Source organism: Chthoniobacter sp. (assembly GCF_040003245.1).
Taxonomy (GTDB): Bacteria; Verrucomicrobiota; Verrucomicrobiia; order Chthoniobacterales; family Chthoniobacteraceae; genus Chthoniobacter.
In genome coordinates this window covers 1-41,640 of sequence record NZ_JBDUCX010000019.1, presented here as the reverse complement: position 1 = coordinate 41,640, position 41,640 = coordinate 1, and the positions used below count along the sequence as shown (strand labels likewise).

Annotated in this window: 29 protein-coding genes and 1 riboswitch; of the genes, 14 read left to right on the top strand and 15 right to left on the bottom strand. The window is 62.7% G+C overall.

Features of this window, described 5'->3' with window-relative positions; genetic code table 11:
• The 6 genes from ABJF10_RS04180 to ABJF10_RS04155 form a co-directional block, all read right to left on the bottom strand.
• A partial coding sequence (locus ABJF10_RS04180) for a hypothetical protein (protein ID WP_348543264.1) occupies nt 1-1,393 on the bottom strand: 1,393 nt, incomplete at its 3' end.
• Between the two features lie 426 nt (nt 1,394-1,819).
• Entirely contained in the window at nt 1,820-4,345 is a 2,526-nt protein-coding gene (gene hrpB, locus ABJF10_RS04175) for an ATP-dependent helicase HrpB (RefSeq protein WP_348543263.1), read from the bottom strand.
• A gap of 122 nt (nt 4,346-4,467) precedes the next feature.
• The gene (locus ABJF10_RS04170) at nt 4,468-6,552 is read right to left on the bottom strand and encodes an SPFH domain-containing protein (protein WP_348543262.1); all 2,085 of its coding nucleotides are present in this window, start codon (nt 6,550-6,552) and stop codon (nt 4,468-4,470) included.
• 116 nt (nt 6,553-6,668) lie between these two features.
• Nucleotides 6,669-6,844: riboswitch (cyclic di-AMP (ydaO/yuaA leader) on the bottom strand.
• A gap of 222 nt (nt 6,845-7,066) precedes the next feature.
• Complete coding sequence (locus tag ABJF10_RS04165; protein ID WP_348543261.1) at nt 7,067-7,945, bottom strand: transglutaminase family protein; 879 nt, start codon at nt 7,943-7,945, stop codon at nt 7,067-7,069.
• Between the two features lie 4 nt (nt 7,946-7,949).
• The gene (locus tag ABJF10_RS04160) at nt 7,950-10,451 is read right to left on the bottom strand and encodes a circularly permuted type 2 ATP-grasp protein (RefSeq protein WP_348543260.1); all 2,502 of its coding nucleotides are present in this window, start codon (nt 10,449-10,451) and stop codon (nt 7,950-7,952) included.
• 54 nt (nt 10,452-10,505) lie between these two features.
• On the bottom strand, nt 10,506-13,964 hold the full coding sequence (locus ABJF10_RS04155) for a transglutaminase family protein (RefSeq protein ID WP_348543259.1): 3,459 nt from the start codon (nt 13,962-13,964) through the stop codon (nt 10,506-10,508).
• Nucleotides 13,965-14,240: 276 nt separating this feature from the next.
• Here ABJF10_RS04155 and ABJF10_RS04150 point away from each other — a divergent pair, with 276 nt between their 5' ends.
• The 3 genes from ABJF10_RS04150 (at nt 14,241) to ABJF10_RS04140 (ending at nt 16,624) form a co-directional block, all read left to right on the top strand.
• A complete protein-coding gene (locus ABJF10_RS04150; protein ID WP_348543258.1) occupies nt 14,241-14,786 on the top strand; it encodes a hypothetical protein in 546 nt (181 codons plus the stop codon).
• Between the two features lie 110 nt (nt 14,787-14,896).
• Nucleotides 14,897-15,244, top strand: coding sequence for a hypothetical protein (locus tag ABJF10_RS04145; RefSeq protein WP_348543257.1), 348 nt, complete (start codon nt 14,897-14,899; stop codon nt 15,242-15,244).
• A 33-nt stretch (nt 15,245-15,277) separates the two neighbouring features.
• Nucleotides 15,278-16,624 (top strand): hypothetical protein, encoded by a 1,347-nt coding sequence (locus tag ABJF10_RS04140; protein WP_348543256.1) that lies wholly within the window; start codon nt 15,278-15,280, stop codon nt 16,622-16,624.
• Between the two features lie 107 nt (nt 16,625-16,731).
• Here ABJF10_RS04140 and ABJF10_RS04135 read toward each other — a convergent pair whose 3' ends face one another.
• Nucleotides 16,732-17,211 (bottom strand): hypothetical protein, encoded by a 480-nt coding sequence (locus ABJF10_RS04135; protein WP_348543255.1) that lies wholly within the window; start codon nt 17,209-17,211, stop codon nt 16,732-16,734.
• Between the two features lie 172 nt (nt 17,212-17,383).
• On the opposite strand from ABJF10_RS04135, the gene ABJF10_RS04130 reads away from it, so the two are divergent.
• The 4 genes from ABJF10_RS04130 to ABJF10_RS04115 all read left to right on the top strand — a co-directional run bounded on the left by ABJF10_RS04130 (nt 17,384) and on the right by ABJF10_RS04115 (nt 22,347).
• Entirely contained in the window at nt 17,384-18,886 is a 1,503-nt protein-coding gene (locus ABJF10_RS04130; RefSeq protein WP_348543254.1) for a pentapeptide repeat-containing protein, read from the top strand.
• A 72-nt stretch (nt 18,887-18,958) separates the two neighbouring features.
• The gene (locus ABJF10_RS04125) at nt 18,959-19,708 is read left to right on the top strand and encodes a DUF1080 domain-containing protein (protein ID WP_348543253.1); all 750 of its coding nucleotides are present in this window, start codon (nt 18,959-18,961) and stop codon (nt 19,706-19,708) included.
• Nucleotides 19,709-20,194: 486 nt separating this feature from the next.
• Nucleotides 20,195-21,688, top strand: a complete 1,494-nt coding sequence (locus ABJF10_RS04120) for a sulfatase (protein ID WP_348543252.1) — start codon at nt 20,195-20,197, stop codon at nt 21,686-21,688.
• Nucleotides 21,689-21,822: 134 nt separating this feature from the next.
• Nucleotides 21,823-22,347, top strand: a complete 525-nt coding sequence (locus ABJF10_RS04115) for a hypothetical protein (RefSeq protein WP_348543251.1) — start codon at nt 21,823-21,825, stop codon at nt 22,345-22,347.
• Nucleotides 22,348-22,464: 117 nt separating this feature from the next.
• Here the strand turns inward: ABJF10_RS04115 and ABJF10_RS04110 are convergent, their stop codons facing one another.
• A complete protein-coding gene (locus tag ABJF10_RS04110) occupies nt 22,465-23,088 on the bottom strand; it encodes a GDSL-type esterase/lipase family protein (protein ID WP_348543250.1) in 624 nt (207 codons plus the stop codon).
• 208 nt (nt 23,089-23,296) lie between these two features.
• Here ABJF10_RS04110 and ABJF10_RS04105 point away from each other — a divergent pair, with 208 nt between their 5' ends.
• The 4 genes from ABJF10_RS04105 (at nt 23,297) to hrpA (ending at nt 30,070) form a co-directional block, all read left to right on the top strand.
• Nucleotides 23,297-23,671, top strand: a complete 375-nt coding sequence (locus ABJF10_RS04105) for a hypothetical protein (protein WP_348543249.1) — start codon at nt 23,297-23,299, stop codon at nt 23,669-23,671.
• A 131-nt stretch (nt 23,672-23,802) separates the two neighbouring features.
• Nucleotides 23,803-24,153 carry a response regulator gene (locus ABJF10_RS04100; RefSeq protein ID WP_348543248.1) on the top strand — a complete coding sequence of 117 codons (351 nt, stop codon included), beginning with the start codon at nt 23,803-23,805 and terminating at the stop codon, nt 24,151-24,153.
• Between the two features lie 91 nt (nt 24,154-24,244).
• A complete protein-coding gene (locus tag ABJF10_RS04095) occupies nt 24,245-26,149 on the top strand; it encodes an FAD-dependent oxidoreductase (protein WP_348543247.1) in 1,905 nt (634 codons plus the stop codon).
• 153 nt (nt 26,150-26,302) lie between these two features.
• Nucleotides 26,303-30,070 (top strand): ATP-dependent RNA helicase HrpA, encoded by a 3,768-nt coding sequence (hrpA, locus tag ABJF10_RS04090; protein WP_348543246.1) that lies wholly within the window; start codon nt 26,303-26,305, stop codon nt 30,068-30,070.
• A gap of 206 nt (nt 30,071-30,276) precedes the next feature.
• Here hrpA and ABJF10_RS04085 read toward each other — a convergent pair whose 3' ends face one another.
• From ABJF10_RS04085 to ABJF10_RS04060, 6 genes are all read right to left on the bottom strand, one after another.
• Nucleotides 30,277-31,335 carry a serine/threonine-protein kinase gene (locus tag ABJF10_RS04085; protein WP_348543245.1) on the bottom strand — a complete coding sequence of 353 codons (1,059 nt, stop codon included), beginning with the start codon at nt 31,333-31,335 and terminating at the stop codon, nt 30,277-30,279.
• A 44-nt stretch (nt 31,336-31,379) separates the two neighbouring features.
• Nucleotides 31,380-33,014, bottom strand: a complete 1,635-nt coding sequence (locus ABJF10_RS04080) for a trypsin-like peptidase domain-containing protein (RefSeq protein WP_348543244.1) — start codon at nt 33,012-33,014, stop codon at nt 31,380-31,382.
• A 64-nt stretch (nt 33,015-33,078) separates the two neighbouring features.
• Entirely contained in the window at nt 33,079-33,846 is a 768-nt protein-coding gene (locus ABJF10_RS04075; protein WP_348543243.1) for a protein phosphatase 2C domain-containing protein, read from the bottom strand.
• The gene (locus ABJF10_RS04070) at nt 33,843-34,463 is read right to left on the bottom strand and encodes an FHA domain-containing protein (protein WP_348543242.1); all 621 of its coding nucleotides are present in this window, start codon (nt 34,461-34,463) and stop codon (nt 33,843-33,845) included. The genes ABJF10_RS04075 and ABJF10_RS04070 overlap by 4 nt, the downstream gene beginning before the upstream one ends.
• Nucleotides 34,464-34,518: 55 nt before the next feature.
• A complete protein-coding gene (locus ABJF10_RS04065) occupies nt 34,519-34,782 on the bottom strand; it encodes an FHA domain-containing protein (protein WP_348543241.1) in 264 nt (87 codons plus the stop codon).
• A 3-nt stretch (nt 34,783-34,785) separates the two neighbouring features.
• Nucleotides 34,786-36,273, bottom strand: coding sequence for an FHA domain-containing protein (locus tag ABJF10_RS04060; RefSeq protein WP_348543240.1), 1,488 nt, complete (start codon nt 36,271-36,273; stop codon nt 34,786-34,788).
• A gap of 391 nt (nt 36,274-36,664) precedes the next feature.
• Between ABJF10_RS04060 and ABJF10_RS04055 the strand changes: the two genes are divergently transcribed.
• On the top strand, nt 36,665-37,777 hold the full coding sequence (locus tag ABJF10_RS04055; protein ID WP_348543239.1) for a hypothetical protein: 1,113 nt from the start codon (nt 36,665-36,667) through the stop codon (nt 37,775-37,777).
• 14 nt (nt 37,778-37,791) lie between these two features.
• Here ABJF10_RS04055 and ABJF10_RS04050 read toward each other — a convergent pair whose 3' ends face one another.
• Entirely contained in the window at nt 37,792-39,699 is a 1,908-nt protein-coding gene (locus ABJF10_RS04050) for a bifunctional serine/threonine-protein kinase/formylglycine-generating enzyme family protein (RefSeq protein WP_348543238.1), read from the bottom strand.
• Between the two features lie 86 nt (nt 39,700-39,785).
• On the opposite strand from ABJF10_RS04050, the gene ABJF10_RS04045 reads away from it, so the two are divergent.
• Together ABJF10_RS04045 and ABJF10_RS04040 are read left to right on the top strand one after the other, a co-directional pair.
• The gene (locus ABJF10_RS04045) at nt 39,786-40,580 is read left to right on the top strand and encodes a hypothetical protein (RefSeq protein ID WP_348543237.1); all 795 of its coding nucleotides are present in this window, start codon (nt 39,786-39,788) and stop codon (nt 40,578-40,580) included.
• 231 nt (nt 40,581-40,811) lie between these two features.
• On the top strand, nt 40,812-41,640 hold an 829-nt coding region (locus tag ABJF10_RS04040; RefSeq protein WP_348543236.1), incomplete at its 3' end, for a 2-isopropylmalate synthase.

The following is a 41,640-nucleotide window of genomic DNA, read 5'->3' as shown; positions in this document are numbered from 1 at the left end:
AATAAGTCACCAGGGAGCCATCCCCGAGGGCGACGGTAAACGGCCCAATTTTCGGACCAGGATTACTCCACGCACCGATCTCCGGGGAGGTGTAGGGCGCGCCGGCGGGGGCGAGTTTGAATTCGTGAGCTTGCAGCGCAGCCGGGACGTCCGCGGGTGCAATGGCAATTTGTTCTCCCCCGGCATGTTTGAAATACTGTGGGAACACTCCGGAGGGACTGGTCTCGCTCTTCGACCACTGCAGTCCCCACACGTTTCCCTCGAAGACTTTGGTGTCGAAGACCTGCTCGACGCCACTGATCTTCCGGCCTTCCTGGTCGTAGTGGGTGGTCTTGGTGGTCAACGTGGATTTCCACGCGCCGTGCGGGTCGAAGCTTCCGTTGCAAGGCGGACCGCCATCACGCCATGCCTTGAAGGTATCGTAAAGCGCCGCCTTGGAGTAATAGGTCACGTCCTGCACAAGGTACGATCGGCCTTCCGCGTCGACCGGGAAATTGAGCTTTGGAATCTTCGAGTAAGTCACGCCCTGCGCATCCGTCGCGTCCAGCCGGGGCACGGTATTGATCTCCATGGCACCGCCGCCCATCTTGCCGGGGCGCGCATCGAGCCCGCGTCCGTAATCGAAGGGATAGTTGAATATCTTGCCGATCTTGCTCCAGGTCTCGGGGATGTAATAGGCGATGGGCCCCTTGAAGTTTTGTGCGCTCACAAAGCAGGTCCAGCTTTGGTCGCCGGTTGGCGGATCTTCCGTAGTCGGATCGGTGAAGGGCAAGGCCATCCAGGTGTAGCCGAGGAACTCGCCGCTGGGCTTCCCGCGAAAGGGCAGCGCATCGGGTGGGATCAACAACCGGTTGCTCAGTTGAGCAACGCCCAGTCGATTGTCCGGCAGCGCGGTGTTACTATAAAAGAACGACCAACCCGGTGAGCCGACTTCGTAGTCGTAGCACTGCGGCGTGGCGTTCATGCTGAACTTCGGCGGGCCGTAGCGGAAGTGGTTGCCGGCCCAGTAGCCGAGTCCGCCTTCCACCGTTTGGAAGACGCTATCCCAGGTGGGGCCGCGCTCCTTCCATTTGCGGGCGAGCGTCCCTTCCGGCGCGAGCGGGCGGTCTTTGTTATCGGAGTTATCCGGCGTGATCCATGCGCCGGCCAGGCCGATTTGGAAATTGGCGAAGGGCTGATCGATGAGCGACCATACCGCGGTGTAGAAGCCCATGCCCGCGCTGTATTCGGAATGCTCCGCCGGACGTGTGGCGCTGAAGCCGATGTAGCCGTGCAGGCCGCCGGAATGGGTGGTGACTGCACTATTGCCGGTATTGGTTGCCGGGGTTTGTTGCGCGAGGCAGATGGAATGCAAGAAAGCGAAAGTGAACGCGGGAAGAACTGAGATTCTCATGGAGGGGGGCTTGCCGAACGAACTGATCCAGCGAGTGTCGCGACGAGCGGCGTGCCGCATAAAGATAAATTCGAATGGGAGTCAATATGCGCAACGCATGTGCCTGGAGGACCTAAGCATCGAGGATGCGCCCTCTCCTCGCGTTGTGTGATCGCAGCACGCGAAGCGGTGTGGGACGGGTGTCCCCACGCGCCAAGGCATGTGCAGGCGTTTGAGCGATCGATTGAGCATGAGCGCCCTTCCATCCGAGCCGGTGCTTCTCTTCGGCCGATCACGTGTGAGAAGAGATGTGCGCTTCGCGGAGGGTTCGCTTGGCGGGTGGGGATCCCCGCCCTACACCGCAAGCGTTTGCCGTGCATTGTTCTCGATCTCGACGCTCTAATTCACGGCCTCAAGCACCGTAGGCTGGCACCTTGTGGAGATTCTTCACCGCCACTCGTGCCGGGGATACTTGCGCTGGAGCTCCTGCTTGATCTTCGGGTAGCTGTCTTTCCAAAAGGTCGCGAGGTTTTGCGTGATTTGGATCGGGCGGTGATTGGGAGCGAGGACCTGAATCACCAGCGGGATGCGATTGCCGGCGATCCGGATTTCCCCGCTCACCCCGTAGAGGTCCTGGATGCGCGTGGCGATCGTCGGCGCGGTTTTCGCATCATAAGTGATCTTCGCCTTGCGGCCATTGGGCAGCTCGATCCGCTCCGGCGCATATTTTTCCATGAGCTCCTGTTGCGCCGGTGACAGCCAGCTCTTCACGACCGGCCAGACCTGCCGTTCCTTGATGTCCTTGTAGCTCGTCGCACCGAGACAGATTTGTTCGACGAGCATCCGGCGGTCATCGTCGCCGATCGGCGGAAGTTCGAATTCCGGGTACCACGCCACGAGCTGGTTCAGCCGCAGGATCCATTGATCGACGGCGTTGTCCCAATTCTTCAGTGGACACGTCCCGGCCTCGACTTCGCGGGCGAGCAGGGTCGCCGCCTGTTCCAGCGGGACCTTGTCGGATTGCTCGGCGTGCAGGACGAGATCGCGAAAGCGGGTCTGCCGTTTGGCGAGCACGCGGCGCAGCGTGGCATCGAAAAACACCTCGGTCGTTTCCGCAAAGCCGGCGGGGAAAAGTTCGCGCAGCCACTCTTCGCGAATGGCCGTGGCCAGCGTGAGCAGCGTTTCCACATCCCCGCGAATCGCCACCTCGCGCACTTCGCTGGCCACGAGCAACGGCGTGCTGACCACGCTCTCGCGCGCCAGCACGCCCTTGCGCGCGTGGACCAGCGCACAACGCAGGGTGCCGTTGTCGAGCCGCATCGCCACCATGTCGGGGAAGCCCGCGAGCACGCAGCGTTGCAGCGCTTCGTCGGTTGTGTCGCCCGCCTCAGTGTTCAGCTTTTCATCCTTCGCGATGCGCAGGAACTGATCGGCCAGCGCCGCGGCCTCGCGCGCGGCGATCGCATTGATGCCCAGCGGGCGGCAGGCCTGCGGATTGAAATTGCGCTCCTCGGCAAAACGATGCGCGCGCATAAGGGTGAAGAAATCGCTTTCCGCGTTTTCCCCAAGCTGCCGTTCGCGGTCTTCCTCCATTTGTTTGCCATCGGCGCGGCGCAGGAGATTGCGGCCTTGGGTGAGCGCGGCGATGAGGGTGGCAGGGCGCACGCAGCCGAGCTCATGGGCCGCGAGCAGCATGCGCGCATAGCGGGGGTGCGTGGGGAAGGCGAGCATGCGGCGGCCCAGCGGCGTGATCGCGCCCGCGCTGTCGATCGCACCGAGATCGGTGAGCAGCGTGAGCGCGCGCTCGAGTCCACGGGCATCCGGCGCTTCCAACCAGCGAAAGGCGGCAACGTCTTCCACGCCGCTGGCCTTCAAGGTCAGCACGACTTCCGCCAGGTCGAGGCGCTTCACCTCGGGCAGTTCCTGCGCGGCGCGATCGTGATGCTCGCGCTCCGTCCACAGGCGCAGGCAGCGGCCCGGCGCCGTGCGTCCCGCACGACCGGCGCGCTGGTCGGCGCTGGCGCGCGAAATTCGTTCGACGAGTAGCGTATTGATGCCGCGATACGGATCGAAGCGCGCGATCTTGGCCAGCCCGCTGTCGATGACGATACGCACGCCCTCGATGGTCAGCGAAGTCTCGGCCACATTCGTCGAGACGATGACCTTGCGCCGGTCGTACTGCGCGACGGCGGCATCCTGGTCACCGGCCGTCAGCTCACCGTGCAGAGGCAGGACGACGCATTGGCCACCGGCCCGCGTGTGCTTGATCGCCTGGATCGTGCGCTGAATCTCGTAGGACCCGGGCATGAAGACGAGCGCGTCGCCTTCGCTCTCCCGCGCGAGCTGCTCGAAAGCCTCGGCCGCGGCGTCCCACACCGGCGCGTCGCCCAACGATTTGTCGAGATACTCGTGATCGACCGGGAAGGTGCGCCCGCGGGAGGTGAGCAGCTCGCAAGGCGCGAGGTATTTTTGCAAGGCGCCCGCGTCGAGCGTGGCGGACATGACGACGAGCTTGAGATCCGGCCGGTGCTGCTCCTGCAAATCCAAGGCGCGGGCGAGCGTGATGTCGCCGTAGAGATGCCGCTCGTGAAATTCGTCGAAGACAATCACGTTCACGCCGCGCAGCTTCGGGTCGGAGAGCATCTGCCGAAGCAATACGCCCTCGGTGACGAAGCGGATGCGGGTGCGGGCGGAGCACACGCGATCGAGCCGGATCTGGTAGCCGACCTCGTCACCCAGCCGTACGCTGCGTTCCTGCGCGACGCGCGCGGCGAGCATGCGCGTGGCCAGCCGGCGCGGTTGCAGGACGACGATCTCTCCCTCCCCCGCAAGGCCGTGATCGAGCACGATCTGCGGGACTTGCGTGGACTTGCCGGAGCCGGTGGGTGCTTGCAACACCAGGCGCGAATGCTCGCGCAACGCGGCCACGAGCGTCGTTTCCAGTTCGAAGATGGGGAGTTCGCGGCGGTTCAAGGGGAGACACGATTAGCAGGAATTTTTCGCCGGGATAGGATTTCGCGCGAGATGACGTCGGCCCCTCTCAACAGAAGAGCCGTGGCGGATTGGACGCCACGGCTCTGGAAGCAACGTGAGCCTTAGCTCACGCGGATGATTTCCGTCTCCGGCTCAGCGGATGGCTGGGCGGGCGGTGTGGCCTGCGTCTTCGGCTTCTCGTCGAAGCCGCCGATGTTCTGCCAGGTGGTCAGCACCTGCATGATCGACTGGAACAGCCCGATCTCGGCGCCGGCCTTGCCGTCGCCCGGGCTGCCCTGGCCGAAGATCACCACCCGCTCGGGGACGAGCGGTTGGGTGCTGTTGGCCAGTTGGCCGGCCATGAGGTTGAGCGCATAGAGACGCGGGTCGGTGAAGGCTTCCACCTTCTGCCGGCTCACGCTGGCTTCGGCCTGGCCGATCTGGGCGACCTTCGAGGCTTCACCCTGGCCCTCGAGTTCGGCCGAACGCGCGCGGCCTTCCGCGAGCGCGATGTCGCGTTTCGCGAGGCGCTCGGCTTCGGCCAGTTGGGCGGAACCGCGGTTGCCGGCAATTTCGATCTCCACGCGCGTCTGCGTGAGCTGCGTCTGGCGCTCGGCTTCCGCCTGCGCATGGTTCAGCATCTTCTGTTGCACGGCAGCTTCCTGCTGCTTGGCAAAGGTCGCCTTCTGCTCCTCGGCCAGGCGGCGCTGGCGAAGCTGGTCGAAGAGGCGATCGATCGGGTCTTCCTGTCCGGGCTTGAGCAACGCGGTCTCGGGACGGCCGATCAGCACGGCGACACAGTTGATGTCGAAGGTCTGGAACCGGCGGCCGAGTTCCTCGGTCGCATGGCGCTGGATTTCCTCACGATGGGTGAGCAGGTCGAGCATGTTCGAAGACTGCGCGACGTCACGGAAGTAGGCCGTGAGGATCGGGTCGAGCGTCTGCGTGATGAGCCGCCGGACATCGCCGAAGCGTTGCACCACGCGCGGCGCCTTCGCGTAATCGATATGCAGCACGAGCGAGAGCGGCAGCAACGGCTCATAGCCGTCGGCCGTGATCAGCGGGATGCTGGTGAGTTCTTCGTCGTAATGATGGGACTCGGTCTGGCCAGTAATCCAGCGCAGCACGAAGTTCACCGTGGGCACGATCTCGACTTTGAGCGCGTACGGATTGAGCGCGTACTTGCCGGGCGCGAGCGCGTCGCGCCACACACCGCGGCGGCCGGATTCGACCTGCTCGCCGTAGCGGAAGGCCGCGCCAGTCACGTCTTCCCCGGACGCGCCGTAGTAGCTGATGACCACGCCGACATAGCCGATCGGGATCAGGGTCTTCGGCTGCAGTTCGACGGTCGCGAACCAGCGGTTGATGAAGTAGGTGCCGTCCGTGAGCACTTGCAATTGCTTGCCGCGGCGGCCCCCAAGCGTCAGGAACGTATCGGGATCCTGGAAGTAATTGTGGCCACTGCCGTTCACATCCCCGACTTGCGGAGCGATGAATTCGCCAGGGTCCAGGGTCGGTCCATCGTGCACGGTGATCACGCCGATGAGATCGTGCGGCGAGAGCTTCGTCGCATCGGTCTGCACGGCCGAGTCACCACTGCGCTGGGCGTAAAAGGCCGAACCGACGAGCACGGGCGAAAAGCCCCGCGCCGTTTCCAGCTCCTGCTGCCACGAAGCGCATTGTTCGCGCTCCTGCCGGCCCACCGGCCCGGCATGAATGCCTTGCTCGGTGATGACGACGAAGAGCGCCGTGTTGATGGCGTAGACGCCTTCACGCAGGATCATGCGCTGGCGGCCACGCTGGCCTCCGTTGGTCAGGAACGCGACGGGGTCCTGGAAACCATTGCATTCCACGACCGAGCCCAACGTCTGCGACGCGGTGAGCGGGTAGCCATCGCGCGCATATACATAGCCGATGCGGCCTTCCGCGATGGTGACGAGCGGCACGGTGTGCACGCTGTACATCCAGAACGGATAGCCGAAGTGCAGGCCGCCGCGCAGGACGCGCGCCTGGAAGCCCGCTTCGCCGGCGAGGGCCAGCATGCGCCCTTGCGCCAGCGAGCCGCGCGGAGACCACAGTTTTTCGAGGATGCCGACGCGGCGATGCGGGATGTACCGCACCCCGATCAGTATATAGATGACCACGAGCGCGAAGAGGATCTTCGCGACTCCAAACCCGAACGAGAACAGCACAGGTATGCCGTCCATAATGTTTACTTTCTACTTTGTGCGCCGCCGCTTTTGCGAAAGCCGCCGCGCGATGACGTTCTGAAAGCATCCAGAGCGCCGCGTTTCCCGATGATCGGAAAACGGAAAGCGTCCCATCTGCCTCTTGATTGCTGCTGACGGAGTTAGCTGTCGGGCTTGGGCTATCAAGTGCCCCCGGCGCCGCAAAGCGCCGTTCGCCCCGAAGCCGCGCGACAAGTTTTTCACGCGCGGCGGTAGGATGGTTTCCCCGTTGATCCGGCCATCAGGCCGGAACATTGAGCTGGCAAAGAACTAACCCATCCCTAGCGGAGAGAGGCCGGTTCGCAAGTGAAATCGGAATCGTGCTAAATTCGTCAGAAAATGGCATTTCTGAAGCTTCAGAAAAAAAAGGCCATTGCGCCCCGGAAGCAGCGCCAGGCGGATTTTTGACTACGAAGGCTCGAAGACACGAAGGGACGCCCTTTCTTCGTGTCTTGGTGTCTTCGTGGTTATTTACCGATTCCCTCTCGGGTGCCTATTCCGCGACGCGCGCCACATCCACACTCACGCCGAGGCTGTGGCCGCGGCCACCGACTACCACACCGCGCAGCGGACTGACGTCGCTGAAATCGCGGCCCCAAGCGACGGTGACATGGCGGTCTCCCGGGAGAATGTTGTTCGTGGGGTCGGCGTCGATCCAGCCATGGCCGGAGCACCACACGGAAAACCACGCGTGCGAAGCATCGGCGCCGATCAGTCGCGCTTTGCCCGGCGGCGGCAACGTCTCCAGATAGCCGCTCACATAGCGCGCCGGCAGGCCGAGCGAACGCAGGCAGGCGATGGCCAGGTGCGCAAAATCCTGGCAGACGCCGCGCCGCTTCTTGAAGACTTCATCCACCGGTGTCGCGACCGTGGTGGCGCGCGAATCGAACTTGAAGTCACGGAAGATGCGGCCGTTGAAATCGACGATGGCCTCGAGCAGCGGCCGGTCCTTGGGAAAGGACGGCGCCGCATAGTCGGCGAGGACCGGCCGGCGGGCGATGTTCGGGGAATCGAAACGAAATTCGCCCACTTCGCTGTCGGGGGTCAGCACATCGCTCGCGCAACGATCGCGCACTTGTTGCCAGGCGAGGGTGCGGGCTGCGTTAGGGAGAAGAGGTGGGGTGATCCGCACCCGGCTGCGCGCGGTCGCTACGAGGCGGTCATGCGGATTGCCGATGGTGAAGAAAGTGGTCGTATTGCCGTAGTAGTCTACGTGCTCCGTGTTCACCGTCGGCGCGGGCTCGACCGAAAGTTTGAAATCGCTGATCTGTTGCGACGGCAACTCCCGCGGGTGCAGGTGCGCCAGATGATGGGCCACCGAGACATCGGAGCCATAACCGTAGGTGGTGCGATGCGTGATGTCGTAGAGCATGGCGCTAGCTCACGCGGGCGGGCACGTGGCTGAAATACGACGCGGTGAGCATGTCGGAAAGGTCGCAGCTATTCGTGTACAGTTCATCGAGCCGCGTCTTGAGAAGCGAACGCGCGGAAGCGCCCTTGGTGCCGAGATCGATGACGTCGGTCTCGACGAGCAGGCCCGCCAGTTCGCTGAACCGATTCTCCTCGGGACGCGCTTCCCCCGCGCCGGGCAACTCGGAGAAATGCTGGCCGAGCGTCTTGAACTGAAAGGCCAGCGAGCGCGGATTCGTTACATCGGTCAGGAGCAGCGCAAACGTGGTCGGCATCTCCGGACGGGCGAGGTAGCGCCGCCGGTACGTCATGTTGCTGTCGGTGTATTCGAGCAGCGGCGGCAGGGCGGCGCCGTCGGTATCGGTGGCGAGCACGGCGCGGATGTTGGCCACGAGATTGATCGCGCGCTCGAGGCGGCGGCCGATATCGAGGAAGCGCCACGCGTGGCCGCGCGTCATGTTTTCCATTTCCATGCCGCTGAAGGCCGCGAGCTGAAAGATGAGCCGGTGCAAGGCGTGGAGGATCGCCCCGGGCGTGGCGCGCGACATTGTCGCGGGGAATTCCGTGAGGAGTTGATTGAGAATGCGCCACGTATCGCCGGAAAGACGGTCGCGCACGCTGGCCGTAAGGAAGCCCACGCGGCCCAGCAATTCCCGGACCGAGCCGGGACGGTTGCGTTCGAAGACGAGCTCGCGCAATTCGGAGGCGAGTTCCGACGGTGCAAACCGCTTGCCGAAACGCGCGGGCAACTGCTCGGTGCGCGCCAGCCAGCGCGCGAGTGCCACGAGTTCCTCTTCCTCGGCCGGTCCGCCTTCACCTGCCAGCCGGCTGAGCGCGGTGCGCAGCAGGCGCGTGGTGTCTTCGAGCCGCTCGGCGTAGCGGCCGAGCCAAAAGAGATTTTCCACCACGCGGCTGGGGACATGGGTGGCGCCGGTCTCCTGGCGCGCGGGCGGGGTGGCGGGCTCGACGGTGGTGGTGGAATCCAGGGGCGTGTTGGATCGCACCCAGGTGTCCTTGCTGCCGCCCCCATAGCGGGAGGAAACGATCGGGGAATCCGCCGCGGACGAAACGCGCGTCAGTGCGCCGGGCATGACGGCAAAGCCATCGGGCGTCGCACACACATAGCAGCGCATGATGAGCGGGCGCGGCTCGGGCGCAGCGCCATTCCAAGACGGCGCAGTAGAGAGAGCGACGCTCTCCTGGCCGACGTAGGCGTGCGGGTTGGCGCGAATGCGCGCGGCCAGGTCATCGAGCTCCGCGGGGCTGAGCTTGTCGCCGAAACTCGGCTCGCCGTGGCCGCCGACAAAAGCGCGCTTGGTGACGAGCGAATTCAACGCCCAGAGCGCGTAGTTGCGTTCGCTCTCCTGGCCGCACCACCACGTCGCGACGTTCGGAATGAGCAGTTCCTCCTTGAGGAGATGCCGCGAGAGCGCGGGCAGAAAGGCGAGAATCGCCGTCGTCTCGACCACGCCCGTGCCGAGCGCGTTGGAGATGGCCACGTTGCCCGCGCGCGCGGCCTCGACGAGGCCGGGCACGCCGAGGATGGAATCCGCGCGCAGCTCCAGCGGATCGCACCAGGTATCGTCCACGCGGCGAATGATCACGTCCACGCGCTGCAACCCCTCAAGTGTTTTCAAGAAGACGCACTGGTCGCGCACGGTGAGATCGTTGCCCTCGACCAACTGGTAGCCGAGATAGCGCGCCAGATAAGCATGCTCGAAATACGTTTCCGTATACGGCCCCGGCGTGAGCAGGACGATGTTCGGCGCGCTCGTCCATGGCGCGAGCGAACGCAGCCCCGCCTTGCGCACTTGAAAGAATCCGCCAAGCCGCTGGACCTGCGATTCCCGGAATTCCTCGGGCAGCACCCGCGAAAGAATCGCGCGATTTTCCAGCGCGTAACCGACGCCGCTCGGCGCCTGCGTGCGGTCGCTCATGACCCACCACTGGCCATTGGGCGCACGCGTGAGATCGACGGCGTGCAGCGTCAGAAAGAGATCGCGCGGCGGGCGGATGCCGTGGCAGGAGCGCAGAAAGCCGGGGTTGGCGTGCAACAGCGCGGGCGGCAGCAGGCCGTCCTTCAAGAGCTGCCGCGGCCCGTAGATGTCCGCCAGCACAAGGTTCAGGAGCCGCGTGCGCTGAATGAGGCCGGTCTCCAGCCGCGCCCATTCCTCGGCGCCGATGACCAGCGGCATGACGTCCAATTCCCAAGTGCGCTCCGCGCTTTCGCCATCCGCGTGGACATTGTAGGTGACGCCATGCTGGCGCAAGAGGTCGTGGGCGCCTTCCGCGCGTTCCTTGATCCCGTCACGCCCCAGCCGCTCCAGCCCTTGCACCAGCGGCAGCCAATGCGGGCGCACCGTCCCATCCGGCGCGCGCATTTCATCGAAGACCTCGGGCCGCGGGCGATAGGCCGCCCAGACTCCAGTGGGGGCAGGCGTAACGCTAGTTTCCGTGGCTGAAGTCATTCGAAGGCAACGTACTGCATGGAGTACCGTGGAAGCAATCTTCCCGCCGATCGATCACGTGCGCAGATCGAGGGTGACGGGAAATTCGCGATTCGTCTCCGGCGGTGGCTCGACGACTTTGCCGGGCGTGTGGCCATAGGGGAAGAAGCGGTTCAGGCGGCGCGACTCAGCCTCGTAGGCGTTCACCGGGAAGGTGACGTAGCTGCGTCCTCCGGGGTGCGTGACGTGATAGGTGCACCCGCCCATGCTGCGCTGGTTCCACGTGTCGACCAGGTCGATGGTGAGCGGCGCATTGACCCCGATCGTCGGCTGCAAGCAAGTCGGCGGCTGCCACGCGCGATAGCGGATGCCGGCCACGAATTCACCCGCGACACCCGTGGGATGCAACGGCACGCGGCGCCCGTTGCACGTGACAACGTGACGGGTGTCGGTGAGCCCGCGCACTTTCACCTGCACGCGCTCCAGCGAACTATCGACATAGCGCACCGTGCCGCCGCCGCCCGGTTCCTCGCCGAGCACATGCCACGGCTCGAGCGCGGTGCGGAGCTCGATGTTCACGCCGCGCTGCGTGATCCCGCCGATGGCTGGGAATTTGAATTCGTAATGCGGCGCGAACCACGCCGGGTCGATCGGGTAGCCGCTTTCCTGGAATTCTCCGACCACGTCCTCGAAATCCTGCCACACGAAGTGCGGGAGCAGAAAACGATCGTGCAGCTCCGTGCCCCAGCGGGCCAGCTTTTGCGGCGAGTACGGTTCTTTCCAAAAACGCGCGATGGCGGCCCGCAGCAGGACGTGCTGCGCGAGGCTCATCTCGGCGTGCGGCGGCATTTCGAACGAGCGCAACTCGACCAGCCCGAGGCGGCCGGTGCTACTGTCGGGCGAGAAGAGTTTGTCGATGCTGAACTCGGCGCGGTGCGTGTTGCCGGTGACGTCGATCAGCAGGTTGCGGAAGATGCGGTCGACCAGCCACGGCGGCACCTCGCCTTTGTTGGGGATCTGCTTGAAGGCCAGCTCCAGCTCGTAAAGCGAATCGTTGCGCGCTTCGTCCACCCGCGGCGATTGCGACGTCGGGCCGATGAAGAGGCCGCTGAAGAGATAACTGAGCGACGGATGATTGTGCCAGTAGCCGAGCAGCGACTTCAGCAGATCGGGCCGGCGCAACATCGGCGAATCCGCCGGCGAGCGCCCGCCAATGACGATATGATTGCCGCCGCCGGTGCCGGTGTGGCGCCCATCGACCATGAATTTCTCCGTGCCGAGCCGCGTCTGCCGCGCCTCCTCGTAGAGCACCTTGGTATTCTTCGCGAGTTCGTCCCACGTATGCACCGGGTGCATGTTCACCTCGATGACTCCCGGATCAGGCGTGACCTTGAGCGCGTTCAGCCGCGGGTCGCGCGGCGGCGCTTCGCCCTCGACGATCACCGGCAGGCCGAGCGTGCGCGCGGTGTCTTCCACGGCGGCCACGAGATCGAGATACTCCTCCGCCGTCTGCACCGGCGGCATAAAAACATGCAACCGCCCGTTGCGCGGCTCAACGCACAGCGCAGTACGGGTGATCCACGCCGCGGATTCCTGCGGGCCGGGAATCCGGTCGGGAGCCAGCTCGCGGAGCTTGCGCGGATACGGCTCGCCCAATTCCTGCCGTCTCTGGCCGCGGCCCTGGCCGGCTTCCTGCGCGGCGGCGGTGCCGCCCACATAGCGCTGGCCCGCGCGATCCGGGCGCGGCGGCAGCGGTGGTTTTTTCAGCATCGGATCGGGGTGGATCAGCCAGGGATAATCGCCGGGCGCGACCCACGGCAGCGAATCGAGCGGCAGGCGCAGGCCCATCGGTGAATCGCCGGGAATCAGCCACAGTGTTTCATCGCGCAGGAACCACGGCCCGCTGTGCCAGTGACCGCCTTCCGCCTTGATCGGAATCGAGTAACCCACGACGGAGTTCAGCCCCTGTTCGAAAATGCGGGAGATGCGGTCGCGCTCCAGCTTGTCCTTCAAGTTCGACTTCAGCGGATCGACGTTCGCCGGCAGCCGACGCTCCTTCCACAAATAGTGGAAGACGTCTTCGTAGCCGGGCATCAGCCATTTCGGGTCCACGTCGACGAAGTCGATGAGCTTCTCGATAAACGCGCGCGCCTCCTTGGCGCCATGCCCATAGTGCTTCGATTCATCGGCAATCAGCGAGTCGTCCGTCCACACTGGCTGTCCGTCGCGGCGCCAATAGCAGCCCAGCGACCAGCGCGGGAGCTGCTCGCCCGGATACCATTTCCCCATGCCGTAGTGCAGCAGCCCGCCGGGGCCGAATTGCTTGCGCAGGCGCTTGATCAATTCCCCGGAAAGCAGGCGCTTGCGCGGGCCCACCGCGGCGAAGTTCCATTCCTCGCCATCCGGATCGTCGACGCTCACAAAAGTCGGCTCGCCACCCATGGTGAGCCGCACATCGCCAGCGGTAAGGTCCTCGTCGACCTTCTTGCCCAGCGCATCGATCGCCGCCCATTGCTCGGGCGAATACGGCTTCGTCACCCGCGGCGATTCGTGGATGCGATGGATCGACATCTCAAAGCCAAACTCCGCCTCCGATTCCTCCACCCCGCCACTGATCGGGGCGGCGCTCTGCGGATCGGGCGTCGCTGCGAGCGGGATATGCCCCTCCCCGGCGAGCAGCCCGCTCGTCGCGTCAAAGCCGATCCACCCCGCACCCGGCAGATACACCTCGCACCACGCGTGCAGGTCCGTGAAATCCTCCGTCGCCCCGCTCGGCCCATCGAGCGCTTCCTGGTCGGGCTTGAGCTGGATGAGGTAACCGCTCACAAAGCGCGCCGCGAGCCCGCAATGCCGCAGAAGCTGGCAGAGCAGCCATGCCGAATCGCGGCACGAGCCGCTCCCGCTCATCAACGTCTCCTCCGGCGTCTGCACCCCCGGCTCCATGCGGATGAGGTATTTAATGTCGTCGGTGACCGCCTGGTTGATCCCCACGAGGAAATCGATCGTCCGCGGGCGCGGGTCTTTATCCACCTCGGCCTCCGGCAGATGCGGACGTTCATGGGTATCGATCGCCACCTCCGAATGCGGCGGCTGCGCGCGCGGCACGGCCTGTTCGCCCAGCAGGGTGCGCTGGACCTTGTCCAGGTACTCCGCGAACTCCGGGGTCATCGGCCCTTTCGTCTGGTACGATTCGAGTTCATGGGCCAGCGAGGGATCGTACTCGAACGGAAACCGCGCCGCCGCCGGCTCGAGGAAGAAATCGAACGGGTTGTAAACCGACATCTCCGCCACCAGGTCCACCTCGACCTTGAACTCCTTCGTTTTCTCCGGGAAGACGAGGCGCGCGAGGTAGTTCGACTGCGGGTCCTGCTGCCAGTTGATGAAGTGGTCCTTCGGCTCGATGCGCAGCGAGTAGCTGAGAATCGGCGTGCGGCAATAAGGAGCCGGACGAAGGCGGACGACCTGCGGCCCGAGAGTGACCAGCCGGTCGTAGGTATAGTGCGTGACGTGACGAAGCGCGACGTGAATCGACATTGGCGTTTTTAAGATGACGGAACGCCAGCCAAGCCGCGTGCCAACCCTGGGCAGCACGCGAAGCCCTTGCAAGGCAGTCCCTTTGTGCACCCCTACATAACAGGTTGCCCCCACCAAAAGCAACGAGCGAATCAGGGCTCACCCCGATACCCCCACTTTTCCGGTCACGTTCGTCCGGGAAATCGCAATAAGCTGAATATGAATCAATTCTGCCATCACTGTGGATCTTCCATCCTGCTCAACGCCCGGTTCTGCTCCCACTGTGGAACTGGCGTTTTGGAAAATCCCTCCGCCGTCCTGCCTGCTCCTTCCGTGGTCCTGCCGCCGCCCTTGCCCGTCCCGCATCCGCAGCCTGCACCGCGCCCGGAGCCCTTGCCGGAGTTCCCCGTGCCGAAGCCGGGATCCCTGGACCTGAACGAGATCAGCCGCCAGGGCGACCGCAACGACGCCGCGCTCCTCTGTGTCATCGCCGGCCTGGCCATCGCGATCTTCAGCCCCATCGACCCACCCGCCTTGCGACTCCTGCCGTTGGTTGTCTATCCGCTGATTGGCTTGGGCATCTGGAAAAAATCCCGCATCGCCGCCGCCGTCGGCCTCCTCATGGGCGTGGCCAATGTCCTCATGCTCCTCGCAATAATGACCAAGATCGATCCGGCGCAGTCGAAAATCGCCATCGGTCTGCTCTTCGTCACCGGCTATTGGACCAGGGCCCTCTATCGGTCCCTGCTCGGAACATTCGCCTATCATCGGCAGAGGTCGCCGCGCTCTTGCAAATCCATCCCGGCGGCCGAAATATCGACTGCTGGCGCGGCGTGTATCTAGAATCCGTCACCTGCTCGGAAACCAACCACCCTCTCGAGACTATGTATTGCTCTCACTGTGGATCGTTAATCGCGCCCCAGGCCAGGTTCTGCACCTCCTGTGGCACCGCCGTGGCCGCGGCACCGGCGGCAGCCTCTTCCTCCTCAGCCGCCAGCCCAGTTCCCGAGGCCGTCACGATTCCCGCCGTCGCTCGGGCGCCGCTCCCGCCACCGCATCCCGCACCGGCACCCACTCCGACGCCAAAACCAGGCACTCACAAGGCCGGCCTTGGGCAAAAAGTCTTCGGCACCGTTCTCATCGCGGTCATCGGCTTCGCGATTGTCGGCGGCGTCCTGCGGATCCTCTCCCTGGCTGGGTCCGCCGCGAGTGGGCACATCGGTCCCGAACACCTCTTGCTCGTCTTCGTCATCGGCGGCGGCGCCTATTGGTTCATCAATCGACGTCGAAAAAAGAACTGACGGAGCCCATCGTCGCATGGTGAAAATATCCCGATGCCGCCGGTGACACTCATGGACCTGACCAAACGCCTCACCGGCTACGAATTAACGACGGAAACGGTGCTGGCCCCCAAACCGGACGCGCCTGCCTGGGATTCCGTGGCCGACTTCCTCCGCGAGGCGGTGGAGCGGAAAGAGATCCTTTTGCGGGTCTATTCGGTCGAGTCGCATGCCACGAAAATCGTCGTCCCCGATACCTATGCCCGGCAGCTGGATGACGTGCGACATTGGAGATTGAGTTCGGCCGCCAGCTCGCCGGCGGCCGCGCCTATCGTCGAGCCGGATCTGTCCCTGCGCGCTCTGCCCGAAGATTTCATCGCCGCGCTCGATGCATTGCCCTGTCCCGACTTGATCGAACGTCTCTATTTGATGAACGAATCCAACCCGTTGGATCCAGTCCATCAAAAGCAAACCGGCGATCCTCTTTTCGAGTCGCAAGCATCCGCCGAAGGGCACGCCGTCACCTTCTTCCGGAAAAATATCGACCCCTATGTGGGCGATGAAGTGCGGCACGAATGGGCCCACCTCGCCCGCTGGGCAATGCCCACCGAAAGCAGTAACTTCGATTTGGCCGCAGAACATGAAGGCATGAGTTACTTTCCGCGAGAGAGAGCCCGCGCGGACAAAGAAGAATACTGGTCGGTTCTGTTGGGCGAGGAAATGCTCAGCCCGGATTCAGCCCGCTTCGCAGAGCTCACCGAAAAGGCGCCTTTGCCCAGCTTGATGTTAGCGCGTGGCCTGGTGCGCATCATGGAGTCCCGTTCCACGGGCTCCGAGGCGGGCGAACTCCACGCCGCAGAAGCGCGCGCGAGAATTCGCCATGTCCTGGAGACCATCGGACCCCGACTCATCGACCAGCTGGTGAGCGAAGTGCGGAACAGCGCCCTCGCCGACATCGTCAATACCGCGGCGCGCTTGCTCATTTGCCTGGGTCAGGCCGATCGCCTCAACGACATCGCGACCTTGCAGTCGCTGAATCTTTCCGGTGATCCCATCGGTGCAGTCCTTCTCGCACCATTGGTTTCCAATCGAAACATCGACGACTTGAACTTGAGCAAGACTTACGTCGGCCTTTCTGGCTTCGCCTATTTGGAGAACCTGCCGCTCCGCCACCTTTCCCTAGCCGGCACGCGCACCACCGGATCTGCGTTGCGTGCGCTGGAACGAATCTCGACCTTGAAAATATTGGATCTCGGCGGCACCCATGTGGGCGACAACGGATTGTCGAGCCTGCGCCGGATGCCGGCGTTGCAGCACATCGACCTGCGCGGCACCGACGTCACGCCGGAAGGCGTCGCCTGGTTGCGCCAACAAATGCCACACACGACAATCGAGCTTTAGGCCGGTTCAAAAATCGATTGCACCTCAACCTCTCTCCTTCCTCTGCGTCCTCTGCGTTAAATCCCCGGCGGTCGTTCGCCAGGCTCGGCGCCGGCCTCCGATCTGGGTTACGGGCGTTGCAGCGTTCCTTCGGTCTTGTGCCAACTGAGCTGGCGACCGGATGGGAGGATATAGCTGGACGCGTATTGGACGTGCAACACGGAGGGTGATCGCAGGCGAAAGGTCCACGTTTCGCGATTCTCTCCCGTGGAGTACTGCGTCACCCGCTTGGCGACCAGCTCCCCACTTTCGATCCTGGCCTCCGTGGTCAGCGTCGTCGCCACAGCGTGCACCGGGGATGGTTGCATCTTTCCACCGCTTTCGAACGAGGCCGCCAGGGGCAATCGGGTCACGGTGCGCAGGTCATTGCTCACCGTGTATTGGTCGTCGCTTTCGCTTCGGACGATGCCAAACGCCAGCTCCTGCTTCCCTGCGGAATGGCCCCGCCAGACGCCCGCCATCACCTTCGGTTCCGCCCCGGACGCGCGGATCGTCGTGCCCAGAAGGACGACGCAGGCCAGCGGTGCGAAAGGGAGGCGAAGATCCATGAGTTGCGTTGGGCGGAGGGCAGGGGCGAATTTCGGAACACCGTCCCCATCGGCATCGCCCGGCCAGCATGACAAGCTGCGGCGCCAGAAGCGACTCTGAAATCAGTCTGGTTCCTTTCCGGCGCGCCAGGAAAAGATTGGCAAAATGGAGCGGACGGCCAAGCTCCCAGACATGGCAAACCCCGAACAGGTCGAATTGCTTAAGCAAGGCGCGGAGGCTTGGAACGAATGGCGCGAAAAGAATCCCGGGGTCCGGGTGGATCTGAGCGATACCGATTTACGCGCGCACGACCTGAGCTGGGCCAACCTGCAGGACGCCATCATGAGCCGCGTGAATTTCTGCAATGGAAAAATGTGTTACGCGATGCTGGATCGCGCAGTGCTTTGCGACGCCGATTTGCAGGGCGCCGATTTGTCTGGCTCCGATTTCGCGAAGGCCAACCTGGAAAAAGCGAATCTGGACGGCGCCCAACTCCAGGAAGCCAGTTTCAGTTGGGCCAAGCTGCAGGGGGCACGTCTTCATGGGATCAACGCTCCCGACGCCCGCTTTCTCGATGCCGACCTCGGCGGCGCGATTTTGACCGAGGCCATTCTGCCCCGTGCTCAATTCCATCGGGCAAAACTGATCAACGCGAAATTGATGAAGGCCTCGCTCGGTGAGGCCATATTTTCCGCGGCAGATCTCACTGCCGCCGATCTGAGTGACGCGCACCTGGAGGGAGCGGATTTCAGCGATGCCCATCTGCTTTGGGCGACCCTGCGCGACTCGCATTTGCAGGACGCAAAGTTGGGCGGGTCTTTCTTGAAAGACGCCACGCTCACCCGCGCGGATCTCACCGATGCCAACCTGTGCGCCGCCAACCTCACCAATGCTGATCTCAATGACGCAACCCTCCTGCGCGCCAATTTAAGCGATGCCAACCTCCATGGGACGCACCTTGTCGGCGCGCATTTGCAGCGCGCCAAGCTCGAAGGGGCTTTGCTCGTTGAAACCGATTTTACCGGGGCCGATCTCAGCGACTGCTCTGTCTTCGGCGTATCGGTCTGGAAGGCCCAGTTGGCACGGGCCACCCAGACCAACCTTTTGATTACCGACTTCAATGAACCCGCCGTTCGGGTCGATAATCTGGAAGTCGCCCAGTTCGTTTACCTCCTGCTCAACCACAAAAAGTTGCGCGATATTATCACTACCGTCGGCGAGCGCGGCGTCCTCTTGCTGGGCCGCTTCATACCGGAACGCAAAGTGATTCTGGACGCGATTGCCGATAAGTTGCGGGAGCTGGGCTATCTGCCCTTCCAATTTGATTTCGCGCCGATCCCCGATCGCGACTACACGGAAACGATTATGACGATGGCCAGCTTGTCGAAGTTTGTCATCGCCGACATTACCCAGCCTAAGTCCGTCCCCCAGGAGACCCAGGCGATCGTTCCCAACTTCAAGATTCCGTTTGTCCGGATCATCCAGGAAGGGGAACCGCCTTGGTCGATGGCTGGAGACCTGGATACGTTTCCTTGGGTTATCAAACAAGTCCTCAGGTATCAGGATAAGGACCATTTGGTGGCGAATCTCAAGGTGCTCATTGACCTCGCCGAAGCCGTGCACCAGCAGCTGACGCGACAGAAAGCACAGCACGTCGTGGAAACGATATCCATTGATCAAGTAGTCAACTCCTGAAGCACCGTAAAAGGCCACCACCTGATTCCTCGGCACCTGCTGCTATTTCATTTCCAACTCAGGATAACCTCCTTGCGCTACTCCCGCCCTTCCTTCCCTTCTCCCATCTTCGCTCTGTTGGTGCTCATGGCCTCCCTTGTGGCCCCCGGCCTGGCCGCGCCGCCCGAACTGGTCCTCTTCAATGGCAAAAACACCGACGGCTGGCGTCCACCTCTGGGAACCTGGTCGGCCGTGGCCTCGGTCTCGCTCAATGCGGGCGCTCCCCGCGATTTCACCGCCGCGCCCGGCGAGGGTATCCTGCTCAATAGCGCCACCGGCCGGACCAGCAATCTCCTCAGCGTCCCCGAATTTGCCGACGTCGAGGCGCACATCGAATTCTGCCTTCCACGCGGCTCCAATTCCGGCATCTACTTCATGGGCCGCTACGAAGTGCAGATCTTCGAAAGCTGGGGCGTCCAGGACCTCCAGTACACCGATTGCGGCGGCATCTACGCCCGGTGGAACAAGGAGGAAAAGCGCAAGTTCGAGGGCCACGCCCCGCGGGTGAATGCGAGCAAACCCGCCGGCGAATGGCAGACCTTCGATATCGTCTTCCGCGCCCCCCGCTTCGACGCCGCCGGCCACAAAACCGAAAACGCCCGCTTCCTCAAAGTCGTCCACAACGGCGTCACCATTCACGAAAACGTGGAAGTCACCGGCCCCACCAACGCCGCCGCTTTCGCCGACGAAAAACCCCTCGGCCCCCTCATGCTCCAGGGCGACCACGGCCCCGTCGCCTTCCGTAACCTCCGCATCACGCCCTCCGACTCGCAGACCCCCTAGGAACAGATGCAGAGAATGGCGATGACGTGAGACCGGTCGCCGGGCTCGGCGACGGTGCCAAGCCCCGATCCAGTTACTGGCGTTGCAGCGTTCCTTCGGTCTTGGGCCCACTGAACTGGCTGCCGGCGCGGTCGATAAAACTGGACGCGTATTGGACGTGCAACGCGGAGGAGATCGCAGGCGAAAGGTCCACGTTTCGCGATTCTCTCCCGTGGAGTACTGCGTCACCCGCCTGGCGACCAGTTCCCCATTCTCGATCCTGGCTTCCGTGGTCAGCGTCGTCGGCACGGTGGGCCGAGATGAACGGGCCGGCGAGATTCTCTAACAGTCCTTGAAGAGTCGTGCCCCGCCCTCCGGAGGTCGTCCCCGGGGCGCGCAATTTTTGGGTTTTGGCCGGTAAAAATGAGGAAACATTGAACCTGCGTTAAAGCTGGTTTTCCCGACGCCGGGCTTGCGACCCCGGGGCGCAACCGCTAGCCGCTAGGGATGCGCCGGTTCCTTTTCCCCCTGCTCCTGCTGCTCACCGCCCTGCTGCTGGCTCCACTGGTCGCGTTGCGCGCCGCGGAAACCAACCCTGCGAAACCGAATGTCCTGCTGATTATCCTGGAGGATTGGGGACCTTATCTGCACTGCTACGGTGAGACGGAGATCTACACCCCGAATCTCGATCAATTGGCCTCCGAGGGTCATCTTTACCGGAACTGCTTTAGCAGTGGCCCGGTCTGTTCCGTCGGCCGCTCGACACTCATGGTTGGCCTGAGCCAATACACGACACATACCGAACAACATCGGACCGCGCCCGATCAAAAACCGGACTTGCCCCAGGGAGTGCAGTCCCTCCCCGACCTCTTTCGCAGCGCTGGCTACTTTACCGCCCTAGGCTGCGGCTACTCCAGAAAGGTGGATCTTAACTTCAAGTTTGATGAAAAGGTTTCCTATCAAGGCAAGGACTGGAGCGAACGCCCACCGGGCCAGCCTTTCTATGCCCACCTGACCCTGATGCAAACGCATCGCTCCTGGAAGGGGGACAAGCAACGGCCGATCGATCCCCAGTTGGTCACTTTGCCCTTGTGGTATCCAGACACGCCGTTGACTCGCAAGGACTGGGCGCTGGGCTTGGAAAGCGCCCAGACGTCCGACCGCGACATCGGCGACATCGTCGCCCGGTTAAAAAAGGACGGCCTCTACGACAACACGATCATCGTGATTACCTCCGACCATGGTGTTGCGCTGCCGCGGGCCAAACAATTCATCTACGACGAAGGCCTGCATATCCCGCTCATCATTCACTATCCCGCCCGCGTTGCCCCGGGCGCTATCTCCGGGGAGTTGGTCACGAATCTGGATTTCGTCCCCACCATTCTCGATCTCGCCGGAATGCCCCGGCCCGCCTATTTGCAAGGCCGCTCGCTGGTGGATCCGAACCAGAAGGAGCCCGCATATATCTTCGGCGGGCGGGATAAGATGGACGACACGCACGATGCCTGCCGGACCGCACGTTCGCACGATTTCCGATACATCCTGAACCTCATGCCGGAGCGCGCTTACTGCCAGTTCAACCAATACAAGGAACAACAATATCCGGGATTGGCCGTGCTGAACGTGCTGCATCTGCAGGGCAAACTGCCGCCGGAACAGGACGCCTTCATGAAGGAAAAGAAGCCGGCCGAAGAGTTATACGACATCCGGAAGGACCCGAGTGAAGTGCACAACCTGGCGGACAACCCCGAGTACTCGGCCACGCTCAACGAATGCCGTAGCCATTTGGCGAAATGGCGCACCGCGGTCGGCGACACCGGCGTGACCCCGGAATTTCGCGCGGGTGGTTGGCCCGGCATCTATCCCACCCGCCCCCTCGAGGAATGGCTCAGCATCGAGTCCATGTGGGAGAATCACATCTTACATGGCAGCGTGAAACCCGAGATTCCCCGTCCCCCGCAATTCTTCCCCGAGACCAAATACCCTAAGCCGGAAAAATAAATCCCATCCGGGACTCGGTTGAGATCGGCTGGGATTCTGTCCGCCTATGGTGCTTTCCTCATTTGAATTCCGGTGGAATCTCGCTGAGGTGTGCGCCGTGCTGGATGCAGCCACGCCCGGCACTGGCCCCTCTTATGAACGAAACAGCCACAAAGCAGTGTCCCCTCTGCCGGGAGTCGATTCAGGACGACGCCCGGAAGTGCCCTCATTGCCATCACTATCTCAAAAGATGGTCGCTGGCACTGTATCATCCCCTCATCGGCGCCATCCCTTTTTTGCTTCTGCTGGCGGGTTCGATTTGCTTTTTAGCGAGAGTCTTCGATCGCGGCGAAAGCTTTGGACCCTATAGTCCTCAGGTCCATATTCTGGAGTCGCAAATGGAATTCGGAGAGATCGCCAAGGAACCTACCGTGGTGGTGGTCGGGACGATTCAGAATGATAGTCCGATCGTCTGGAAGGATCTGCGCTTGGAAGTTCAGTACCTGAATAGCGCGAAGAAAGTATTCGATGCCAAACCGTCATTGGAGTACTCGACCTTCATCCTTCCCCACGGCAGTTCTGCCTTCAAGATTTCGCAGCGTCGAGAGTTCCCAAGGGAGGAATATCAATCATACGTCGTGCGCGTTCTCTGGGCTCGTGACGGGCACGCCTGGCCCTAAAGGAGCACATTCCGGGTCAGATCTCCTCCCCACATGGGGCCGGAGCAAGGGACTCGTTGGAGAGCCTGTCTCGACTCCGTCCGCCAGGTGACGGGCAACCGTGTGCGGCCGTTCTCTTCAACGCTTCGTCAGTTCCGCCGCCACCAATTCCGCGATGCGTTTGGCCCCGGCTTCGTTGGGATGCACCGTATCGGGAAACCAACTGTGATTTCCGAGCAGCGGGGCGTGCAAATCGATCCACGGAATGCCCGTGATCTGCGCCGCCTTTTTGACCCCGGGAAGGACTCCATCGCGAAGCACGTCTTCCGTAATCCCCCAATTCCCGGGAAAGGCCGGCGGCGGCAGACACGCCCACACTTGGGGGTGGTTCGGCAGGGCTTGGAAAGCCCGGATCATCGCCACGTAGTCGTCCGTGAATTCGCCCTGATGCGCACCCCAGATCGCCGTCTTGGAATCGTTGGTCCCCAGCGCGATGATCACGACGTCGGGCGCAAATTGCAAGGCACCGCCGTAGTCAAAGGGGTCTGCTTTCCGGAGCAGGGTGCGTCCGCCCACGCCGAAATTGTGCACCACCCAATCTTTCCCCAGAAGGGTTTGCAAGCGCGCGGGATAGCTGTCCTCCTCCGGATGCTGCGTCCCCACCCCTTGGGTGATACTGTCTCCCACGCAAGCCACGCGGATCGGATGGCCGAAAGCGGCCGGATCGAGCGCCGTGCTCTTCAACGGGACGAGGGCGAGCATAGTACAGAGAAGAGCAAGCGGGAGTCGCAGAGAGGTCATCTTATCGGTATAGCCCACGGCACAATGCGGGTGGAGCCATTTAAAAGTGTCGCCTCAAGACCACCGGGCGCTTTTCATTTCGCTCGCCGCGCATTTCCACCTCGCCTCCACTTCCGCCGCGTCCCATCGCTTTCCCCAAAAGCAATCAAGCCACCCACCGAAGTTCTCCATGCTCCAGCCTCATCAACGTGCCGCCCAGATCCCGAACGAACCGGGCGTGAGCTGGCTGGCGTTTCTCGGCGGGCGATTTGTCGAAGCGAGCGGGGACTTCGCCGTGGTCGTGCAGCGCATGGCCCAGAGCCCCACGCACTCCGACCTGGAAGGATTGATCGAGCTTTCGTCGGGGGGATCATTGCCCGTCGTTTATGCGTTCACGGGCGTGCTAAAACTGGAATTTCGCGAGATCTCCCTTCAGCAAACGCATCCCGAGAAACGCTGGGACGGCCAGCTTTCCGAGAACGGCCGGGTGATGACGCTGCACGAGGCGGGGAGGACGAAGGCCATTCACCTCGTGCACGAAATGACGCTGGAGCAATTCCTGTAACTTCTACCGGAATAGGCAGTTCCAGAGCCCTGGCGGGCGCCGGCAGAGCAATGCGCTTGCAAGTGACGCGGGAATACGCATCCTCTGCCGCCCGATGATCCCGGTGTTATTGCCGACCTTAACCGAATAGCATGCGTATCTTGGTCGCGGACGACGAGCCATTCATTGCGGATCTTCTCGCGATGCTTTTGAAAGCCAGGGGTCACTCGGCGAAGACGGTGCTCGACGGGCAGGCGGCCCTCGACGCATTTCGCGGGGAGCCGTTCGATTTGGTCATCACGGACCTTTCCATGCCCAAAATCAACGGTTTGATTCTGGCCCGGGAAATCAAAGCCCTGAATCCGTCCCAACCCATTGCGCTCCTGACCGGCTCCACCGACGACAGCGTGACTCATCCCCACATCGACTTCCTCCTCGCCAAGCCAGTGGAGCTGGCCAGGCTCACGGCTGTCCTGGCCCAGGTGGAGTCTCAGCGAAAATAAGGGCTGCCGGAGCGAAGACGCCGGCCGGTGATAAACGGAATTTCCCGACGCCGGGCTTGCGGGGCCGGGGCGCAACCGCTAGCCGCTAGGGATGCGCCGGTTCCTTTTCCCCCTGCTCCTGCTGCTCGCCACCGTTTTGCGCGCGCAAGAATACGATGTCCTCGTCTACGGCGCCACGCCCAGTGGCATCGCCGCCGCCATCGCCGCCGCCAGGGATGGCGAGCGCGTCTTGCTCGTCGAGCCCTCCCGCCGCATCGGCGGCATGATGACCAACGGCCTCTCCCACACCGACATCCGCACGCTGGAAGGGATGAACGGCGCCTACCTCGATTTCGCCCGCCGCGTCGTGGCCTACTACACCGCGACCTACGGTGCGGACTCGCCGCAGGTGCGCGACAGCTTCCACGGCATCCAATTCGAGCCCAAAATCGCCCTCGCCACCTTCGAGAAGATGCTCGCCGAGCAGCCGAAGATCGTGGTGCAGAAGGAATGGTATCTCGACGGTACGAAATCGAGCAGCAACGGCGACGGCGAAGGCCCGGCCACCTCGAAGGCGGTGGAGATCGCGCTCTTCTTCGATGGCGACGGCGCCTATCACTCGGTCGCCGCGCACTACTTCATCGATGCCACTTACGAGGGCGACCTCGCCGGGTGCGCGCGCGCCGCTTATCGCGTGGGGCGGGAAGCGGGCAGCGAGTTCGGCGAATCCCTCGCGCCCGATGAGGCGGACGATCAATTGCAGGCCTTCAACTTCCGCCTCTCCATGACCAAGAACCCGGCCAACCGCGTCCCTGTTGCGGAACCGCCCGGCTATCTCCGCGACGAATTCGTCGACTTGCTCGCCCTGCTCCTCGACGGCCGCATCCACGGCGTCTTCAGCATGAAGCCCACCGAGCTCATCAAGGCCCAGGGCCCGCTGCCGAATGACAAATACGACATCAACGATATGTCGAAGGGCCTCGTGCGGCTCTCGCTCCCGGGCGAGAACGACGGCTGGCCGGAGGGTGAATCGGGCTTCGCCGCGCGCGTGGTGCAGCACGGGGCGATCGCCCCTTTCTCGCGCACCGGTCTGCGGCAGTCGCGCGACCGCGTTTTCGACGAGCATCTGCGCTGGGACGTGGGGCTCATCTACTTTTTGCAGAACGACGAGGCGGTGCCGCCGAAGTTCCGCGAGGAAGCCCGCGAGTGGGGCTGGTGCAAGGACGAGTTTCTCGAGAGCAGCCACCTGCCCATGGAGCTCTACGTGCGCGAAGGCCGCCGCGTGACCGGCGAATATGTCTTCACCGAAAAGGACACCGATTGCGCGCCCGACGACGCCCGCACCGTTTTGCACAAGGACGCCATCGCCATGGGCGACTACGGCCCGAATTGCCACGGCACCTCGCACCAGGGCTCGCGCTTCGGCGGCCACCACACGGGCGAATTCTACAAGACGGTCGCTCCTTACCAGATCCCGTTTGGCGTGCTCGTGCCGAAAGGCTTCGAAAACCTGCTCGTCACCTGCGCGGTCAGTTCTTCCCATGTGGGCTATTGCGCCCTCCGCCTGGAGCCCATCTGGATGTCGCTCGGTGAAGCCGCCGGGCACGCCGCGCATCTCGCCCGGCGCAAACATGGCATCCTGCAGACCGTCTCCATTCCCAAGATCCAGGAGCTGCTCCACGCCGAGGGCGGGGCGACGATTTACGTGAGCGACGTGCTGCCGGGCAGCCCGGATTTCGCCGTCGTGCAATGGTGGGGCACCGCCGGCGGCCTGCACGGCCTCGCTCCCACCCCGGCGAAGCCCGGCCAGCGCGGCCAGAATCTCTTCAGCCAATACTACGAGACCTTCCCCGGCCACGCCGCGGAACTCGACAAGCCGCTCGATACGGACCTCGCCACGCGCTGGCAAAAGCTGGCCGGCGATCTCGGCGTCGATGCCGCGCTGTTGCCGAAGGCCGATGGCAAGACGACCCGCGGCGCGTGGCTCCGTGCGGCGTGGGCGGGCCGGCCGAGCTGATCGCCACGGGCGACCGCCTGGTTTTCGGCCTCCATTGGCCCAGTTGGCTCCATGGGCTTAGTTGGCTCCATTGGCTCCATTGTTGAATTTGGCTCTTTTTCCGCCAAAAACCGTCATTCATTCAGTGTAGAGTCGCGGTCCTGTTTATTTTGCATGTCCCCGATTTCCTATCCACCTGACCTCCCGATCAGCGCACGCCGCGAGGAGATCGTCGCGGCTCTGCGCGCGCATCAGGTCGTGGTCGTGGCCGGCGAAACGGGTTCGGGCAAGACGACACAGCTGCCCAAGATGTGTCTCGATGCCGGGCTCGCCGTGCGCGGCCGCATTGGCTGCACGCAGCCACGGCGCGTCGCCGCGTTGAGCGTCTCGCGGCGCGTGGCCGAGGAGCTCGGCGTCACGTGGGGACGCGAGGTCGGCTGCAAGATGCGCTTCAACGACGACACCAGTCGCGACACGCGGATCAAGTTCATGACCGACGGCATCCTCCTCGCGGAAATCCAATCGGACCCGATGCTCCGCGCCTACTCCGCGCTGATCCTGGACGAAGCGCACGAGCGTTCGCTGAACATCGACTTCCTCCTCGGCTATTTGCAGGGGTTGCTCCGCCAACGCGGCGACCTCAAGCTCATCATCACGTCCGCAACGATCGACACGGAGGCGTTTTCGAAAGCCTTCGGCGGCGCGCCGATCATCGAGGTCTCCGGCCGGCTCTGGCCCGTGGAGATTCGCTATGCGCCGATCGAGAGCCACGCCCGGCCGGAAGAACGCGCCGACGAACTCAGCCACATCGAGGCCGCGGTGCGCGCGACGGAAGACGCGATGATCGAGTCGGACACGGGCGATGTCCTCGTCTTCATGCCGACCGAGCGCGACATCCGCGACACGCGGGAAATGCTCGAAGGCAGCCTCGGCGCTGGTTTCGAGGTGATCGGGCTTTTCGGTCGCATGCCCGCCGCCGAGCAGCAGCGCATCTTCGCGCCGGGTCCGCGCCGCCGCGTGATCGTGGCCACGAATATCGCGGAGACTTCGCTCACCCTGCCGCGCATTCGCTACGTCATCGACGCCGGCCTCTCCCGCATGAGCCGCTACAATCCGCGCACGCGCACCAAGCGCCTGCCGGTCGAGGACATTTCGCAAAGCAGCGCCAACCAGCGCGCCGGGCGGGCGGGGCGCGTGCAGGACGGCACCTGCATCCGGCTCTATGCCGAGGAAGATTTCGCGCAGCGCCCGCGCTTCACGCAGCCGGAAATCCAGCGGGCGAATCTCGCGGAAGTCATCCTGCGCATGAAGGCGTTCGGGCTCGGCGATATCGAGACGTTCCCTTTTCTCAATCCACCCGTCACCGCCGCCATTCGCGCCGGCTACACGCTGCTCCACGAACTCGGTGCGCTCAATGATGGCAACGAACTGACCGCGCTCGGCCACGAGCTCGCGCGGCTCCCCATCGATCCCACGCTCGGCCGCATGCTCCTCCAGGCGCGGCACGAGAAGGTGCTGCCGGAAATGCTGATCATCGCTGCCGGCCTCAGTGTCCCCGATCCGCGCGAGCGCCCGGAGGATGCCAGGGAAGCCGCCGCGGCGGCGCACAAGGCCTTCGCCGATCCCGACTCGGATTTCCTTTCGCTCCTCAATATCTGGCGCGCCGCGCCCGAGGCCGAGACGCGCGGCGGCGGCAATGCGCTCCGCCGTTTCTGCAAGGCCAACTTCCTCTCCGTGTCGCGCATGCGCGAATGGCGCGACATTTACCGCCAGCTCGCCGATGCCGTGGACGAAGAATCACCCGCCAAGGCGAACAAGAAACCCGATGCCGTCAATTATCCCGCCATTCACCGCGCGATCCTCACCGGCCTGCTCGGCCAGATCGCGCTGCGGCAGGAGAAGAATACTTATAAGGCGTCCGGCGAGCGCATCGTCACGCTTTTCCCCGGCTCGAACCTCTACGAGCGCCGCGACAAGCCGAAGAAAGGAGCCGCGCCCGGGAAACCGGCGGACAAGAGCCGGCAACCGCCATGGATTGTGGCCGGCGAGATCGTGGAAACCTCGATGCTCTTTGCCCGCATGGTGGCGGGGATCAATCCCGAATGGGTCATCGAGCTCGGCGCGCATCTCTGCACCTTTCGCTACACCGAGCCGCACTGGAGCGCGAAAGCCGGACGCGTGCTCGTGCTGGAGCGCGTGCTGGTCAGCGGATTGGAAATCGCCCGACGGAATGTGGATTTCGGCCGCATCGATCCGGTGAAGGCCACCGAGCTGTTCATTCGTGGGGCGCTCGTCGCCGAGGAAGCGCGCATCCCGCTCCATTTCTTTGTCGAGAACGCCAAGGTGCGCGACAAGATCGAAACCGCTCTCACCCGCGTCCGCAGCCGGCGGGCGCACGACCTGGAGGAGTCGCTCTATCAGTTCTACGCCGCTCGCATTGAAAACGTGTCCTCGGTCCACGATCTCAACCGCCTGGTGCGCGAGCGTATTACCCGCACGCCGGATTTCCTCTGCGCCACCGAGGCCGATCTCATCGGCGACGACGAGGCCACGTACGACCGCACGCTCTTTCCCGATCAAGTCTCGCTCGGCAACACCGCCTTACCGGTCACGTATGCCTACACGCCCGGCCACGAGGCGGATGGCGTCACCGTGCGCGTGCCGTTGCCCGTAGCCGCGCAACTTACCACCGGCCAGATCCAGTGGATGGTCCCGGGGTTGCGCGAAGAACAGATCGGCGTGCTGCTGCGCGCGCTGCCCAAGACCGTGCGCAAGACGCTCATGCCGCTGGAACCGAAGATCCGCGAGATCGCCGCGGAATTTCAACCGGAACGCGCCGACTTTCTCACCGCGCTGGCCGACTTTCTCTCGCGCAAGTATCGCGTGCCCGTACGGGCGGAAGATTGGCCGCCGCAAAGCCTCCCCGCGCATTTGCAGCCACGCGTCGAGGTCGTCGATCGTGGCAACAAGACCGTCGCCGCGGGCCGCGATCTCAAGGCCATTAATCTGCAAGTCGAGAATCACGATGTGCGCTCGGAAGGATGGGAAAGGGCCGTCGGGCAATGGGAGCAGCGAGCCATCACGACTTGGTCCATGGGCGATCTGCCCGAGTCCGTCGTCGTCGAAGAAGTCGGCGGTGCGCCGCTGCTCGCCTATCCCGGCCTGGTGCTGCGGGAGAACGAGGTGGATGTGCGGCTCTTTCGCAAGCGGGAGGAAGCCGAGCGCTCTTCCGGGAAAGGCGTGCGGCATCTGGCCGAGCTCGTCCTCGCCCGCGATCTGAGCCGCCTTTGGAAGGACCTCAACGGCCTGGCCAAACATCTTCCCACGAGCGCCCCGAAACAGGCCGCCCACTTTCACTCCGCGCTCCACCAAATCAGCGTGCAGCTCCAGCCCGCAGCCGCAGCCTTCGCTACTCCGGAAGTACTCCAGAAGTCCGCCTACGAGCACCTGCTCGCGCACGTGCTCCAGCTCAGCCCGATCTTCCCACTTACGGAAGCGCGCTTCGTCGCCCTGGCGGAATCCGCCCGTCGCGAATTACCCGCGCTGACTTATCAACTCGGCGAGCGCGTCCGGCAGATTTTCGATCTGCGGCAGAAGATGCTCGCCTCCTCGAAGCGCTATCCCGCTTTCGACGCGGATCTGCAACGCCTCCTCCCCGCCGACTTTCTTGCCCGCACCCCGCACGCACAACTGCCTCACCTCTTCCGCTACCTCCGTGCCATCCAGATCCGTGCCGAACGCGCCGAGGTCAGTCCCGCCAAGGATGCCGAGAAGGCAAAGCAACTCCTGCCCTTCGCGAAATGGGAAAACCACGTGCCCGAACCCCAGCGCGAAGCCTTTCGCTGGATGCTGGAAGAATTTCGCGTCTCGCTCTTCGCCCAGGAACTCGGCACCGCCCAGCCCGCCTCCGCCCAGCGCTTGAAGGTGCTGGGGGGGTTCTAGCCGTTCGGCCAGTAGCGAAGCGCCGGAACAACACGCCGTCATTCTGAGCCTGCGAAGAACCTCTGAATTCTGCCTTTTTTCATCAATGCGTTGGAAGAAGGCGCCATGTGTTGCCAAATGCGTCGGGGAAGAAGCCAGAGCGATATCAGAGGTCCTTCGCAAGCTCAGGATGACGGAGTTTTTTTCGAACGCCTCCGGCGTCATCCCTATCCCATCAACAGGTAGGTAATCACCGCCGCCAAAGCGACGATTCCAAAAACAATACACGTCACGATCGCGATCACCTTCCAATACGCCTGGACGTTGCGCGTCCGGAGCCGCCCGAGCTTCTCCAGATAACTCACCCGCTTGGTCCGCGACTTCCGCTTGGGCTGGCTGGCGTCCAGCGCTTCGCGCCACACTTGCACGGTCTGCGGGCGATCTTCCGCCTTGAACTTCAACGCCCAATCGACCGCGCTGAGAAAGCCCGGCGAGTATTCCTGCCCTTTCAAACGCTGCGTCAGCGGGACCACCGGATCACGCGTCATCCGGTCCGGCGCGTTGGGAAAGCGTTCGTTGGCCAGCATCGCGCGAAACAGCACTACCCCCATCGCGTAGATGTCGGTAAAGGGCCCCTGCGGAGACGTGCGGCCGTACTGCTCGATGGGTCCGTACGGCGGCGTGAGGATCTGTTCCACCGGCCGGCTGCGGCTCACGATCATTTGCCGGGCGGCCCCAAAATCCAGCAGGAGCGGGTTGTGCTCGCGCGTGAGATAGATGTTCGACGGCTTGATATCGCGGTGGAGATAATTCAACCGGTGGACCGTCTCGAGCCCGTCGAGCAGCGGCATGAGCAAGCGGCGCAGTTCGTTTTCGTTGAGCCGGTTGGGCTTCTGCTTATCGAGGTGAATCTGGAGGTCGTAGCCGTCCTCATAATTCATGACCATGTAGCCCGTGCCGTTCGCCTCGAGGTAATCGTAGACCTTGATCACATTGTCATGTTTCACTTTGGAGAGGATCGTGGCTTCCTGGCGAAACATCCGCACGGCTTCGACAAAGACCTGTTCGTCCGACTTGGTTTGCACGACCACCCGCCCCGCGCCGTCGCGAATCACATAGTCCGACGGAAAGAGTTCCTTGATCGCCAGCCGCTTGCCGGTCTTCAGGTGTCGCGCCGCGTAGGTCACCCCAAATGTTCCCGGGCTCCCGAGGATGCGCTCAAACTGATACACATCCAGGACATGCCCCGACGGCAGCGGCTTGTGTGAGAAGGAGGGCGGCGGCATGGGTTGTTGCTCCGCGTTCGGTCACCCGAGACGGGTGGGCCTGATCATATCTTGCTGAAGTCCAGGCGCACCTCGCCCAAGGTGAGCGTGTCACCTTCCTTGAGGGGCACTTCATCGAATGCCTTGTTGTTGAACTGCCCGTTGACGGCCGTGTGGTTCGAGGAATTGCGGTCCGCCACCAGAAAGCGATCGCCATCTTTGCGCAGGGACGCATGCTGCTTGGAAACGCTGTTGTCATTGACGACGACATGACAGAGTTCGGCGGTGCGCCCGAGGATGAGGCGGTTGTTGTTGCTGGAAAACATCACGTCCGTGATCTCGATATGCACGCTGTCGCCTTTCGGTGTCCGCCCGGCCAGTTGCCATTTGCCAAAGCCGGGGAGCGGGGCGCCCGCGGTCTTCTGCGACTCGGAGTCCGCGACATCGATCAGCTTGCTGTGCGTAGTGCCGAGGACCTTGGCCATGCGCGGGTCGCGCAGGATCGTGGTGAAGCTGGGCTTCTGGTTGAATTTGAGCAGGCCGAGGATTAAGGCGACGAGCGCCACGGCGACCGCGAGCGCAATGGCGACGATAATCTTGACAGGCAGCGACGGCGTCTTCCGCCATTCCTGGGCCAGGATGTAACCCACGTGATTATCATCGAGCCACCCTTTCAGCTCGGAGGAAGCGGCGGCCCACTCGATCGACTCGCGGTCGCCGCTGGAGGTTTTGCTCATGCCGTCGCCCACCACCCCGATCACCTGGCCACCGGCATTGAGGAGGGGCCCGCCGCTGTTGCCGTGCTTGATCGCGCAACTGTGCTGGATGGTGAGCACATCGGGATAACTTACGCCGAGCATGCCGTGCCGCCGGGAGATCTGCTCGATGTTGCCCTTCGTAACCGTGGGGGTGAAATAGTTTTTCCAGAGCGATTTCCGTTCGACGACATTGGTGATGTCCCAGGTCGTGGCCGCGGCATCTGACTGGCGCAGCAAGACATCCAGTCCGGCCAGCAGGGCATTGCGTTCCGCGGAAACGGCGCCCGTATGCTCGCTGATGTTCTGGACGACGGCATCGATTTCATTCTGGCTGAGCCGCCGGCGCAGCTTCTGTTGCAGTTCCGCGATGGTGCGCTCGGCCTTGGCCACGATGATCTGCTTGCGAATTTCCGCGGAGCGTTCGAAATCCTCCACCGCGACGTCGGTGATGCCCGGGAAGCCGATGCTAAAGACTTCCTCCGAGGGGGTCGATTTCGTCTCGTCGAAAAGCAGCGGCAGCGGCGTGGCCTTGAGTTGCGGGCATTGGATGATGGCCAGGTCGCGATTGGCCGACTGCCATACCACCTTGGCTTTGTGCATGAGGTAGTGTTTGCCGACTTTCTGTACCACCAGCACGAGCTTCTCCGGCACCTCGACTTTTTCGTCCGGAGCCACGACGTGATTGTTGCTCACGATGTACCCTTCCTTGTTGATCACAAAGCCGGTGCCGAAGGAGGAGCCGACACTTTCAAAGACACTCCCATTGGGCATCTTGATTTGATAGATATCCAGGCCGGGACCGCCCTTTTCGTCCGGCTCCGGGCAAAGGATGCGGACGGTGGATTCCTGCATCTGCGCGCTGACCTGCGCGGCGGCGGACTGGTGGAAAGCCAGGGAGAGCAAGGCCGTCAGCAGCGAAAGCGAATAGAAGGAAAGTTTCATATGGGTAGCTATTGGCAAACGGTGAAGATTCGTGACGCTTCGGATGGAAATAGTTCGCGCCCCGTCATTCCTGGCGGACCACGGCCACGGTGGCGTTGTCCTGCTTCTTCTTGCCGATTTCATTCACGGCGATGAGTAACGCGCTGGCGATATGGGCGGCGGACTGGCGGGCATTGGTTTGCAGCCTTTCGGTGACGGCGTCCGGGCTCAGCGTGGCCAGGCCATCGGTCGCGGCACAGACGATATCGCCGCGCTGAAGGACGAAGGGCTCGTCGCGCAATTCATAGATTTCCAGCGGCCGGGCGGCGATGGCGGAGCGCAGGGCGTGGCGGTCAGGATGGTGCGCGGCTTCCTCGGCGGTCATCTCTCCCTGGGCCACCTGCTCGGCGAGCAGCGGGGTCATGGAGTGATCGGCATTGATCCGCTGGATGGCGCCGTCGCGGAAGAGATAGAGACCGGAATCGCCGACGCTCACCCAATGCAGCCCCGCCGGACTCCACACGACCGCGACCAGCGTGGAGCCCATGTGGCCGAGGCTTTCGTCGTTCCGGGCGATCTCCTCGAGCAAACTGCGGCGGCTGGCCCGCAACGAACTCAGCAGGCGCTCCGGGATCGAGCCGCGGCTGAAGCAGAAGTGCTCGATGAAGGACTCGACCACGATGCGGCTCGCCGTGGAGCCGCCCTTGTAGCCGCCCATCCCATCGGCCAGCCCGAGCAGGAGACCATCGAAGCCATCGGTTTCCGTTGAGAGCGGACAAAAGCCGTAATAGTCATCCTGCGTTTCGCGGGAGCCGTGGACTTGCCGGCCGGCGAAATCGATCTCGGGCCTCATGTATTGTCCTGCCAGTCAAACGTCTCGCCGCACAGACCCAGGAAGAGCACTTCGGTATCCCCCAGTTGGATGCGATCGCCGCTGAGCACTTCGGTCGGCCCGAGGAGCGCATCGCCGCGCACATAGGTGGGATTGGTGCCTTCGCCGAGGGTGAGGGTGAATTTCCGGGCGCGCGGATCGTAGAGCATCTTGGCGTGATTGAGCCGCGAGATCTGCGAATCGCCAAAGTCCAGGCAGGCGCGCTGGCTGGCATCGCGGCCGATGCTGTTCCAGCCGTAGCCGAGGCGCACGGCATTGCCACGACCCGGTCCTTTCACCACGACGAGCCAGCCGACCACGGGATCTTCACTGGCCCCGCCGGATTCGCTCTTGGGCGCCAGGGGGTTGAACATGGTGCCTTCGCCGGCGCGGTTCGGTGACGGGCGGAAGAGAACGGTTTTCTCTTCGCCACCGGCCCGAATGGGCTTGATGGAGTGGGCGTCCGCGCCGCCGGTCATGGTGGCATCGTCACGTTCCACCTTGCGGGTCTCGTCTGCGTCGTCGGATTCGGGAGTCGCGGCTCTCTGGAGTTGCTCGAGAGGCCGCACAATGCGTGTTTTTTCGTCGTTATCGCTCATAATTTAGAGGGTGGTTGATGGATTCTGTTGCTGTCTTTGTTTAAGCTTCTGGAGGCTAGGCCTTCTTCAGGAGGTCGCTGACGCGAATGGAGTAAAAACCTCCAAAGCGGACCTCATCCTCCGCGGTGACATACTCCTGCTTGATGGGTTTCCAGTTGCTCTGCTGCTTGACTGCGGTGCCGTTGCTACTCCCGCAATCAACGAGGTAATAACGTCCCCCGTCGGTGACGGTCAGTTCGGCGTGCAGACGGCTGATCTGCTTTTCCGCGTCTTCCAGGACGATGTCGGTGCCTTTGCGGCCGATAGTGAAGATTTTCATGTCTTAGTTTTCGGGAGAATTAAGAGTGAATCGCAGGCGCACTTCGCCCAGCTCAATGACGTCGCCGTCCGCGAGCGGGGTCTTGTCCACGCGCTTGCCCCCGATAAAGACGCCATTCGATGCCTCGAGATCGGCGATGATGAATTTGTCCCCGCGCTTGATCACTTCGGCGTGGTGGCTGGAGACGCTGTTGTTCTTCATCACAATGTCGTTGTCCGGCTTGCGGCCGATGCGGACCGCGGCCTTGGTGATGGGGTAGCGGGTTTCGTCCGCATCCAGGGTGACCAGCCAGGCGTAAACCGTGGCGGCCGGTTCCGGCATCTGGGTGTCTTCCGACTCCATGGGCGGATCCATGACCGGCGGGAAGGGTTCTGGAGGCAACGGCTCGGGCTGGGCGCTTTTCGCGGCGCGGCTGACGAGCAGGCCGAGCAGAATGACCGCCACGAGCAGGGCGGCGCCACCGAGAATCGCCAGCACCGGATGCTCGCGGAGTTTGGCCTTGAAAGAGGCCAGTCTCGATTCGGGTGCCGGCGGTTGCTCTTCGGACCGCACCGGCGTGGATTCTGCAACCCCGTTGGATTCGACGCTTTGGGCAAACGTGTAAAGCTTGCCGAATTCCGTCTGCACCTTGCCCGTGACATTAACGGTGCCCTTCGGGGCGCTCAAGGCGATCTCCGCCTGGCCGCCGGAGACGACGAACTTGAGCAGATTGCTTTCCGCGTCGGCGGGCAGCTTCGGATCGCTGCCGTCCGCTCGCAGGGGATAGCCGCCGGTCTCATCCGCCAGCGGATCGAGCCGCTGCACACCGTCCCGCGCTTCGGTGGATTTCGGAAATCCGACCGTGCAGATATGCACTTTCGCCTTGAGCGCGGCCTGCACGACATCCTGCTGCGAGATCACCTTGTCGTTCGAGATGCCATCCGAGATCAGCACGATATACTTGCGATCCGCCGGCGTGCCGCCAAACCACTCGATGGCGCGCTTCGTGCCGAGATAGAGTTCCGGGGATACGCCGTTGAAAGTAATCTTCTCGATGGCGGAATCGACAATGCTCTTTTTGCTCCCCATGGCGGCCATCATCTCCAGGTTGCCCGCGGAGAACGTCGCCACGCCAACCTGGTAGGGCGCTGTTTCCGCGACGGCGGAGAATTTGCCCATGGTGTCGCGAATCGACTTCCACAGTTTCTCCCGCGTCTTCTCCGTGGTGTCTTTGTTGTTGCCTAATGTTTTGTCGACCAGGAGCAGGATCGCGCAATGATAGTTGGGCAGTTTATCCGCGGGAGTGAACTTCACCTTGTCTTTGTCGACCGGTGTTCCGTTGGCGGAGATGTCGATCGACGACACGCGGTCTGCCGCGGGAAGGGCGAGATCGATCTTCAAGCTCGTGCCATTGTAAGGCTGAACCACGTCGACGGACTTCAAGGTGGATTGGGCGAAGACGCTCGATCCGGCTAGCGTCACCAGCAGCATGACCAGGCTGCGTGTTGTCAAAATTCCATCCGCCACGGCTTCACGAAAATTCTGAGGTGAAAGAAATTCTCTCATAAGCAACCGAATTAGTTCTGTTAATCGAGTGTGATTTTTGTGAAAGGAGGCGTCAATTTGTTTATTGGGTTGGCGGACGCCTTTAGGCGGGGCCGAATTTGCGCCGCAAGAATCTGATGAAGAGATATTTATGTTGTGGGCCGGGATCATCTGGTTTCTGGATTATCTGCGTTTCTACCCTGTTATTGAGAGCCCCGACGAATTTGTGACAAAATACTGCAAATTATTTTTGGCATCCCTGTGCGATCACAGACGCAAGCGTTGACAGGCCAACCGGACGAAGTTTATCAGCGGAGCGTCTCTCCATCGCAGCGCAGATTCTCACCACCTTAAATTTATGAAGACGCATGCCTTTTTCGCGGTCGTCGCCCTCTTCTGGTCGCTGGTTTCCAATACCACCATGGCGAAGGACTCGGGCGGCGAGGTTTATGCCGTCGTCGAGATTGGCGCAAGTGGGGTCAAGGGAATGGTCGTGCAGACGCTGGCGGAGAATGCCGACCCCGAGAATCCACCGGTCAAAATGCTCAAGCAGTACGAGCCGCTGGATAAGAATGCGTTCACGGCGGAGGCGGCGTCCCGGGTGGGTGAGGCCGTTGCGCAGATGCACAAGCAGATGCAGGACGAATTCAAGGTGCCGGTGAATCACTTCTACCTCGTGGGCAGCAGCGGCATTCCCGCAGAGGTGAAGAGCGCCATCGCCGGGAAGACCTTTTTGGAAGGCGCGACGATTGAGTATATCGACGCCGTGAAGGAAGCGACGCTGGTCTTTCGCGGCATCGTGCCGGCCCGGAGAATGAGCCAGGTGGTGTTGCTGGATATCGGCAGCGGCAATTCCAAAGGCGCCTATGTGGAAAAGACCAAACCCGCGCTGACTTTCACCACTTATTCGATCCCGTGGGGGACGAAGACGTACGCGCAGGAGATCAACAAGGGGCGCAAGGACGGCTCGCAATTCATGGTCGTGGCGGACCCGCTGAGGAAGGAGTTGATTCTCCCAGCGGTGCAAAGCGCCGTGCGGGATTTTCCCGGGATGCAAAACCTCCGGCGTGTCTATCTCGCCGGTGGTATCCCGTGGGCAATGGCGACGCTTTTGCACCCGGAAGAAATCGGACCGGACAAAAAAGGGCGGGAGAATTCGTGGGTCAAGCTGTCGGTCGACGACATCGCGAAGTTTTACAATAAGGCCACCACGGATGTCGCGAGTCTGCTGCAGCCTGACCTCGCGGGCGTGAGCAAGGAAAACCGACAGAAGGCCGAGGAGGAAGTCGCGCGCGTCGGCAAGGTCTTCAATCACGATCAGCTCACAGCTGGGGCGCAGATCCTCAAGACCTTTGCCGATGAGATGCACTTCGACAAAAAGGACGCTCTCTTCTTTTCGCGCCGGGCGCTCTACGCCTGGCCGCAAGGATACATCCTGGAGAAGCTGTCGGCGACGCACGGGAAGAATTGATCTCTGCGGGAAAGCTATTTCCCCGGCGACACCAGCACGCAGCGGAAGCCGATGAACGGGCGGCGGCTGTCGGGGCTTTCGTGATATTGGGGTTTTTCCCGGCAGGACAAAGCGTCGGCGGCGGCGTCCTTCCAACTCGCGCTGAGAATCAGCCTTTCCCCACTGCCCAAGTCCTGGTCCGCGCTCCATTCCTGCACATTGCTGCCAAAGTCGAAAAGTCCCGCCTTGTTGGGCCGAAAGTTCCCAGCCGGCGAGGTCGTGGCGTAGCCGTCGTCATAGTTTGGAATAATGACGAAGTTGGCGCCGAAGACACGCCGCGCGGCCAGATCCGCATAGTTGCCGGAACCGTTCGGCGGCGGATTCTCATCGCCCCAAGGATACTTGTCGTTTCCTCGTGCCGCGCGCCATTCGCTCCAGGTGGGCAGTCGATAAACGACCGATTGGCCGCTCTTCTTCGTCTCGGTGTCGGAAAGCCACTGGCAAAACGCATTGGCTTCGTTCCAACTGACCATCACCACGGGATGAGTCGGCTCGCGACCGACCGGCTCCTTGTTCAAGGTCGTCGCTGTCTCCCACTCGGCATTCACTCCCGCGTGGGAGCGCGCGTAGGCGGCGTAGTCCGCACGACGCGTCTGATGGATACTAAACAAAACCTTGCTGGCGGGCACTGGCACAAACCGCATGCCGAGGGAATTGACATACTCGCCGCCCTTCCACGCACCCTCGCGCGGGACGACATCTGTGACCGTGACTTTGTCGGCGACGGCGGAGCCATCCGTCGTCTTCGGCGTCGCCATGATGGCATAGTACAGACTCGCTCCGCCTCCGACCGCGGCCAGAGCGGCCAGAACGATCAGCCATAGGACACCTTTGCGTTTTGCCAGCGCGGGCGGAGCTGGCGGCACGGACTTGGGCTGACGCCGCGTGGGTTGTTTCTCCGCGGCCGGCGGACGCACGGGCTTCGATTTTCCTTTGCCGAAATCCCCGGCGAGCATCTGCCGCCAGGCGGCGACGCTCTGCGGCCGCTCACCGGACATGACACGAAAGGCCTCGTCCAGCGCGCGCAGAAAGGTCTCCCCGTATTTGCCGCGGTAGCGTCGCGCCATGGGCTGAAACCAATCCGCCTCGCCGCAGCGATCGATCGACACTGGCGGCACTCCGCCGGTGATCGCATGGATCATCACACCCGCGAGCGCATAGATATCCGTATAGGGGCCTTGTGGCGAATCGGTCTGGTATTGCTCGATGGGCGAGTAACCGGGCTTGACCACTCCGGTGAGCGTCTTGCTCTTGTCCACGGTCGTCCGCGCAGCGCCGAAGTCCAAGAGCATCGGGCGGTTTTCCGAGGTGATGAGGATGTTCTCCGGGCTGATGTCGCGATGGAGCACATTCTTGCCATGCACGCAGTCCAGACCATCCAGCAGCGGAAAGAGGATGGCGTGGAGCATCTGCTCCGAAGGCTTGCGGTGCTTCCCCATCCATTCGAGCAGGTTTTGCCCGTGCACGAATTCCATGACCATGTAGGCAGTACCGTGGCACTCGAGGAAGCGGTAAACATGGACGATATTCTCATGCCGCAGACTGGCCAGGATGCGCGCTTCATTGATGAACCGCTGCTTCGCCCACGCGAAACTCTCTGCATCCGAAGGTCGTTTGGGGACGACGGTGACGCCCTCCACGCGCGTGGCAAAATCGCGAGGCAGCAGTTCCTTGATCGCCACCTCGATATTCAAGAGCGTATCTTGCGCGAGATAGGTAATGCCGAAACCTCCTTGTCCCAACACCTTGACGATGCGGAATTCGGCGAAGCGATGCCCTACGGGCAGGGCGAGACGATGATCGGAGCCAATCATGAAGAGCAGCGGGCGGAAGCGTCGATGCGGACGGCAGGTTTTCCGGGTGGCATGGCGGGCGCGGGCCACGATAGCCAACGGACGGCGCGTGAGAAAGCGCAAACGCGAGGCGCGCGCAGACGGACGTGTTCTTTGCTTGAGCGAACATTCCCTGCATGGCTAGTGTCCCTGCCGGCATGAACGATCCCGCTCCTCGACCCTCGCGCTCGAGTCCCGCCACACGGGACATGCGTTTCGAGCAGACACGCTGGACGCTGGTCCTGAAAGCGCGCGAGCAGGAAAACACCCGTGAAGCCACTGGCGCGCTGGAGTGGCTCTGCCGCACCTACTGGTATCCGCTCTACGCTTTTGCCCGGAAGCAGGGCCGTTCGGCGCACGATGCGCAGGACCTGACCCAAGGATTTTTCTCGTACCTGCTGGAAAAGGATTTGTTTGCCTCGGCAGACCGCAACCTCGGCAAGCTGCGCACCTTTCTCCTCACCGCCTTCACGCGTTACATCACGCGAGAACGGGTGCACGCCGGAGCGCAGAAGCGCGGCGGCGGACGCATGATCGAATCGCTGGATGAGGAGTTCGACGATGGCGAGCGTCGTTATCGCCTGGAGCCGGCGGACCGGGTCACACCGGAACAGCTCTACGCGCGGTCGTGGGCGCTCTCCTTGCTGAAAGTAGCCCGGGGGGAAATCGAGGCGAAAGAGGCCGCGGCGGGACGAGCAGCGGTTTTCAAAGTGCTGGAGCCGTTCCTCGAACAGGAACGCGATCCAAGCATTAGCTACGATACCGTCGCGCGCCAGTTGAGCATGTCACAGGAGGCAGTCCGCAAAGCCGTGAGCCGCCTGCGCGAGCGCTATCGCGACGCCGTGCGCGAGCAGATCGCCAGCACCTTGCGCGATCCCAGCGACCGCGAAGTCGAAAGCGAAATGAAAGCGCTGTGGGCGGCGCTGAGTTAGCCGCCCGACAAGTGGGAGGTTGCCAAACACGCGGGGTTGGGTATTTTCGCCGTCCCAATGCGTCATCTGCTGACCAGCCGACTTACCTCGCTCCGCGCACTCGCCGCGCGCGCTTCTCTGCGCGCGGACCGCGGAGCTGTCCTCGTTTAACGTCGGCTGGTGCTGCTTCGGGCGGAAGTGGCGACTGGTCCTGCCAAATTTCCTTTCCCCGCCCGTAAACCTTTTTGACAGATGATTTTTCCACCAAGCAGCAAGTATCGTCCCTACCCGCCCATCGCGATCCCAGATCGCCAATGGCCCAACCGCACCCTGACCACCGCTCCAATCTGGTGCAGCGTCGATCTCCGCGACGGCAACCAGGCACTGGCCGTGCCGATGAACGTCTCGCAGAAACTCGAGCTCTTCGACGCACTGGTAAAGTGCGGGTTCAAGGAAATCGAGGTCGGCTTCCCATCGGCGTCGAATACCGAGTTCGCCTTCAACCGCAGCCTGATCGAGGAAGGCCGCATCCCCGATGACGTGACGATCCAATGCCTCGTGCAGGCCCGCGAGGATTTGATCGAGAAGACGGTGCAATCGGTGATGGGCGCGAAACGGGTGATCATTCACCTCTACAACTCCACCTCGCCCGCGCAGCGTCGCATCGTGTTCGGTAAATCCAAGGAAGAGATTGTACAGGTCGCCGTGCAAGGGGCCCGCTGGATCCAGGAACGCCTGCCGCGTTTGGCGGGGACGGATGTGCGCTTGCAATACTCACCCGAGAGTTTCTCCGCGACGGAAGTAGAGTTTGCGAAGGAGATCAGCGAAGCGGTGATGGACGTCTGGCAGCCGACGCCCGATCGCCCGATGATCCTGAATCTTCCGGATACCGTCGAAGTCGCGATGCCAAATGTCTACGCCGACCAGATCGAGTGGATGAGCCGCAACATCGAGAACCGCGATTCGCTGATCTTCAGCTTGCACACGCACAATGACCGCGGCACCGGCGTGGCCGCCACGGAACTGGGACTGCTGGCCGGCGCCCAGCGCGTGGAGGGCACGCTCTTCGGCAACGGCGAGC

Excerpts from the sequence above, each read along its gene's own strand:
- ABJF10_RS04170 (WP_348543262.1), bottom strand. The coding sequence starts at position 6,552 with ATGGACGGCATACCTGTGCTGTTCTCGTTCGGGTTTGGAGTCGCGAAG.
- ABJF10_RS04165 (WP_348543261.1), bottom strand. The coding sequence starts at position 7,945 with ATGCTCTACGACATCACGCATCGCACCACCTACGGTTATGGCTCCGAT.
- ABJF10_RS04160 (WP_348543260.1), bottom strand. The coding sequence starts at position 10,451 with ATGACTTCAGCCACGGAAACTAGCGTTACGCCTGCCCCCACTGGAGTC.
- ABJF10_RS04155 (WP_348543259.1), bottom strand. The coding sequence starts at position 13,964 with ATGTCGATTCACGTCGCGCTTCGTCACGTCACGCACTATACCTACGAC.
- ABJF10_RS04140 (WP_348543256.1), top strand. The coding sequence starts at position 15,278 with ATGCCGCCGGTGACACTCATGGACCTGACCAAACGCCTCACCGGCTAC.
- ABJF10_RS04135 (WP_348543255.1), bottom strand. The coding sequence starts at position 17,211 with ATGGATCTTCGCCTCCCTTTCGCACCGCTGGCCTGCGTCGTCCTTCTG.
- ABJF10_RS04130 (WP_348543254.1), top strand. The coding sequence starts at position 17,384 with ATGGCAAACCCCGAACAGGTCGAATTGCTTAAGCAAGGCGCGGAGGCT.
- ABJF10_RS04120 (WP_348543252.1), top strand. The coding sequence starts at position 20,195 with ATGCGCCGGTTCCTTTTCCCCCTGCTCCTGCTGCTCACCGCCCTGCTG.
- ABJF10_RS04115 (WP_348543251.1), top strand. The coding sequence starts at position 21,823 with ATGAACGAAACAGCCACAAAGCAGTGTCCCCTCTGCCGGGAGTCGATT.
- ABJF10_RS04110 (WP_348543250.1), bottom strand. The coding sequence starts at position 23,088 with ATGCTCGCCCTCGTCCCGTTGAAGAGCACGGCGCTCGATCCGGCCGCT.
- ABJF10_RS04105 (WP_348543249.1), top strand. The coding sequence starts at position 23,297 with ATGCTCCAGCCTCATCAACGTGCCGCCCAGATCCCGAACGAACCGGGC.
- ABJF10_RS04100 (WP_348543248.1), top strand. The coding sequence starts at position 23,803 with ATGCGTATCTTGGTCGCGGACGACGAGCCATTCATTGCGGATCTTCTC.
- ABJF10_RS04095 (WP_348543247.1), top strand. The coding sequence starts at position 24,245 with ATGCGCCGGTTCCTTTTCCCCCTGCTCCTGCTGCTCGCCACCGTTTTG.
- hrpA (WP_348543246.1), top strand. The coding sequence starts at position 26,303 with ATGTCCCCGATTTCCTATCCACCTGACCTCCCGATCAGCGCACGCCGC.
- ABJF10_RS04085 (WP_348543245.1), bottom strand. The coding sequence starts at position 31,335 with ATGCCGCCGCCCTCCTTCTCACACAAGCCGCTGCCGTCGGGGCATGTC.
- ABJF10_RS04080 (WP_348543244.1), bottom strand. The coding sequence starts at position 33,014 with ATGAAACTTTCCTTCTATTCGCTTTCGCTGCTGACGGCCTTGCTCTCC.
- ABJF10_RS04075 (WP_348543243.1), bottom strand. The coding sequence starts at position 33,846 with ATGAGGCCCGAGATCGATTTCGCCGGCCGGCAAGTCCACGGCTCCCGC.
- ABJF10_RS04070 (WP_348543242.1), bottom strand. The coding sequence starts at position 34,463 with ATGAGCGATAACGACGAAAAAACACGCATTGTGCGGCCTCTCGAGCAA.
- ABJF10_RS04065 (WP_348543241.1), bottom strand. The coding sequence starts at position 34,782 with ATGAAAATCTTCACTATCGGCCGCAAAGGCACCGACATCGTCCTGGAA.
- ABJF10_RS04055 (WP_348543239.1), top strand. The coding sequence starts at position 36,665 with ATGAAGACGCATGCCTTTTTCGCGGTCGTCGCCCTCTTCTGGTCGCTG.
- ABJF10_RS04045 (WP_348543237.1), top strand. The coding sequence starts at position 39,786 with ATGGCTAGTGTCCCTGCCGGCATGAACGATCCCGCTCCTCGACCCTCG.